Source organism: Acinetobacter sp. AOR18_HL (genome assembly GCF_027855145.1).
Taxonomy (GTDB): domain Bacteria; phylum Pseudomonadota; class Gammaproteobacteria; order Pseudomonadales; family Moraxellaceae; genus Acinetobacter; species Acinetobacter pittii.
Genome location: NZ_JAKTIG010000031.1, coordinates 230,687 through 288,357 on the forward strand (window position 1 = coordinate 230,687; position 57,671 = coordinate 288,357).

The 57,671-nt window shown below is 38.8% G+C and carries 54 protein-coding genes (1 of these 54 cut by a window edge); 29 read left to right on the forward strand and 25 right to left on the reverse strand.

The genetic code is table 11. From position 1 onward, the window contains the following. From MKL51_RS09230 to ychF, 3 genes are all read left to right on the forward strand, one after another. On the forward strand, positions 1-146 hold the 3' portion of the coding sequence (locus MKL51_RS09230; RefSeq protein ID WP_080612912.1) for a methionine ABC transporter ATP-binding protein. It extends 931 nt beyond the left edge of the window; only the last 146 of its 1,077 coding nucleotides appear in the window; its start codon lies beyond the left edge, outside the window; the stop codon is at positions 144-146. Next, a complete protein-coding gene (locus MKL51_RS09235) occupies positions 127-786 on the forward strand; it encodes a methionine ABC transporter permease (protein WP_017481639.1) in 660 nt (219 codons plus the stop codon). The genes MKL51_RS09230 and MKL51_RS09235 overlap by 20 nt, the downstream gene beginning before the upstream one ends. 93 nt (positions 787-879) lie before the next feature. Beyond that, the gene (gene ychF / locus MKL51_RS09240; RefSeq protein ID WP_002050104.1) at positions 880-1,971 is read left to right on the forward strand and encodes a redox-regulated ATPase YchF; all 1,092 of its coding nucleotides are present in this window, start codon (positions 880-882) and stop codon (positions 1,969-1,971) included. Positions 1,972-2,017: 46 nt separating this feature from the next. Here ychF and MKL51_RS09245 read toward each other — a convergent pair whose 3' ends face one another. Beyond that, positions 2,018-2,539: an Mpo1 family 2-hydroxy fatty acid dioxygenase gene (locus MKL51_RS09245; RefSeq protein WP_017481638.1), complete on the reverse strand. Its 522-nt coding sequence runs from the start codon at positions 2,537-2,539 to the stop codon at positions 2,018-2,020. Positions 2,540-2,631: 92 nt separating this feature from the next. Here MKL51_RS09245 and MKL51_RS09250 point away from each other — a divergent pair, with 92 nt between their 5' ends. Together MKL51_RS09250 and MKL51_RS09255 are read left to right on the forward strand one after the other, a co-directional pair. Next, on the forward strand, positions 2,632-3,339 hold the full coding sequence (locus tag MKL51_RS09250) for a Crp/Fnr family transcriptional regulator (RefSeq protein WP_005069683.1): 708 nt from the start codon (positions 2,632-2,634) through the stop codon (positions 3,337-3,339). Positions 3,340-3,510: 171 nt separating this feature from the next. Next, positions 3,511-3,798, forward strand: coding sequence for a hypothetical protein (locus MKL51_RS09255; protein ID WP_050557582.1), 288 nt, complete (start codon positions 3,511-3,513; stop codon positions 3,796-3,798). A gap of 114 nt (positions 3,799-3,912) precedes the next feature. Here the strand turns inward: MKL51_RS09255 and MKL51_RS09260 are convergent, their stop codons facing one another. Continuing rightward, entirely contained in the window at positions 3,913-4,383 is a 471-nt protein-coding gene (locus MKL51_RS09260) for a hypothetical protein (protein ID WP_025468457.1), read from the reverse strand. 121 nt (positions 4,384-4,504) lie between these two features. Here MKL51_RS09260 and MKL51_RS09265 point away from each other — a divergent pair, with 121 nt between their 5' ends. From MKL51_RS09265 to dapC, 6 genes are all read left to right on the forward strand, one after another. Further along, positions 4,505-5,227 carry an AzlC family ABC transporter permease gene (locus MKL51_RS09265; protein WP_001111398.1) on the forward strand — a complete coding sequence of 241 codons (723 nt, stop codon included), beginning with the start codon at positions 4,505-4,507 and terminating at the stop codon, positions 5,225-5,227. Position 5,228: 1 nt separating this feature from the next. After that, entirely contained in the window at positions 5,229-5,570 is a 342-nt protein-coding gene (gene ygaH / locus MKL51_RS09270) for an L-valine transporter subunit YgaH (RefSeq protein WP_017481635.1), read from the forward strand. A gap of 132 nt (positions 5,571-5,702) precedes the next feature. Next, a complete protein-coding gene (locus MKL51_RS09275) occupies positions 5,703-6,092 on the forward strand; it encodes a tautomerase family protein (RefSeq protein ID WP_017481634.1) in 390 nt (129 codons plus the stop codon). A 102-nt stretch (positions 6,093-6,194) separates the two neighbouring features. Next, positions 6,195-7,412: a formate-dependent phosphoribosylglycinamide formyltransferase gene (gene purT / locus MKL51_RS09280; protein WP_080612911.1), complete on the forward strand. Its 1,218-nt coding sequence runs from the start codon at positions 6,195-6,197 to the stop codon at positions 7,410-7,412. A 27-nt stretch (positions 7,413-7,439) separates the two neighbouring features. Beyond that, on the forward strand, positions 7,440-10,103 hold the full coding sequence (gene glnD / locus MKL51_RS09285; protein ID WP_017481632.1) for a [protein-PII] uridylyltransferase: 2,664 nt from the start codon (positions 7,440-7,442) through the stop codon (positions 10,101-10,103). Between the two features lie 25 nt (positions 10,104-10,128). Then, complete coding sequence (dapC, locus tag MKL51_RS09290; RefSeq protein ID WP_025468456.1) at positions 10,129-11,298, forward strand: succinyldiaminopimelate transaminase; 1,170 nt, start codon at positions 10,129-10,131, stop codon at positions 11,296-11,298. Positions 11,299-11,351: 53 nt separating this feature from the next. Here dapC and MKL51_RS09295 read toward each other — a convergent pair whose 3' ends face one another. The 4 genes from MKL51_RS09295 to msrB all read right to left on the reverse strand — a co-directional run bounded on the left by MKL51_RS09295 (position 11,352) and on the right by msrB (position 13,795). After that, positions 11,352-11,984: a LysE family translocator gene (locus MKL51_RS09295; RefSeq protein ID WP_017481630.1), complete on the reverse strand. Its 633-nt coding sequence runs from the start codon at positions 11,982-11,984 to the stop codon at positions 11,352-11,354. 64 nt (positions 11,985-12,048) lie between these two features. Then, a complete protein-coding gene (locus MKL51_RS09300) occupies positions 12,049-12,885 on the reverse strand; it encodes an AraC family transcriptional regulator (protein WP_017481629.1) in 837 nt (278 codons plus the stop codon). A gap of 8 nt (positions 12,886-12,893) precedes the next feature. After that, complete coding sequence (locus MKL51_RS09305; RefSeq protein WP_002114194.1) at positions 12,894-13,379, reverse strand: glutathione peroxidase; 486 nt, start codon at positions 13,377-13,379, stop codon at positions 12,894-12,896. Continuing rightward, entirely contained in the window at positions 13,376-13,795 is a 420-nt protein-coding gene (msrB, locus tag MKL51_RS09310) for a peptide-methionine (R)-S-oxide reductase MsrB (protein ID WP_002114184.1), read from the reverse strand. Before msrB ends, MKL51_RS09305 begins: the two co-directional genes overlap by 4 nt. 239 nt (positions 13,796-14,034) lie before the next feature. Between msrB and MKL51_RS09315 the strand changes: the two genes are divergently transcribed. The 8 genes from MKL51_RS09315 (at position 14,035) to MKL51_RS09350 (ending at position 27,574) form a co-directional block, all read left to right on the forward strand. After that, on the forward strand, positions 14,035-15,465 hold the full coding sequence (locus MKL51_RS09315) for a pyridoxal phosphate-dependent aminotransferase (protein ID WP_014206525.1): 1,431 nt from the start codon (positions 14,035-14,037) through the stop codon (positions 15,463-15,465). Between the two features lie 473 nt (positions 15,466-15,938). Beyond that, positions 15,939-17,246: a dicarboxylate/amino acid:cation symporter gene (locus tag MKL51_RS09320; RefSeq protein WP_002114420.1), complete on the forward strand. Its 1,308-nt coding sequence runs from the start codon at positions 15,939-15,941 to the stop codon at positions 17,244-17,246. A 672-nt stretch (positions 17,247-17,918) separates the two neighbouring features. After that, positions 17,919-18,986: a type II asparaginase gene (locus tag MKL51_RS09325; protein ID WP_014206524.1), complete on the forward strand. Its 1,068-nt coding sequence runs from the start codon at positions 17,919-17,921 to the stop codon at positions 18,984-18,986. Positions 18,987-19,184: 198 nt separating this feature from the next. Beyond that, the gene (dnaE, locus tag MKL51_RS09330; RefSeq protein WP_017481628.1) at positions 19,185-22,748 is read left to right on the forward strand and encodes a DNA polymerase III subunit alpha; all 3,564 of its coding nucleotides are present in this window, start codon (positions 19,185-19,187) and stop codon (positions 22,746-22,748) included. 14 nt (positions 22,749-22,762) lie between these two features. Further along, positions 22,763-23,602, forward strand: a complete 840-nt coding sequence (locus MKL51_RS09335; RefSeq protein WP_017481627.1) for an RNA methyltransferase — start codon at positions 22,763-22,765, stop codon at positions 23,600-23,602. Then, positions 23,595-24,407 (forward strand): serine O-acetyltransferase, encoded by an 813-nt coding sequence (cysE, locus tag MKL51_RS09340; RefSeq protein WP_014206521.1) that lies wholly within the window; start codon positions 23,595-23,597, stop codon positions 24,405-24,407. The genes MKL51_RS09335 and cysE overlap by 8 nt, the downstream gene beginning before the upstream one ends. Before the next feature lie 105 nt (positions 24,408-24,512). Next, positions 24,513-25,451, forward strand: a complete 939-nt coding sequence (locus MKL51_RS09345; RefSeq protein WP_017399898.1) for an ABUW_2363 family tetratricopeptide repeat lipoprotein — start codon at positions 24,513-24,515, stop codon at positions 25,449-25,451. A gap of 116 nt (positions 25,452-25,567) precedes the next feature. Continuing rightward, positions 25,568-27,574, forward strand: a complete 2,007-nt coding sequence (locus MKL51_RS09350) for an esterase/lipase family protein (RefSeq protein ID WP_031945058.1) — start codon at positions 25,568-25,570, stop codon at positions 27,572-27,574. 51 nt (positions 27,575-27,625) lie between these two features. Here the strand turns inward: MKL51_RS09350 and ahpF are convergent, their stop codons facing one another. The 3 genes from ahpF to MKL51_RS09365 form a co-directional block, all read right to left on the reverse strand. Then, positions 27,626-29,191, reverse strand: coding sequence for an alkyl hydroperoxide reductase subunit F (gene ahpF / locus MKL51_RS09355; protein ID WP_025468453.1), 1,566 nt, complete (start codon positions 29,189-29,191; stop codon positions 27,626-27,628). Between the two features lie 179 nt (positions 29,192-29,370). Next, positions 29,371-29,892 (reverse strand): chromate transporter, encoded by a 522-nt coding sequence (locus MKL51_RS09360; RefSeq protein WP_000501457.1) that lies wholly within the window; start codon positions 29,890-29,892, stop codon positions 29,371-29,373. Next, positions 29,892-30,452: a chromate transporter gene (locus MKL51_RS09365; RefSeq protein WP_017386148.1), complete on the reverse strand. Its 561-nt coding sequence runs from the start codon at positions 30,450-30,452 to the stop codon at positions 29,892-29,894. The genes MKL51_RS09360 and MKL51_RS09365 overlap by 1 nt, the downstream gene beginning before the upstream one ends. 101 nt (positions 30,453-30,553) lie before the next feature. On the opposite strand from MKL51_RS09365, the gene MKL51_RS09370 reads away from it, so the two are divergent. Next, positions 30,554-31,456, forward strand: coding sequence for a LysR family transcriptional regulator (locus MKL51_RS09370; protein WP_017481624.1), 903 nt, complete (start codon positions 30,554-30,556; stop codon positions 31,454-31,456). Positions 31,457-31,513: 57 nt separating this feature from the next. Here MKL51_RS09370 and arsH read toward each other — a convergent pair whose 3' ends face one another. Genes arsH through MKL51_RS09390 form a run of 4 tightly spaced genes read right to left on the reverse strand, consistent with a single transcriptional unit; the run spans position 31,514 to position 34,078 of the window. Continuing rightward, positions 31,514-32,227, reverse strand: coding sequence for an arsenical resistance protein ArsH (arsH, locus tag MKL51_RS09375; protein ID WP_017481623.1), 714 nt, complete (start codon positions 32,225-32,227; stop codon positions 31,514-31,516). After that, positions 32,214-33,260 (reverse strand): ACR3 family arsenite efflux transporter, encoded by a 1,047-nt coding sequence (arsB, locus tag MKL51_RS09380; protein WP_017481622.1) that lies wholly within the window; start codon positions 33,258-33,260, stop codon positions 32,214-32,216. The genes arsH and arsB overlap by 14 nt, the downstream gene beginning before the upstream one ends. A 10-nt stretch (positions 33,261-33,270) precedes the next feature. Continuing rightward, entirely contained in the window at positions 33,271-33,744 is a 474-nt protein-coding gene (locus MKL51_RS09385; RefSeq protein ID WP_017481621.1) for an arsenate reductase ArsC, read from the reverse strand. Positions 33,745-33,748: 4 nt separating this feature from the next. Beyond that, positions 33,749-34,078 carry a metalloregulator ArsR/SmtB family transcription factor gene (locus MKL51_RS09390; protein WP_002114199.1) on the reverse strand — a complete coding sequence of 110 codons (330 nt, stop codon included), beginning with the start codon at positions 34,076-34,078 and terminating at the stop codon, positions 33,749-33,751. An 84-nt stretch (positions 34,079-34,162) separates the two neighbouring features. Here MKL51_RS09390 and arsC point away from each other — a divergent pair, with 84 nt between their 5' ends. After that, the gene (gene arsC / locus MKL51_RS09395; RefSeq protein WP_017481620.1) at positions 34,163-34,591 is read left to right on the forward strand and encodes an arsenate reductase (glutaredoxin); all 429 of its coding nucleotides are present in this window, start codon (positions 34,163-34,165) and stop codon (positions 34,589-34,591) included. Between the two features lie 68 nt (positions 34,592-34,659). Here the strand turns inward: arsC and MKL51_RS09400 are convergent, their stop codons facing one another. From MKL51_RS09400 to MKL51_RS09410, 3 genes are all read right to left on the reverse strand, one after another. Beyond that, positions 34,660-34,821, reverse strand: coding sequence for a DUF1427 family protein (locus tag MKL51_RS09400; RefSeq protein ID WP_000784879.1), 162 nt, complete (start codon positions 34,819-34,821; stop codon positions 34,660-34,662). Between the two features lie 57 nt (positions 34,822-34,878). Continuing rightward, positions 34,879-36,753, reverse strand: a complete 1,875-nt coding sequence (locus MKL51_RS09405; protein ID WP_017481619.1) for an amidohydrolase — start codon at positions 36,751-36,753, stop codon at positions 34,879-34,881. A 108-nt stretch (positions 36,754-36,861) separates the two neighbouring features. After that, positions 36,862-37,548 (reverse strand): hydrolase, encoded by a 687-nt coding sequence (locus MKL51_RS09410; protein WP_001043290.1) that lies wholly within the window; start codon positions 37,546-37,548, stop codon positions 36,862-36,864. 197 nt (positions 37,549-37,745) lie between these two features. Here MKL51_RS09410 and MKL51_RS09415 point away from each other — a divergent pair, with 197 nt between their 5' ends. Beyond that, positions 37,746-38,636 (forward strand): LysR family transcriptional regulator, encoded by an 891-nt coding sequence (locus MKL51_RS09415; RefSeq protein WP_017481618.1) that lies wholly within the window; start codon positions 37,746-37,748, stop codon positions 38,634-38,636. Positions 38,637-38,675: 39 nt separating this feature from the next. On the opposite strand, the gene MKL51_RS09420 is transcribed toward MKL51_RS09415, so the two are convergent. Further along, complete coding sequence (locus tag MKL51_RS09420) at positions 38,676-39,425, reverse strand: GntR family transcriptional regulator (RefSeq protein ID WP_017481617.1); 750 nt, start codon at positions 39,423-39,425, stop codon at positions 38,676-38,678. 397 nt (positions 39,426-39,822) lie between these two features. Here MKL51_RS09420 and MKL51_RS09425 point away from each other — a divergent pair, with 397 nt between their 5' ends. Together MKL51_RS09425 and MKL51_RS09430 are read left to right on the forward strand one after the other, a co-directional pair. Next, positions 39,823-41,292: an NCS1 family nucleobase:cation symporter-1 gene (locus MKL51_RS09425; protein WP_017481616.1), complete on the forward strand. Its 1,470-nt coding sequence runs from the start codon at positions 39,823-39,825 to the stop codon at positions 41,290-41,292. Beyond that, positions 41,289-42,023: an aspartate/glutamate racemase family protein gene (locus tag MKL51_RS09430; protein ID WP_017481615.1), complete on the forward strand. Its 735-nt coding sequence runs from the start codon at positions 41,289-41,291 to the stop codon at positions 42,021-42,023. Before MKL51_RS09425 ends, MKL51_RS09430 begins: the two co-directional genes overlap by 4 nt. Positions 42,024-42,093: 70 nt before the next feature. Here the strand turns inward: MKL51_RS09430 and tauD are convergent, their stop codons facing one another. Genes tauD through tauA form a run of 4 tightly spaced genes read right to left on the reverse strand, consistent with a single transcriptional unit; the run spans position 42,094 to position 45,694 of the window. Next, a complete protein-coding gene (gene tauD, locus MKL51_RS09435) occupies positions 42,094-42,975 on the reverse strand; it encodes a taurine dioxygenase (RefSeq protein ID WP_017481614.1) in 882 nt (293 codons plus the stop codon). An 8-nt stretch (positions 42,976-42,983) separates the two neighbouring features. Then, positions 42,984-43,853 carry a taurine ABC transporter permease TauC gene (gene tauC / locus MKL51_RS09440; RefSeq protein WP_017481613.1) on the reverse strand — a complete coding sequence of 290 codons (870 nt, stop codon included), beginning with the start codon at positions 43,851-43,853 and terminating at the stop codon, positions 42,984-42,986. Then, a complete protein-coding gene (locus MKL51_RS09445; RefSeq protein WP_017481612.1) occupies positions 43,850-44,644 on the reverse strand; it encodes a taurine ABC transporter ATP-binding protein in 795 nt (264 codons plus the stop codon). The genes tauC and MKL51_RS09445 overlap by 4 nt, the downstream gene beginning before the upstream one ends. A 9-nt stretch (positions 44,645-44,653) precedes the next feature. Then, on the reverse strand, positions 44,654-45,694 hold the full coding sequence (tauA, locus tag MKL51_RS09450) for a taurine ABC transporter substrate-binding protein (protein ID WP_017481611.1): 1,041 nt from the start codon (positions 45,692-45,694) through the stop codon (positions 44,654-44,656). A 453-nt stretch (positions 45,695-46,147) separates the two neighbouring features. Between tauA and MKL51_RS09455 the strand changes: the two genes are divergently transcribed. Beyond that, positions 46,148-47,332 (forward strand): hypothetical protein, encoded by a 1,185-nt coding sequence (locus tag MKL51_RS09455; protein ID WP_017481610.1) that lies wholly within the window; start codon positions 46,148-46,150, stop codon positions 47,330-47,332. A gap of 61 nt (positions 47,333-47,393) precedes the next feature. Here MKL51_RS09455 and MKL51_RS09460 read toward each other — a convergent pair whose 3' ends face one another. From MKL51_RS09460 to MKL51_RS09475, 4 genes are all read right to left on the reverse strand, one after another. Beyond that, positions 47,394-48,860 carry an MFS transporter gene (locus tag MKL51_RS09460; RefSeq protein ID WP_017481609.1) on the reverse strand — a complete coding sequence of 489 codons (1,467 nt, stop codon included), beginning with the start codon at positions 48,858-48,860 and terminating at the stop codon, positions 47,394-47,396. 194 nt (positions 48,861-49,054) lie between these two features. Next, a complete protein-coding gene (locus tag MKL51_RS09465) occupies positions 49,055-50,446 on the reverse strand; it encodes an LLM class flavin-dependent oxidoreductase (protein ID WP_017481608.1) in 1,392 nt (463 codons plus the stop codon). 174 nt (positions 50,447-50,620) lie between these two features. Then, complete coding sequence (locus MKL51_RS09470) at positions 50,621-51,916, reverse strand: acyl-CoA dehydrogenase family protein (RefSeq protein WP_017481607.1); 1,296 nt, start codon at positions 51,914-51,916, stop codon at positions 50,621-50,623. Between the two features lie 118 nt (positions 51,917-52,034). After that, positions 52,035-52,853, reverse strand: a complete 819-nt coding sequence (locus tag MKL51_RS09475) for a hypothetical protein (protein ID WP_017481606.1) — start codon at positions 52,851-52,853, stop codon at positions 52,035-52,037. Positions 52,854-53,496: 643 nt separating this feature from the next. On the opposite strand from MKL51_RS09475, the gene MKL51_RS09480 reads away from it, so the two are divergent. The 4 genes from MKL51_RS09480 to MKL51_RS09495 all read left to right on the forward strand — a co-directional run bounded on the left by MKL51_RS09480 (position 53,497) and on the right by MKL51_RS09495 (position 57,608). Then, positions 53,497-54,942, forward strand: coding sequence for a cytochrome ubiquinol oxidase subunit I (locus MKL51_RS09480; RefSeq protein WP_017481605.1), 1,446 nt, complete (start codon positions 53,497-53,499; stop codon positions 54,940-54,942). Continuing rightward, the gene (gene cydB, locus MKL51_RS09485) at positions 54,935-55,942 is read left to right on the forward strand and encodes a cytochrome d ubiquinol oxidase subunit II (RefSeq protein ID WP_004702253.1); all 1,008 of its coding nucleotides are present in this window, start codon (positions 54,935-54,937) and stop codon (positions 55,940-55,942) included. Before MKL51_RS09480 ends, cydB begins: the two co-directional genes overlap by 8 nt. A gap of 14 nt (positions 55,943-55,956) precedes the next feature. Further along, positions 55,957-56,091 (forward strand): hypothetical protein, encoded by a 135-nt coding sequence (locus MKL51_RS09490; RefSeq protein WP_005076466.1) that lies wholly within the window; start codon positions 55,957-55,959, stop codon positions 56,089-56,091. 98 nt (positions 56,092-56,189) lie between these two features. Next, positions 56,190-57,608, forward strand: a complete 1,419-nt coding sequence (locus tag MKL51_RS09495; RefSeq protein ID WP_017481604.1) for an aminotransferase-like domain-containing protein — start codon at positions 56,190-56,192, stop codon at positions 57,606-57,608. Positions 57,609-57,671: the final 63 nt, after the last annotated feature.

Sequence of the window (57,671 nt, forward strand, 5' to 3'; positions counted from 1 at the left end):
AGGTCGATACCATTCAAGGGCATATTATTGGTTCACTTTTAGTCGGTATTCCTAACGTAGAAATTGATATTTCATCTATACGACAAGATGCATTAACTGCAATTGCACAATTTGAGGTACTTGGCTATGCACGACCAGCTCATTGATTTATTAATTACTGGAACTGTAGATACCTTACTCATGGTAGGTGCATCTGCGTTTATTGCTTTTTTAATTGGCTTACCGATTGCTGTTGTTTTAGTCAGCACTTCTGAGCACGGCATTCACCCGTCACAAAAGATTAATCAGGCTTTGGGTTGGATCATCAATATCACTCGCTCAGTACCTTTTCTTATTTTAATGGTTGCACTTATTCCGCTTACTCGCTGGATTGTCGGCACAAGTTATGGCGTATGGGCAGCGGTTGTTCCATTGACGATTGCGGCAATTCCTTTCTTTGCGCGTATTGCAGAAGTCAGCTTACGTGAAGTCGATCAAGGCTTAATTGAAGCTGCACAAGCCATGGGTTGTAACCGTAAACAAATTATCTGGCATGTGCTTTTACCAGAGGCTTTACCGGGTATTGTGGCAGGTTTTACCGTGACTATTGTGACTATGATTAACTCTTCTGCAATTGCCGGTGCTATTGGTGCAGGTGGATTAGGAGACATTGCTTATCGTTATGGTTATCAACGTTTTGATATGCAAATTATGGTGGCTGTCATTTTAGTCTTAATTGTTTTAGTCATGTTGGTACAAGCGGCTGGCGATGCATTAGCCCAGCAACTTGATAAACGTAAAGTTTAAACGCAATACAACCCTGCTCTAGCCATGACTTTGTCATGGCTTTCATGTAAAATCAGCGACAATTTTTAATTTACACATTTGTGAGTGGTTTTCATGGGTTTTAATTGCGGTATTGTTGGTCTGCCAAACGTAGGGAAATCTACCCTTTTCAATGCATTAACGAAAGCAGCGATTGCAGCGGAAAACTTCCCTTTCTGTACCATTGAACCAAACACAGGTATTGTTCCTGTACCAGATCCACGTTTAGACAAACTTGCTGCGATTGTTAAACCACAGCGTATTTTGCCAACTACAATGGAATTTGTGGACATTGCAGGTCTTGTTGCTGGTGCATCAAAAGGTGAAGGCTTAGGTAACCAATTCCTTGCTAACATCCGTGAAACTGATGCAATTGCACACGTTGTACGTTGTTTCGAAGACGAAAACGTAATTCACGTAAATGGTAAAATTGATCCATTAGACGACATCGCAACTATTAATACTGAACTTGCGCTTGCCGATCTTGAAACTGTTGCTAAAGCAATTTTACGTTTAACTAAAGTTGCTAAAGGCGGTGACAAAGAAGCTGTAGCAACTAAAGCAGTTTTAGAAAAAATCCAACCATTACTTGACGAAGGTAAACCAGCTCGTGCAGCTGATTTGTCTGATGACGAACGTAAATTAGTTCGTGGTTTTGGTTTAATGACTTTAAAACCAACTATGTATATTGCAAACGTTGCAGAAGATGGTTTTGAAAACAACCCGCACTTAGAAGCAGTTAAAAAACTTGCTGCTGAGGAAAACGCAATTGTTGTTCCTCTTTGCAACCAGATCGAAGCTGAAATTTCATTATTAGAAGATGAAGATCGTGCCGAGTTCTTAGAAGCAATGGGCATGGAAGAACCAGGTTTAAATGTGGTTATTCGTGCAGGTTATGCGCTTTTAGGTTTACAAACTTATTTCACTGCCGGTGTACAAGAAGTACGTGCTTGGACAGTAAAAGTTGGTGCAACTGCTCCTCAAGCGGCTGGTGTAATTCATACTGACTTCGAAAAAGGCTTTATCCGTGCTGAAGTTGTTGCATATGATGACTTCGTACAATACAACGGTGAAAACGGCGCTAAAGAAGCTGGTAAATGGCGTTTAGAAGGTAAAACTTACGTTGTTCAAGACGGCGATGTAATGCACTTCCGTTTTAACGTATAAGTTAAAGCTCAAAAAAAGCCCCATCATATTGGGGCTTTTTTTATATTTAATGACTTAAATTCATCGCCTCTCGTTTACTGCGCGCCTCTTGTAAAATACGCGCATGCAAAGGCTTTCTAAAACCTAGCATAAAAATAAATTCTGCTAATACAAATAATGGTCCTATCGCAAGTCCTATCACATCATCAACAAAAGCAGGTTTTTTCTTTTCAAAATAATGTCCCACAAACTGAAAGACCCAACCCACCACAAAGAAACCAATACTTGCTACTAACCATTCTCCAAAAGATAACTGTGCAATTTGGCTCGCCAGTGGATACACAGCAACCAAGATAATGAGCATGAGTAAGCCAAATACTTTATCTAAAATAAAATAATAGATCGTACTAGCTACAATCAGGACTATGGCTAAAGTCAGTTTAAAACTACCAATATCGATGCCTGCTCTTGCGGTTAAACATAAAATTGAAAACACGATGAGAGGGATACCAATAAAATGCGTCAATATATTTTTATGATTCAAATGATAAGCCGCATATTTGCTAAGCTGTTGCTCCAGATTTGACATGAGTTATTCCCTATTCACTTACATATAGTCATACTGTACATATAAGGAAAACGTAAAGTTGTCAGCTATTTGACAAAGTAATGAATTTTTTCATGGATGACCGAATATTGGACCTAATTTATATTAATCGACTAAAAGAAAACACATGGTTTAGTGTGCTTCCAGAAACATTCCAAAATTTTATTCTAGAACATGGCAAGCAAATTACCTTTGAGAAAAATAGCTATGTTTTCCACGCTCAAGATATATTTGATGGTATTTATACAGTACTTGAAGGCTCAATTAGCTTGGGTTATGTCGATGTAAATGGTAATGAAGCACTTTCTGCTATTGCTGAACCGATTATGTGGTTTGGCGAAATATCGCTAATTGACCATGAACCGCGCTCACACGATGCAATTGCTTTGAAAAAAAGCACAGTTCTACATATTCCAGCGAAGCCTTTAAATGTGCTACTAAAGGACAATCCATATTATTGGTACTATTTTGCACGTTTAACAAGTCAAAAACTCAGGTACGTTTTCTTAGAACAGATTGCGATACAAACACGCAGTATTTCTCAACGGCTTGCTCAGCGTCTTCTGTTCATTTTAGAAGGATATGGGAATCATATTCTTATTCAAGATCATCACATCCATATTTCTCAAGAACAATTGGCAAATATGCTGACCACATCTAGACAGACGATCAATCATGAACTGAGCCTGCTCGAAAAACAGAAAATCATTAAAATTGCTTTTAGAAAAATTGAGATTCTAGATATTGAGAAATTGAAAGTAGTTGCTAAAGCACAATGCTAATTTTTTAAAAGCGGCTAAATAATAAAAACTTAAAATTAAATTAAAAAATTAGATAACACTGCAAATCAAAACATTGTTCAAACTCTATTTCCACAAAATAAATGTGTTAAAGCAGATATTTTCACCCTACACTCAAGCTGAGCAATAATACTCAACAAGGCACTCATTAACATGAAAAAATTATCAACAATTCTTACAGCAGGCGTATTGGCTATGTTAAGTGTTTCGGCATTTGCATGTCCAAAAGGGACTCAACTACAAGGCGGTACAGGACCAAATCACAAAGGTGGAAAATGTGTAGCGGTACATGGAAAAGCTACCGCTCAAAAAGCCAAGAAAGAGGTAACTAAAACTAAACAGGATGTTAAAAAAGACTTAAGCACTCAAAAACATGATGCAATGACCAGCGCGACTCATGCTCAACATGAATCACAGCAAATTACTCATCAAATGAAATAAGATGCTGTGAAGACTGCAAACACCGCTAAAGCTGCCACAAAACCGTAATTCACATTATTGTTTAAAAGCAAAAAAAGCGAGATTGATCATCTCGCTTTTTTACATTCATTAGTTTTATTTTGGCGAAGTATTTCCAAGATTCGGCGTATCGATCGCATCCTTACATTGAGCCTTATCTCGCTCATAGTCCGCTTGTTTTTGGGCAACTGAACTATTGTTTTCTAGTGTTTCGCGTGCCCATATATCTAAACTTGTCAGGGCCTTACGGCAGAGTGCATATTTCCCTTCTGTCACCGAATCCGTCATTTTTACATTAATGCGCCAGTCTGTACTTAATTGGCGTAAAGGTTTACGAACTTTGTCATCAATTTGGCTGAGTTGTTTTTCATAAACTAAATGCTCAACCGTGTTAATTAATGCCCATGCTTTTTGAGCATAAACAGTTGCATCATTGGTTAGTTTCGGTGCTGGCTTAATTTCTACTTTTTTTTCTGCACCTTGATTACCATTATCACAGCCCTGCAATGTAAAAATACCTGCACTCATCAGGGCGATATAAACTAAACGAATCTTTGCCTTGAACATATCAAACTGCCGATTAAACATTTCGGCACTATGCTATTAAATTCGGCTACAATACTCAATCTTTCAAGTATTTTTATCATTTGGTTTATTGCCAAGGTGTATTGTGTCCGAACAACAATTGATGCCTGCCCAAACAGCAACTTTTTGGCAAGGCGCCAAAGATAGCCAAGCTATCGTACTCACCTATTTACCCGTTTCTTTTGCCTTTGGCGTTTCTGCATCCCAGTTTGGTTTTACACCATGGGAAGCTTTTTTTCTATCTTGTTCAATGTATGCTGGCGCTAGCCAATTCTTGGTTGTTGCGCTTTTGGCTAGCGGTTCATCCATTTGGCTAACAGCATTAACAGTCATTGCACTAGATATTCGCCATGTCCTTTATGGACCTGCTCTATACAACCTGATTCCAAACAAATTAAATCTTAAGAAAACGGCAGTATGGGCTTGGGGCTTAACGGATGAAGTTTTTGCCAGTGGAATGATCCAACTTTCACAGCGCAAACAACAATGGTCCGAGTCTTGGATGTTAGGCTTAAGTCTATTTAGTTGGATGGCTTGGGCAAGTGGCTCTTTGTTAGGTGGATTATTTGCCGATCAAGTTGCTCATTTACCAAAGTTTTTACAAGCAGCTTTAGACTTCTTATTACCTGCTTTATTTTTAAGTTTTTTATTAGCTGCATTTGAACGAAAGCATAGCCTTGTCGTTGCTGTATCATTAGTGGTTTCAGCTTTGGCATGTTATTGGATTAACTTATCAGCGGCTATCTTTATTGGTATTTTTTCAGGCATTTTAGCTGGTCTATTTAAACATTATGTGCTGAAACAGCATGATGAGGTTGAGGCTTAATATGAACCTAGAAATTATTCTGGTCGGCATTATTGTAGGCATAGCCAATTTTGCTTCACGCTTTGGACCTTTTTTTGTAATACAAAAACTACAGGGCAACCAACAAAGACGCGGCTCAATCTGGATCAAAATTGCCTTAGGGAGTATTGGAATATCTGCAATTAGTGCCATGCTTGTAGTTGCTACCCTTCCACCACTCCTTGAAATTCCCAATAAGAGTTTCGCAATGCTTATCGGTTTTTTAGTTTTAGCAGGTCTTTATTTTAAATTTAAGAAAATCGTACCAGCAACTTTAACTGCCGCAATTGTTTATGGTCTGATCTATACTTATTTACCTTTATAAATAGATAAACTTATCTTCCTTATATAAAATAAAATCTGGCCAGAGGCGTTTAAGATTGAAACTTCTGGCTTGGAAAATTTAATTTTTGAATTAATTAAAAAGATAACCTTAGCTACTTATATAGAGATAAAAATGTCACAAGTTAAAATTTATGCAAATGAACAAACCATTATGCAGTACCGAGAATTACTTTCTCATGCAATCCATCAAGCGCTTATTGAAGAATTGAAATATCCTGTTGAGAAAAGATTTCAACGTTTTATTAGCCTTAAACCAGGAAATTTCATTTACCCTTCTGACAGAAGCCAGCATTACATTATTATCGAACTTTCAATGTTTGCAGGCCGCAGTGCAGCCACTAAAAAGCAGCTTATTCAAACCTTATTCCGTTATATTCAAGAACAATGCAAAATTTCTCCACAAGACATTGAAATTACTATTTTTGAAACACCTAAAGAAAATTGGGGCATCCGTGGTAAAAATGCGGATGAATTGCTTTTAAACTATCAGGTTAATATCTAAAAACCACTTTTTTAATTGTCCGACAAAATTACTTTTTTTATGCATGATAAGGCTTAACTCCACCATAAGTTCTGCTATGCTTAAAAAAATAATTTTGTCAGGATGATTCGCATGAGCGTGACACTCGGTACCCCACTTCAATCTTCTGCATTTAAAGTTTTATTGTTAGGTTCAGGAGAGCTTGGCAAAGAAGTTGTAATTTCCTTACAACGCCTTGGTGTAGAAGTACATGCAGCCGACCGTTATGATCACGCACCAGCAATGCAAGTTGCACATTTTTCTTATGTATTAAACATGGCAGATCCTGCCCAATTAAAACAACTCATCGAGAAAATTAAACCAAATTTAATTGTTCCAGAAATTGAAGCAATTGCGACAGAAGTTTTACTTGAAATTGAAGCGAGCAAAATAGCAACTGTCATCCCTTCTGCTAAAGCTGTAAACCTGACCATGAACCGTGAAGGCATCCGCCGTCTTGCGGCTGAAGAACTTGGCCTACCTACTTCTGCTTATCGTTTTGCTGATACGCTCGAAAGCTTTCGCGCCGCTTGCGATGACATCGGTTATCCAAACTTTGTAAAACCGGTCATGTCTTCTTCAGGTAAAGGTCAGTCTCGTGTAAAAAGTTTCGATGAAGTCGATGCAGCTTGGGAATATGCAATGCAAGGTGGCCGCGTTAACCAAGGTACGGTCATTATTGAATCTCAAATTGATTTTGATTTTGAAATTACATTACTTACCGTTCGCGCTAAAAACCCTGAAACTGGTGAAATCGAAACTCATTACTGTGACCCAATTGGTCACCGCCAAGATGCCGGGGATTATGTAGAAAGCTGGCAACCTCAACCAATGACTGCGGCGGCACTCGAAGAAGCAAAACGTATTGCAAATAAAGTGACAACTGCACTTGGTGGCTGTGGTATTTTTGGTGTAGAACTGTTTATTAAAGGCGACAAGGTTTGGTTTAGTGAAGTTTCACCTCGTCCACACGACACAGGACTCGTAACTTTAGCATCACAATTTCAAAGTGAATTTGAACTGCATGCACGTGCAATTTTAGGTTTACCTGTAAACACAGCACGCCACAGTATTGCAGCAAGTGCAGTAATTTATGCTGGAGTTGATGCCAGCAATTTAAGTTATAGCAATCTCAATGTGGCTTTAACACACCCAGACACCGATTTACGCCTGTTTGGCAAACCAGAAGGTTTCAAACGTCGTCGTATGGGTGTAGCAACCGCTCGTGCTGAAAATACTGATCTTGCTCGTACCTTAGCGAAAGAAACCGCTGATCAAGTAAGCGTTCAAACAAACTCTTAATTTTTACTTATTGGTAGACCCATTTTCATGATCAATATATCGCCATTGTTGAACTATGTCTCAAGTCATCATGATATTAAAGCCATTAATCAGTGGCGAACGGATGTAGAAAAACAGTTGCAAGATTCATATGAAAATGGGCAATCTATTCGTGAAATCATTAAAGCCCGTTCAGATTTAGTAGATGAAGCACTGATCTTTTTATGGAAACATGCTGAACTCGATCAAACAGAACTGGGCCTTTTTGCTGTAGGTGGTTATGGGCGCCGTGAAATGTTGCCCTATTCTGACGTCGATATCATGATCCTATCGGAGCATGAAATTAACGAAGAAAACGAAAAACGTATCTCTACATTTATTTCTTCTTTATGGGACGTGGGGAATTTCAAACCTGGCATTAGTGTTCGCACGATTCAAAGCTGTGTTGAACAGGCCGCTACCGATTTAACCGTTGCAACAACTTTAATTGAAGCACGGTTAATTACTGGCAATAGTCAGCTTGCGAAATGGCCTCGCCGTATTGTTTCGCAGACATGGACAGACAAAACATTTTATGATGCAAAAATGGCCGAACAAGCCAAGCGTTACCACCAACACAACAATACTGAAAGTAATTTAGAACCCGACATTAAAAATGCACCAGGCGGTATCCGTGACATTAACCAAATTGGCTGGATTGCCAAACGTCACTTTCGCGTAAATCGTATTTATGACTTAGTGCATTTAGGTTTCATTTCAGAGTTTGAATTGGCAGTTTTAGAAGAAGCTGAAAGTTTTCTTTGGGAAATTCGACATCATTTACACCGTTTAGCCAAACGTGATGAAAACCGTTTACTCTTTGACCATCAAAGGGAAATTGCCGCCAAATTTGGATATGTGCGTCAAGAAGGCCAACCTGTAAATTATGGTGTTGAGCAGTTCATGAAACGCTACTACCGTACGGCGCAGCAAGTTTCAACGCTGAATGAAATGTTACTGGCGTATTTTAGCGAGTCAGTGATTACTCCTCGACTCCCTAACTATGAACGCAAAATTGAAGTTGTTAACGTTCACTTTAAAATAGTCGACAATAAACTTGCCGTACAACATCATAAAATATTCGCAGAGCACCCAAGCGCGATTTTAGAGTTGTTCTATATTTTGGCCAATCGGCCAGATATTGAAGGTATTCGCGCCCGGACTTTACGCTTACTTATTCTTGCTGCGAAACGAATCAACCAAAGTTATCGTGATAATCCAGAGCATCAAGCACTGTTTATGTCGATTATTCGCTCACCATATCGTTTATACGATACCTTGGTTGCGATGAAACGATATGGTGTTTTAGGAAACTATATTCCTGCTTTTGGCCAAATTATGGGCCTTATGCAATATGACCTATTCCATATCTATACGGTCGATGCTCATACATTATTATTGCTGCGTAATTTAAATCGTTTTAGAGAACCTGAATTTGCCAAAGAATTCCCTGTAGTAAGTTCAGTTTTCCAACGTCTTGCTCGTCAAGATATTGTGTTCATTGCTGCTTTATTCCATGACATTGCAAAAGGTCGCGGTGGTGACCACAGCGAACTCGGCGCAGAAGACGCGATTGAGTTTGGCCGTGCACATGGCTTTACAGAGCGTGAATGCAAATTAATTGCATGGCTTATTCAAAACCATTTGCTCATGTCTTTGACCGCTCAGAAAAAAGATATTTCTGATCCTGATGTCGTGAAAGATTTTGCCGAAAAACTGGGCGATATGGAGCATCTTGATTATCTATATACCTTAACGGTTGCCGATATTAACGCGACAAATCCAAAACTATGGAACACATGGCGCGCTTCTCTCATGCGTCAACTTTATACGCATGCTCGTGATGTAATCCGTACAGGTTTAGGCCGTCCCGTTGACTACCAAATGCTGATTGAAGACACTAAGTTTGCAGCAAGTGAATTGCTGGTAAATAACTTCGCATTGGCAGATGTCGAAAAAGTTTGGCAAGAACTTGGTGATGAATACTTCATTAAAGAATCGGCAGATGAAATTGCATGGCACACACAAGCAATTTTAAAACACGGCGATAATCCAGAGCCATTAGTCCTCTTGCGTGCTCACCGTAAAGCAGCTCAAGATGCGGTGCAAATCTTTATTTATACACGTGACCAACCTAACCTGTTTGCTACTACTGTTGCTGTTTTAGACCGAATGAACCTAGACGTTCAGGACGCAAAAATTATCACGGCCAGTACAGCATTTAGCTTAGACACTTATGTTGTACTCGATCGTTTCGGTACATTGCTTACCGACCCAGAACGTGAAGAAACCGTTAAAAATGCATTAGTGAAGGCACTTAGCCAACCAGACCAATACCCGGGACTCATGCAACGCCGTATTCCGCGTCAATTACGTCACTTCGATATCGAAAATACAGTCGACGTAACATTAAATGAAGCCTTACAGCAAAATATGGTCGAAATTTCAACACTCGATCACCCCGGCCTACTTGCGCGCGTGGGTGGTTTATTTATGATGCAAGGTTTAGATATCCATTCAGCCCGAATCGCAACTTTAGGTGAACGTGCCGAAGATATTTTCTTTGTCACCAAAAAAGATGGTAAACCGCTGAATAATGAAGAGGTCAAACTCTTCTCGGAAAAACTGAAAGCTGCATTAGATGAAGCATCTAATCAAATTTGTCAGCACTGAAACTCAACTACTTGGTAACTGTTTAATGAACTCTAGCTTGTCGTTATTACACCCGTATCCATTTGAAAAGTTAAACCAACTTTTTAAGGATACTACTCCTGCTAACCTTCCCTTGATTCCTCTATCAATTGGCGAACCTAAGCATCCAGCACCAGAGTTTGTTAAACAGGCTATTATTGATAACTTTAACCATTTATCAACTTATCCAAACAGTAAAGGCTTACCTGAGCTTCGCCAAAGCATTGCAGATTGGTTAACAAAGCGCTTTAAACTTAACAGCATTAGTGCTGAAAACCACATCTTGCCCGTCTCTGGTACTCGTGAAGGCATTTTCTCTTTTGTACAGGCATTAATTAATCGTGAAGATGCACCTTATGTGGTGATGCCGAACCCGTTTTATCAAATTTATGAAGGTGCGGCTTTACTTGCAGGTGCAAAGCCATACTTCATTAATTGCACGGAAGAAAATGGCTATTTAGGTGATTTTGATGCAGTACCAGCAGAAGTTTGGGAAAAGACAGCCCTACTTTTTGTATGTACACCGGGTAACCCAACAGGTACTGTGCTTTCCAAAGAACAATTTAAAAAGCTAATTGCCTTATCTGATCAATATAATTTCGTTATTGCTTCTGATGAATGCTATTCAGAGCTTTGGTTTGACCAAGCACCTACTGGTCTATTAGAAGTTTGTGCTGAGCTTGGTCGTGATGACTACAAAAACTGTATCGTATTTCATTCACTTTCAAAGCGTTCAAACTTACCGGGTTTGCGCTCAGGTTTTGTAGCGGGTGATGCCGATCTGTTAAAGCCATATTTACAATACCGCACCTATCACGGCGCGGCAATGCCTGTTCAACACCAGCTTGCTTCAATTGCAGCATGGAACGATGAAAACCATGTTGAAGAAAACCGTAAGCAATATCGTGCAAAGTTTGACTTATTCCAATCTGAGCTAGGTCATTTACTGCCATTACAAAAACCTGATGCTGGATTTTATTACTGGTTAAAAGTCGATAATGATGAAACTTTTGCCAAGATACTGATGGAAAAAGCACACATTAAAGTTTTACCGGGTCGTTATCTATCTCGTGATACCGAACAAGGTAACCCTGGTGCCAATCATGTGCGTATGGCTTTAGTAGCAGATTTGGCACAATGTGAAGACGTTGTTAAACGTTTAAAAGCGATTCTTTAAACCCAGCAAAATTGCATAGCCTTCATTTTGTTTAGAAGGCTATGCGATCTGCTTTAACTATAGGCAACCAATAACACTGCAAAAAAAATGAAAGCCAGACTGGAGCAATAATATATTCCTCTAGCAGAGCGTTTAATCTGTGCTAATACACGCTCTTGACGCAATAAACGAACTAATAATAAATTCCACCCGAAAACCACTCCTGTCATCCATATACTCATTAGTAATTTTTGAAATAAGCTAAATTCCTGTTGAATAAGTAGCATTAAACTACTATAAAACATAATATTTTTAGGATTAAGAAGACTAGATTGCAAACCCAGAGCCAAGCTTTTAACTTTACTCTTATAACTAGACTCTTGTTCAACCAAACTATTTTCAGCAACAGTAATATTTAAGTTTGTTCCTTGAGTGGCTCTAAAACAAAGAAAACTCAAATAAACTAAATATCCAGCCCCCAGCCATTTAAGTACTAAAAGAATCGTTTTGCTTAAATTGCCAAGCACCATAAATCCAAATATACACACCATTAAGATAACAGCATTACCCAAAGTAATTCCCAGAATAACGCCATAGGTATAACGCGCTCCTTTTTGCAAAAGACTGGTCAGAATAAGAAAAAAATCTGGACCTGGAGATAGTAGTGCTAAAAAGTGAGTAAAGGCGATAACCAAAAAAACTTCCATAACGATTTCATCTTTAAAATTGTATGGAGTAGCTTAAAAATAGAGAAAAATAATTTCTTGTAAATTATTGCGCGGCTGCAAGTTGAAACTGTCGAGGAGTAATTCCCGTATGTGCTTTAAAAGCTTTATGAAAATGGCTTTGATCACTAAAGCCTAAATTGACAGCTAGCTCTGCGAGTGAAATCCCTTGCTTTAATTGAGCTCTGGCTTGATTAATCTTTAAATTAATTTGAAATGCATGTGGAGTTAAACCAACATTGGCCTTGAATAAACGAATGATTGCATATCGACTAAGACCAACCTGCTCTGCAAGCTCTTCAAGAGAAATAAATCGTTCTGACGATTTAATAATATGAATTAAGTCCAAAAAATCTTCATACAAATATTCAGTTTTTTGTATTTCTTGTAATACGAAATGAGGGAGTAACAGCTGGGTAAGGCAATAGATCAGCGACTGTTCTTTTTCAATAATTAATTTTTCAGGATCAAATAAAGTTTCATTCATATCAGAAAAAGCCTGATATAAAGTTTCTTCTTTTATTATGAGCGGCTTATGCTGAGGCAGATGCAAATCCAGACCATGTTCTCGAAATTCTGAATACAGCTGATTTAACCACCTTATGTCCAAATGTAGCATTTGGTAACTCCAAGCCTGATCCGGCAAAGGGTTACATGAATGCTCAATATGTGCTGGTACAATCACCAAAGTACCAGCATCAATCTTTTGGGGCGTACCAAATGAACTATGAAAAACGCTATTCCCCTCGTCTATAGCCCCGATAGAAAACGTTGGATGACTATGAGACTTATAACACGTTCGGCTAAAACAGGATCTTCTGGTTTCAACATACGGCATTCGCCCATCTTGCCAAAACTCAAAAGCTTGAGGAATAGCGTTCATTTAAACGATTAACTCGCTAATGCTTTTTCAATATCAGCTTCTAAAGCTTCTGGCTTAGTCGTAGGTGCATAGCGATTTAAAACAGCACCATCTTTGCCTACCAAAAATTTGGTAAAGTTCCATTTAATGCTACTACTACCTAAAATACCTTTAGCTTCACGTGTTAAATATCTAAAAATTACATGGGCTTCCGGACCTTTTACATCAACTTTAGCAAACATGGGAAATTTTACCCCATAGTTACGCTGACAGAAGCTACCAATTTCTTTATTGCTTCCTGGATCTTGCCCACCAAACTGGTTGCAGGGAAAACCTAAAACTTCTAATCCTTGATCTTTATATTTTTCATATAGTTTTTCGAGGCCAGCAAATTGTGGTGTAAAACCACATTTACTGGCAGTGTTTACAATTAGTAAAACTTTACCTTTGTAATCAGCCAATTGCTTAACTTCACCCTCTAACAGCTCAGCTTCAAACTGATAAATATTACTCATGGATAGGTTTCCTCATCATTTTTTTCTTCTGTTTTCAGTTGTAATGATGCCGAGTTTACACAGTAGCGCAAACCAGTCGGCTGTGGTCCATCTTCAAATACATGCCCTAAATGAGCTTCACAATCATGACAAACTATTTCAGTTCTGACCATACCATGCGTTAAATCTTCATGTTCATCAATGACAGCACCATTGATCGGACGGAAGAAACTTGGCCAACCGCAACCGCTATCATATTTGGTATCTGATGAGAACAACTCTGCGCCGCAGCAACGGCAAACATAGGTACCATGTTGCTTAGTATTCCAGTATTGCCCCGTAAATGCAGGTTCAGTGCCTTTTTGTCGTGTAATCCGATACTCTTCTGGTGATAACTCTCTTTGCCATTCCCGGTCTGTTTTATTGACTTTTCCCATGACATACACCTTTTATTCTGAAGTAAACATTTCTGATGATCGAGTTTTATATTTACGCCATTCATCACAAAAACACTAGTCTCTGAACGTAAAATTTGTTGGAATTTAAACATATAAAGAACAAAAAGCAAAAAGTAAGCAAAATACAAAATCAAAAGTAAGCAAATTTATTACTAATCTTCTTTAAAGCAAGCAAACATAGTGCTATTCTAAGTGCGCACGGTTGTATAGGACAGAACATGTCTCAGAAAAAAAGTGTGGTTTTCCAACAACTACTACCAATTATTAAACAATATCAACAATCGGGTTTTACCCATGAAAAAATTGTTGAACTATTGAAAGATCAACATGATCTAAATTTGGTAACAGTTAAAACATTTAAAAGTTATTTATACCGATATGCAAAAGTGAATCCCGTTATGTCTAAAAATACTGCTACCATCCATTCCATGCCATCTACTCGAGAAATCAAAAAATCATCGAAGCTTGAGCATGTTTGTTATGACATCCGTGGGCCAGTTTTACGAGCCGCCAATGAAATGGAAGAGCAAGGACATAAAATCATTAAGCTGAATATCGGCAATCCTGCTCCTTTTGGATTTGAAGCACCACAAGAAATTATTAATGATGTTGCTTTAAACTTACCAAACGCAATTGGTTATGTTGACTCAAAAGGTATCTTCCCTGCTCGCAAAGCAATTTGTCAGTATTACCAGCAAAAAGGAATTCTCAATATGCATGTCAATGACGTGTATATTGGTAATGGCGTATCTGAACTCATCGTAATGGCTATGCAAGGCCTATTAGATGATGGAGACGAAATGCTGATTCCAATGCCGGATTATCCGCTTTGGACAGCAGCAGTTAATCTTTCAGGCGGCACAGCAATTCATTATAAATGTGATGAAGAAAATAGCTGGTACCCAGATATTGCTGATATTGAAAGTAAGATTACTCCGAATACTCGCGGTATTGTCATCATTAACCCGAACAACCCTACGGGTTCGGTATATCCACGCCACATTCTTGAACAGATTGTAGCGATTGCAAAAAAATATGATCTAATTTTATTTGCTGATGAAATTTACGACAAAATTATTTATGACGGTATTGAACATGTTTCAGTAGCATCATTAGCGGGCGACCAGCTTTGCGTATCTTTTAATGGTTTATCAAAAGCTTATCGTATTGCAGGCTTCCGTTCAGGTTGGATGGCAATTACGGGTGATAAAAGCCGTGCTGCCGACTATATCGAAGGATTAGATATGTTAGCGTCAATGCGCCTATGTGCTAACGTTCAAGCTCAATATGCGATTCAAACTGCCCTAGGCGGTTATCAATCAATTAATGACTTGATCCGTCCTGGTGGCCGTTTATATGAACAGCGTAATATTGCTTGGGAAATGCTTAATGAAATTCCAGGCGTAAGTTGTGTAAAACCAGATGGAGCAATGTACTGTTTCCCACGCCTTGACCCGAACATCTACCCAATTGAAGATGATGAAAAGTTAATGCTTGATTTGCTACGTGCAGAAAAAGTGTTATTGGTGCAAGGTACAGGCTTTAACTGGCCAACACCTGATCATTTCCGCGTGGTTTTCTTACCCGCTGAAAATGAATTACGTGAAGCAATTACCCGTTTAGGTCGTTTCTTAGCCAATCGCCGTTAAAAAATGCATAACAAAAAAAGGCATCTCTAAATAGGTGCCTTTTTTATAATTCTATTTTTTCATTTTTATAAAAGAAGAATCTCCTAACCACATAACAACTTTACCAACATAAAATAAATTATTGTATTTAAATTATTTTTATAAATTTTATGATTCTTTCGACTTCAAGAATTAGTTAATTTTTTGATTTATACATTTTTTACCATACGTTTTAAATTACTTGATTTCCTTCAATCTACTTAACCTTTATTATGCAAAAAATGCATGGATCAATATTTTTTTGCATTTCACACTGCTTCAAAATCGAGCAACAATCCATCTCCATAACAACATCGCCATATTCGATTCGGTTAAAGCAGATACAGATCTAGGAAGATAACATCGTTAGAACGACCGAACTGAACTAACAAGGAAAGCTTTCAATCATTCAAATCCCATCAAAGGATGATTGAATCAAATGGATAGAGGTTCATATGAAGCAAAAGAAATTGCTCAAGTATATTGTTGTTGCTATTTTACTTGGCATACTGACAGGTTGGATTTGTCACCACTTCTTTAATGAGGGTGAACAATTGAAGCAAATCGCTTCTTATCTCAACATACCTACAGATATCTTTTTACGCCTTATCAAAATGATTATTGCTCCATTGGTATTTGCCACTATTGTTTCAGGCATTGTATCAATGGGGAAATCGACATCAATCGGCAGTATAACCCTTAAATCAATGACTTGGTTTATTACTGCTTCGTTCGTATCGCTTGCTATCGGTATGGGTCTGGCAAACTTTTTCCAACCAGGTGCAGCTTTAGATTTAGTATTACCAACTGCGCAACAATTGAGTAGCTCTTCTGCTCCAGCGACTACAGGCTTCACTCTACAATCATTTTTAAGCCATGTTTTCCCACGCAGTATTGCCGAAGCAATGGCAAATAACGATATTTTGCAAGTCCTTGTTTTCTCTATTTTTTTTGGCTCAGCCCTTGCTTTTGTAAATCAAGGCAAAGAAAAAGATTCAGTTATCATTCGTTTGACTGATGAACTCAGCAAAATCATGTTCCGTATTACTGATTACGTCATGATGTTTGCACCTGTTGCAGTATTTGCAGCAATCGCTTCAGCAATTACAGTACAAGGTTTAGGCTTGATTGTTGACTATGGCATTTTAATCGCGGAGTTCTACTTTGGTCTTTTATTACTGTGGATCATCTTATTCTCTGTAGGTGCAATCGTACTTAAAAAAGATATTTTCCGCTTAGGTAAATTAATTCGTGAACCTGTAACGCTTGCTTTTGCTACAGCTTCAAGTGAATCAGCCTATCCTAAGGTTATGGATGCACTAAATAAATTTGGTGTGCCTAAAAAAGTAACGAGCTTTGTATTACCTTTAGGTTATTCATTCAACCTTGATGGTTCAATGATGTACACCACGTTTGCAGTGCTCTTTATTGCTCAGGCCTACAATATTGATCTTAGTTTCACTCAACAAATCTTAATTTTGTTAACTCTAATGGTAACAAGTAAAGGTATTGCAGGTGTTTCTCGAGCTTCTATTGTAGTTATTTCAGCGACGCTCACTATGTTCCACTTACCTGAAGCTGGCATCCTTTTATTACTCGGTATCGATCAGTTCCTTGATATGGGCCGTACTGCAACAAACGTAGTAGGTAACAGTATTGCAACCGCAGTTGTTGCCAAGCTTGAAGGTGACAAAGTGGCTGATACTGAAGAACTACCAGAGCCAGTATTAATTAAATCAACTCAAGAACAAACAACCGCATAAGTTTCTCTTTTCTCCCACTCTCCCAACTTAAGAGCAATTTTATATGACCTTATAAAATTGCTCTTTTTTTTTATTTTAAAATTGCTGGCAGAAATTTACCTATATTTTTATATTAAATAATGACTTTAAACTGCTATTAAATTTTCTTAAACCGAACCTTAAAAATAGAATAAAAATGATTCAAACAAATTTTATATTTTTAAAAATAAATACCAAGTGATTAAATTTTAATTCAATTTACAACAATTAAATTATATTAAATTAATGGAATTATTTTTCAATTCATACTGAAAAATTTAAAATCATCTTAATATTAAATTATAACAATAAAAATCAACAATATAAAAATATCAAATGGCAAAAAATTACTTAAACACATCTATTATTTTTTAATTTTATACAGATAAAAAAATCATTTGTTTTATTTATATTAAAAAGTAAACAAATCAAGATAAATTAGAAAAACTTAATAGATTTTTTATTTTATTCATGTTATTTATTAGCGCTAAATAAAAGCAATGATTAAGCAGTTGTTGGTGAAACAAAATGCTATTCAAGGATGCTTCTTATTCAAACAAGTTATGAATATGTTTTACATGGTATGTATTTTGCTTAGGAAAAGCAGTCATATTCAACAAACTTTTACTTCGTCACTTCATAAGGATATTTTCGATGTTGACTAAAACTGTTAAATCTTTAGGTTTAGCGATGGGCTTATTAGCCTGCTCTCTCCCACTTTATGCAAAAAATAATGTTGTTGTAGTTGCGACTGGCGGTACTATCGCTGGTGCTGGCGCAAGCTCGGCAAATAGTGCAACTTATACTGCTGCAAAAGTTCCTGTTGATACGCTAATTAACGCAGTTCCACAAATCAAAGATTTGGCAAATGTAACTGGTATTCAAGCTTTACAAATCGCTTCTGAGAGTATTACTGACAAGGAACTATTAGAAATTGCTCGTCAAGTGAATGAGCTTGTTAAAAAGCCATCTGTTAATGGTGTCGTAATTACACACGGTACAGATACTTTAGAAGAAACAGCATTTTTCTTAAATTTGGTTGTTCATACTGATAAACCGATTGTACTTGTTGGCTCAATGCGTCCTTCAACTGCTCTTTCAGCTGATGGTCCACTTAACCTTTATAGTGCAGTTGCTTTAGCAGCTTCTGATGATGCGAAAAATAAAGGCGTTATGGTTCTCATGAACGACTCTATTTTTGCTGCACGTGATGTAACTAAAGGCATTAACATTCATACAAATGCTTTTGTTAGCCAATGGGGCGCTTTAGGTACATTGGTTGAAGGCAAGCCTTACTGGTTCAGACAATCTGTAAAGCGTCATACAAATGCTTCAGAGTTTAATATTGAAAATATTAAAGGCGATGCACTTCCAACTGTACAGATCGTTTATGGTTCGGACTCTATGCTTCCAGATGCATATGAAGCGTATGCAAAAGCTGGTGCTAAAGCGATCATTAATGCAGGTACTGGTAACGGTTCTGTACCAAAATATATCGTACCAACCTTACAAAATCTTCACGACAAAAACGGTATTCAAATTATCCGTTCATCACGTGTCGCACAAGGTTTCGTATTACGTGATGCAGAACAACCTGACTCTAAATATGGTTGGGTAGCAGCACATGATTTAAACCCTCAAAAAGCGCGTCTTCTTGCAGCTTTAGCTCTTACTAAGACTAATGACACGAAAGAAATTCAGCGCATGTTCTGGCAGTACTAAGTTTTTCAACCAGCCCAAACACAAAGTTTGGGTTGGTCCTATTTCTTAAAAATAAGCTCTTTTATATTAAATCTGTACAATAGATATTCAAATCATTCTTCTTAAATAATAAAATCCTTAACAGTTTGCCAAAATATTAAGCATTTCGTTTTAACTTTGCGTGCTAAACTATGCTGCAGTCGTATTAAGGATTGGTTTATGCAGTTTGTTCATCTCGGTATTTATACAGAATTTTCGATTACAGAGTCGATAGTTCGCATACCTGACTTGGTCAACGCTGCGGTTAAAGACCAAATGCCTGCGCTGGCATTAACCGATCTATCAAACCTCCATGCAGCTGTAAAATTTTATAATTCTTGTTTAAAAAAAGGGATTAAGCCGCTTTTAGGTAGCACAATTCGCCTTGACGATGCTCAACATCGTGCAACTTTACTTGCAATGAGTAATGTAGGCTGGAAAAGTCTCACCGAAATCGTTTCACGCGGTTTTATTGAAGGGCAACAACTCAGTATTCCATGTGTAAAAAAAGAATGGGTACTTGAACAGCATCAAGATATTATTGTTTTACTTGGCCAACATAGTGATGTGGGTCAGATGCTTTGCTCATCTAACCCTCAAAAAGCAGCTCCGCTTTTAGAGGCATGGATTGAAAAATTTGGTAACCGTGTTTATCTGGCTTTAACACGTACCGATCGTCCTGGTGAAGAAGACTTTATTCAAGAAGCTGCTAAACTTGCTGCCCAATATAATGTGGGTGTAGTTGCGCATAATGATGTGCACTTTGTAGAAAAAGAAGATTTTGAGGCACACGAAGCACGTGTTTGTATTGCTGATGGCTATGTATTAGCAGATGATCGTCGTCCACGCTTATATAGTCCTGAGCAACATTTTAAAACCTCCGATGAAATGATTGAGTTGTTTTCAGATATCCCAAGTGCTATCGAAAACACCTATAACATTGCAAAACGCTGTAATGTTAGCTTACAACTCGGCACCTACTTTTTACCTGACTATCCGATTCCAGATGGCTTTACTATTGACACTTACTTTGAGCATTTGTCAAAAGTAGGTCTAGAAGAACGCTTAGATTATCTCTACCCTGTCGAAAAACGTAGCGAAGACTGGCCAGAAATTCGTAAGCCTTACGATGAACGAATTGATTACGAAGTCGGCATTATCCTCAAAATGGGATTCCCAGGTTACTTCCTTATCGTCATGGACTTCATTCAGTGGGCAAAAAATAATGGCGTTCCTGTAGGACCTGGACGTGGTTCAGGTGCGGGCTCACTCGTTGCCTATAGCTTAAAAATTACTGACCTTGATCCTCTTCGTTATGATCTACTTTTCGAACGTTTCTTAAACCCAGAACGTGTTTCGATGCCCGACTTTGACGTCGACTTCTGTATTGCCGGACGTGACCGCGTTATTGATTATGTTTCCCGTACTTATGGTCGTGAAGCCGTATCACAAATTGCAACTTTCGGTACGATGGCGGCAAAAGGTGCAATTCGTGACGTTGCCCGTGTATTGGGTAAGTCTTACGGTTTAGCTGACCGTATCTCAAAAATGGTACCGACTAAACCGCTCGGTGTGGACTTAGCCACTGCTATCGAGATGGAACCTCAGCTTAAAGATATCGTTACCAACCCATCAAACCCAGATAATGATGATGCGAGTGAAATCTGGGAAATGGCTTTAAAATTGGAAGGTATCACCCGAAATACCGGTAAACATGCCGGCGGTGTTGTTATTGCACCCGGCAAGATTACCGATTTCTCGGCTGTACTTTGTGAGGAAGATGGAACAAGCCGTGTTGCTCAATATGATAAAGACGATGTAGAAGCAGCAGGTCTCGTCAAATTCGACTTCTTGGGCTTACGTAACTTAACTGTTATTGAAGACGCAATTCAAAATATTAATAAAAATCGTGATAGTAATGATCCACTCATAATTTCGCATGTTCCACTTGATGATGCTAAAGCATATTCTGTCTTTGCCGATGCAAATACAACAGCGGTATTCCAGTTTGAATCCGTCGGCATGAAACGAATGCTTAAAGAAGCACGTCCAAGTAAATTTGAAGAGATTATTGCGTTCGTATCATTGTACCGTCCTGGTCCAATGGATCTTATTCCTGACTTTATTCACCGTATGCATGGTGGAGATTTTGAATATCTTCACCCACTTCTTGAAGGTGTATTAGAGCCAACTTACGGGATTATGGTTTATCAAGAACAGGTGATGCAGACTGCACAGATCTGTGCGGGTTATACGCTCGGTGGCGCGGACTTACTACGCCGTGCAATGGGTAAAAAGAAACCTGAGGAGATGGTTAAGCAGCGTCAAATTTTCTTGGCAGGTGCTGCAGAAAAAGGGATTGATGAAAGTACAGCCAACCATATCTTTGACTATATGGAAAAGTTCGCAGGCTATGGTTTCAACAAATCTCACGCCGCAGCTTATGCCCTCGTTGCTTACCACACTGCATGGTTAAAAGCACATTATCCTGCTGAGTTTATGGCAGCGGTAATGTCATCGGAAATGCAGAATACTGACAGTGTCGTATTTTTAATTGATGACTGCCGAAATAATGGCCTAGAAGTTTTACCACCATCAGTCAATATGTCGACTTATCATTTCCATGCGAGCGATGATAAAACTATTGTGTATGGTTTAGGGGCAATTAAAGGCGTTGGCGAACAAGCGATGCAGTCTGTAATTGACTCTCGTCGACAATTTGGTCCTTATACAGATTTATTCGATTTTTGCCACCGTATTGATTTGAAGAAAATCAATAAGCGTACTCTTGAAGCTTTAATTCGTGCAGGTGCACTCGATTGCTTGGGAATTGAACGTGCAAGCCTAATGGCACAATTGCCTGAGGCGGTTCAAGCTGCCGAACAAGCGCGCAGCAATCGTGAAAGCGGTATTATGGATTTATTTGGTGAGGTTGAAGAAGTTCAGCGTAAGCCAGCTAAACCCGTTAAACCGTGGAGTGATGAAGTTCGTCTAAAAGGCGAAAAAGATACGCTTGGTCTATATCTCACTGGTCACCCAATTGATGTTTACCGCCAAGAGCTTAAGGCTTTTATTCCGGTAAAACTTAATGAAATTACGGCTACACGTCGTGGTGTTACAACAGTCTATGCAGGTTTAGTCATTGACGTCGCAAACTTTCCAAATCGCGTAGTTATTGTACTAGATGATGGTACAGCTCGTATTGAAGTAAGTTGCAACCATGAACGTTTCCAACGTTTTAAAGATATTATTCAAGTTGAGCGTGTTGTCGTCTTTGAAGGCGAAATTTATGAAAGAGAAGGCTTTGAACGTCCAATGGGCCGTTTAACCAAAGCTTTTACATTAAATGAAATACGACAAAAACGTGCTAACAGTATTCAGATCAAATTAACAGAAGAGTTTATGCAAGCCACTTTGGCAAAAGATTTACAAAATATAATCTTGCCATTTTGCAATGTAGATATGCATCAACATATCACTCTACAGCTACAGATTGATCAACCTTATGCTCAAGCCGAGCTTCAACTTGGTCCGCAATGGAAAGTTGCTCCTCTCGATGAATTACTTGCTAAACTCAGAGATTATTTTGGTAAAGATAATATTTATATTGAATATCAAGTAAAGTCGAAAGCAGCTAAAGCAGCAGAACCTGCTCGTCCGCAAACCGTTGCTTCCCCTCCCGCGGACATGACTATGGACGATGCATTGGATTTATACCAAAGCGAAGTTTCTCAATATTCGTAATTTCTGGAAATCTTATGAGTTCGTTTGATCACAACACTGTGTCAAAACAATTAGCACAAGTGCGTATTGTCATGGTAAACACTACCTTGCCTGCCAATATTGGCAGTGCTTTACGTGCCATGAAAACAATGGGGCTAATTAAATTAGTTCTTGTTGCACCTAAAACATATCCTCACCCAGACATACAAGCGCTTGCTGCTGGTGCGCAGGATTTATTTGAACATCTTGAGATTGTCGACATCCTAGAAGATGCTATTAAAGATTGCCATTTAGTGTTTGGAACAAGTGCACGTAGCCGTACCATTCCTTGGCCTTTACTTGACGTAAGACCTGCTGCCAAAGAAGCCATTAAAGCCACCTGTCAGGGACAACAAATTGCGATTGTTTTTGGCCGTGAAGATCGTGGTTTAACAAACGAAGAATTAGCATTGGCCAATTATCATTTAACAATTCCTGTCAATCCTGACTATGGCGTATTAAATGTTGCGCAAGCAATTCAAGTCGTATGTTACGAACTTCGCATGTCTGCTCTAGAGCAACAAAACGTGGACCAAGATGCAGAAGAAATGCCATTAGTCCAAGGTCAAAGCATGCAATGGGATGAGCCTTTGGTTACTCAGCAACAAATGGAAGAGTTTTACCCTCATCTAGAGAAAATGCTGACTGAAATTGAATTTTTAGATCCAGATAATCCACGTTTGTTACCTTTACGCTTGCGTCGTTTATTTGGTCGTATACAATTAGATCGTATGGAATATCATTTACTTCGCGGTATTTTTAGTCGTGTACAAGCCCTAACCAGTGGTAAATGGAAAAAAGCATTATCTGACAAGGAGGATCAACCCAATGCTTAAACAGCTGAAAGAAGATATAAAGGCTGTATTTGCGCGAGATCCTGCTGCCCGCAATACACTCGAAGTTCTCACGACCTACCCTGGCATTCATGCGATTATGATGCATCGTGTCGCACATGAGTTATGGCAAAAAGATTGTAAAGGTGCTGCTCGCCTTCTTTCTTCATTTAGTCGTTTTGCAACAGGAATTGAAATTCATCCTGGCGCTAAAATCGGTAAACGTTTTTTTATTGATCACGGTATGGGTGTTGTGATTGGTGAAACGGCTGAAATTGGCGATGATGTTACGCTTTATCATGGTGTTACCCTAGGTGGAACAACATGGAAGACTGGCAAACGCCACCCAACTTTAGAAGATGGCGTTGTTGTTGGTGCTGGTGCAAAAATTTTAGGTCCATTTACCATAGGCAAAGGTGCTAAAGTCGGTTCAAATGCTGTGGTAACTAAAGCTGTTCCTGCTGGCGTGACCGCTGTAGGGAACCCTGCTCGCTATATTTATAAAGATGCGCCTGACAAGAATAAAGATGAAGAACGTCGCCGTGATTATGCGCAAAGTATTGGTTTCGCTCCATATGCGACAACTGCTGATCAGTCTGACCCTATATTAGAGGGTATGCGCGTTTTACTTGATCGTATTCAGCATAATGAAACGCGTATGAATAATTTATGCCAACGTTTATCAGAGCTAGACCCGAGCTTCAAAAAAGAAAGTCAGGATGAACAGCCTTTTAGTGATGAAGAACTGAAAATTATTGAAGAAGTTCGTCGTGAATGCGGTGCGCAAGATAAGACATCAAAAACGTAATATTCTTGATTCATAATGTAACACGCTTACCCTTGCATGTCTGTTTAGCTTTTCCTAGACTTACCTGTACCAAATCTGACTTTACTAAAATGAACGGAAGATCCTATGAATTTTAAGCCTTTGGCATATATAATCCTTGCGACCTCAAGTTTAACCGCTTGTACAATGGCACCCGTAAAAGAACAAAAAATTGAGCCTTTTGTTTTCAAGGAACCAGAGCTTACTCCTCCTTTTTATGCACTAAACCCTTTTAACTATGATCAGCCACCGGCATTTGAAGTTGCATTAAAAGACGCTGCTGCACAGCCTGTGACCAAAATGGTCGTTAATCGTCAAGATGATCCAACCAAACAGCTTACTCTCGACGTCAATAAACTGATCGTCCCGACTGTCAATAATTCACAACGTTCAATGAAATACGCAGTTTTAGCCGGTGAAAATGAAATTGACGTGACTACTATTGATGACTTCTTACAATTAGTGGAAGGTAAAGCACGTCACTACCCACCTCGCTTTACTGACCGTCAAGAACGTAAAGGCTTTGAAAGTAAACTTAAAGAAGTAACACAACAACTTGATACACTTGCTGCAAATCCAAATGCATCATTTGATATTTTAATTCGTGCTTTTAAAGCAAGTGTTCTTGCACGTAACCTTGATTTAGGTACTGTTCATACCACTAAATCTTTAGAATATGCTCAAAGACTTTTAAAAATTAATCCAGATGATGCGGAGACAAACTTCTGGTTCGGTTTTGGTTTATCTGAAGGTGGCGGTCAACGTGAAGCGATTCCATATTTAGACAAAGCCATTAAAGGTAATGTTCAAGAAGCATATTTAGCTGCTGCAAATAACTATATTGCAATGGAGCAAAAGAAAAACGCGATCCAGACGCTAAAGAACTATAAAGTTAAATATCCAGATGAAGCGGAAATTGCTGACCGTTTAATTCAAGAAATTGAAAAACAAGGTCGTTGGAACGTATGGCAAGTTTTAACTAACCCAGCAATGTCAGCAACTACTCCTGCTGCACCTAAAAAATAAGCTTAATTCTATAAAAAAGGGCTGTTTTGACGGCCCTTTTTTATATTTGATCATTTGAAAAATATTTTAAAATTTGTATGATCTACCTACCATTGAGCCACTATATTTTGACCATAATGTTTTCAATAAAAAGAAGCAAAACACTGTTGACGGTCATACTACTCGGTTCAATTCTGAGTGGTTGTCAGGTCGTAAATGTTAAACAGCAAGCTTTGAATGTAACGATTGCAAATGAACGTAATAGTATTCTTACCCAAGATAAACTTAGCGAAGCGAGTCTGAATGTTTTATCAATGTCTGGTCAGGAAGCTAAAGTTTGTACAGATACACCTGAAACCTGTGTAAATCAACTCAAAAACCTTCCTCAAATTTTAGATGAACAGTTCTTATCAGCAGCAAGCGAAATGTATCTCGCAAAAGCAATGGCTTTATCAGATACATCTGACTGTAAAGTAAGTAGATTTACTAAACATAAATCTGAAGAAGAACAAAAGAATATTCTGAATAGATATGATGATTGCTTAGACCAGCAATTGGGCCTATTAGATAAAAGTATTCGCTATAGCTATGCCTATCTATTTTCCACAAAACGTAAGCCTAATGACCGTATTTTTGATAATAGACAAGTTCAAATCCGCGATTTCTATAATCAAGCAATCGCCAAAATGGTCGGTGTTTATGACTTAAGACATCCAAAGAAAAATGTTGTTGAACCACAAATTCATATTGGTAAAAGTATTTATTCAATCGATTTTGAATTTCATAAACAATTAACGGGTCAAAAACTAGAAAAATTAATTTCAAGTTATAACCTGAATTTTTCTGGCTTAAGAACCATTAACCGCCGCGATGGTTTTGGCTCCGAATTTGTGGCTGTTTTTCCGAGTTCAGGAAATGAAGATATTAATGAATATATCCTAGACCCACTTAAATATAATTATAAAAATGGTGTTAATCCAAATATTCATAACGCACGCTACTTAGCTGCGACTATTGTAGCTGAACCCAAGCACGCGACCACTGTCGAAGAAATTATTAATAATCCAGAATTCGTGATTCGAGTTTATGACCCATATCGAACAGATAATATTAATGTAGCAGGCAAACAATATCCTCTAGCAGCTAACTTTTCAGCACCTTATGGCCTATGGTTAGCCGAAAACAATTTAGGAGTTGCAGCCTATTTGAGTCTGATTGATCGCGATCAGCATTTAACTATGCCGCATCTCTATATGCTTGAACCATATAATCCGAACAAAAAAATTATCGTGTTGGTACATGGTTTAGCAAGTAGCCCCGAAGCATGGATTGCACTGACCAATGATGTTATGGGCGATACGGTTTTAAGAGACAATTACCAAGTTTGGCAAGTTTTCTATTCGACCAATATGCCAATTCTGGAAAGCCGTTTTCAAATTTATGCTCTCTTGAAACAAGCTTTTGGTTCATTAAACCCAAGTGACCCTGCCGCGCATGATGCAGTTCTTGTTGGACATAGCATGGGAGGTATTATCAGTCGTTTACTGGTCAGTGATGGAGATATTACTAAACCGGCCTTAGAGTTGATGACGATTCGTCAGCAAAACCGCTTTAAAAAACATCCAATGGTTACTGAAAGATTGCAAATGCATTCAATCAATAATTTTGATCGTGCAATTTTCTTGGCTTCCCCTCATCGCGGTACAGATTATGCGGATCGTTGGTTTACCTTGGCGGCACGTAAAATTATTCGTTTACCCGGTGCATTCCTGTCAGCTGTTGCCACGTCACTGACAACCGAAAATTTAGATGTTAAAGATTTCTTGAGTAATATTGATAATGGTTTGATTCAAAATGGACCGAGCGATCTAAGTCATCAATCTAAATTTATGGAACTCACAAAAGATATTAATCCACACCAAGGATTAGTTTTCCACTCTATTATGGGTAACATCACCAAGAGTGATGATCCAAATGTGATTACAGATGGTATTGTCCCTTATAAGAGTGCTCACTTAGAAGGTGCAAAATCTGAGAAAGTTCTTCCAGGTGGTCATTCAATCCAACTGACACCACAAGCTGTATTAGAGTTACGCCGTATTTTACGAGAGCATTTAGTCGAACAAGGTTTATATAAACCATAAAACGAAAGAGCCAAAGGATATCCTTTGGCTCTTTCGTTTTGGACTTAAATTTTATTGCCCAGAACGGATGATGTAATCAAACGCTGAGAGCGATGCTTTAGCACCTTCACCTGTAGCAATAATGATTTGCTTGTAAGGCACTGTTGTACAGTCACCCGCAGCAAATACACCTTGCACATTGGTTTCGTTGCGGTCATTGACAATAATTTCGCCACGGTTGGTTAACTCAACTTCACTGTCTTTCAAGAAGTCAGTGTTTGGCAATAAACCAATCTGTACAAAGATCCCTGCAAGCTCGACCACATACTCTTCATCAGTCGCACGGTCTTTATATTTAAGACCAGTCACTTGTGAACCGTCGCCTAACACTTCTGTACTTAAGGCATTCATAATCACCGTTGTGTTTGGCAAGCTATGCAATTTGTTTTGCAAGACTTGGTCTGCACGAAGTTTGGTATCAAACTCAACTAAAGTTACATGCTCAACAATCCCTGCAAGGTCAATTGCTGCCTCAACACCTGAGTTACCACCACCAATCACAGCAACACGTTTACCTTTGAACAACGGACCATCACAGTGTGGGCAGTAGGCAACACCACGGGTACGGTATTCTTGCTCACCCGGTACATTCATCTCTCTCCAACGTGCACCTGTTGAAAGGATCACCGTTTTCGATTCAAGTTTTGCACCGTTTTCAAGTTCAACTTCAACCAAGCCATTTGCAGTCTGGTTAGCACCCGTGATTTTGCTAACACGTTGCAGGTTCATAATATCGACATCATATTCACGAACATGTGCTTCCATCTCGGCAGCAAACTTAGGACCTTGTGTCTTTTGCACAGACGTGAAGTTTTCAATGTCCATGGTGTCCATCACCTGACCACCGAAGCGTTCAGCCACGATACCCGTGTTAATACCTTTACGTGCCGCATAGATTGCTGCTGTTGCACCTGCAGGACCACCACCAATCACCAATACATCAAAAGCATCTTTGGCATTGAGTGCTGCTGCATCTTTTTCAGCAGAGTTGGTGTCGAGTTTCGCTACAATCTCTTCAAGGGTCATACGACCTTGACCAATGTGTTCATTGTCTTGGAACACCATTGGTACAGCCATGATTTTGCGTTGTTCGACTTCGTCTTGGAAGAATGAACCGTCAATCATGGTTGCTGTGGTGTTCGGGTTATAAATGGCAATCAGGTTAAGTGCCTGTACTACATCAGGACAGTTATGACAGCTTAGCGATACGAATACATCAAAGTTTGCTTTGAGGTTTAAGCCTTTAATCTGGTTGAGTACTTCATCAGACACTTTAGGTGCATAACCAGAGACCTGTAACAGTGCCAAGATCAAAGACGTAAACTCATGGCCCATTGGTAAGCCTGCAAAGAACACACGAGGTTGTTCACCTGCTTTAGCCACCCCAAAGCTTGGGCGACGTGTATTGTTACCGTCAAAACGGGCAGTCACCTTGTCAGAAAGCTCAGCGATTTCAGAAACTAATTCTTTAATTTGAGCAGCTTTATCTGATTCATCTAAAGCAGCAACTAATTCAATTGGACTTTCTAGACGTTCTAAGTAAGCTTTTAATTGAGTTTTAATGTTTTGATCTAACATCTGTTTTTTACTCCAATGCATCCAAATTCTTTCAATAGATGCATAGTACGTGAAAACACAGAATAGGTGAAACAGTATGTTTTTATAGATTTAATCGGTTTTTTAGATTTTATTATTATTTACTTCATCAAAAAAAGCCAACCTGAACTCATCCAGCGCAGGTCGGCAAACTGGTTAAACTAGAGTAAGACCACACCAAATACAGCCCCAGCTATCAAGACATGTAAAGGATGAACCTTTTTAATTAAAGATAATAAAGTTGCAATGACTACCATAATAATGAGTAAAGTATTTATTGCTGCTGCCTCAGAAATAATCCACGCACTGGCAAGTACAGTTCCCACAGTGACAGGTTGTAAAGCAAGCTGTAAAACACGTCGCCATTTCTTATCTTTAAATTTTGACCAGCCTCTCATCACAAATACAGTAATAAGAGATGAAGGTAAAAATTTAGCGGTAGAAGTCACGAGTAGACCTGATAACCCTGCTACATGCCATCCCACCAACGGTACAATCATCATGTTCGGACCAGGTGCAGCTTGAGCCATGGCGAACAATGCACTGAATTCTTGTGCCGTCATCCAGTGATGAATATCAACTACTTGGCGTTGCATCTCAGGCAAAATTGTATTCCCGCCACCAAATGCAATAAGAGACAATTGAGTAAAAATGATCGCTAAAGTAAGTAGAACTGCACCCATTACACACGTCTCCAAATAATAGCTGAATAGAATGCCAACAAAATCAGCATGGTCACAAGTAATGGAACTTTCAGAAAAGCTATACTGATAATTGCAGCGAGAACTACGCAAATCGCTAATGGATTACGTAATAATGGCTTAAGCATTTTCAAACCTGTTGCAACCAGAAGTCCAGCTGCCGCCGCCGCTAAACCTTCGAAAAGATGCTTAACCATTAAATTATCTTGGAACTGCTCATAGACATAATGTAAAAGTACAACAATTATCGTAGGTGCAAGGATCAGACCAATGAGTGAGCTCACTGCCCCACGAACACCGCGAAACTCCATGCCAATCGCAACCGATAAATTAATAATATTGCCGCCTGGTAAAAATTGACACAGACCAAGTAACTCAGTGAATTTTTCAGGGCTTAACCACTGTCTCTGCTCTACAATAACTTTACGGGCTAAAGGCAGCACGCCACCGAATCCAATTAAACCTAATGTTAAAAAACCTAAAAATAACTCTGTGCAGGTCGGGACACTCTCCTTCTGCACAGCAATCTCAACATGGTTCATTTTCGTTACTTTTCACTTTATCTGACCAAGATAGAATGATACTTTTGTGATATATCTACAAATGCTTTTATTTTCATTAACCATACCATAAAGGTATTCCTATGCTCGATTTACATAAGCTCCATGCCTTTGTTGTGGTAATTGAAGAAAGGAATATTACGCATGCCGCAAACCGATTGTTTATTCAACAGCCGCCTCTAACGCGTTTACTTAAAAAACTCGAAGAAGAACTTGGTACACAATTACTTATTCGCCAGCCTCGAGGAATTGAACCAACTGAGGCTGGTTTAGCCTTATTTAAAGAAGCACAACTTTTATTAGAACATGCGCGCCATATTCCAAAATTAGTCCAAGATGTTAGCCAAGGTAAAACTGGACAACTCAACATTGGTTTTACAAGTTCCGCAGGTTTACATCCGCTTATTTCATTAGTATTGCGCTCATATCGAGAAATATATCCAAACGTACAAACCAAACTTGAAGAAGCAGGCAGCCAAAAACAATTAGATCGATTAATCTCCGAGAAACTTGATATTGCTTTTTTAAGAGCACCGATCAGCCGTGATATTGGGTTAAAACATCACCATATATTAGATGAACCAATGATGGTGGCATTGCCTATAGGCCATCCACTTACACAAAAAGAAAAAATTAGTTCAAATGACTTATCAAATGAAAATTTTGTTTTATACCGTCGTTCTTCAGGACAAGGTTTATATGACAATATTTTATATAGTTGCTACCAAGCAGGTTTTAGTCCACGCATTATTCAAGAAGCGCCTCGACCTACCGCTACATTAAATTTAGTTGCTGCTGGAATTGGTATAACGATTGTGCCGGCCTCAATGCATAATTTTTGGGAACATGAAATTGTATATCGCGAGTTTGATGATTCAATGAAACTAAATGCGCCTCTTTACCTGATTACTCGGGAAAATGAGAGTTCTGCCAAAGTTTCAAACTTTATTGAACTATTACAAAAACTTTTGCCCACAATGGCCTGAATGTAAAAGCTAAACAATAAAAAGTGCCCCGAGTGGAGCACTTTTTTATGAAACTGTTTATTTTTGATTTACTCGTTTTGACAGCTCTTCTGCCGATTCTTTGCGCTCAGAATAGCGATCTGTCAGGTATTGTTTCTGCCCACGTGTTAATAAAGTGAACTTATACAACTCCTCCATTACATCAACGATTCGGTCATAGTAAGAGGATGGTTTCATACTGCCATCTTCTTCAAACTCTAAAAAAGCTTTAGCAACTGAAGACTGATTTGGGATGGTAATCATGCGCATCCAACGCCCTAAAATACGCATTTGATTGACCGCATTAAACGACTGCGAACCACCACTAACTTGCATGACTGCTAAGGTTTTACCTTGAGTTGCACGGATTGCTCCAGCTGCCAAAGGAATCCAGTCAATTTGGGCTTTTAAAATTGAACTCATCGCGCCATGACGTTCAGGTGAGCACCACACCATACCTTCTGCCCAAGCTAAAAGCTCATGCAACTCTTGCACTTTCGGATGATCTGTTTCTGCATCCTCAGGTAAAGGTAAACCTTTAGGATGAAAGATTTTGACTTCAGCACCTAAGTATTCAAGAATTTGCCCAGCAGTCAGCACAGCAAAACGACTATAAGAACGTTCACGATTAGAACCATATAGCAATAAAATGCGAGGTGGATGCTCAAGCTGCTGTGCTTGCACTTGCTCAAATGTAGGCTTATCAAAAAGATCTAATACTACATTTGATAAATCATTATTAAGACTGTTCATCTGAGAAATACTTTTTCTTGAGCCAAAGAGAAACTGAAACGAGTGAAATTAAAACGGGAACTTCAACCAATGGTCCAATCACTGTGGTAAATGCCACAGGTGATGCCAAACCAAATGTTGCAATGGCAACCGCTAAAGCTAACTCAAAATTGTTACCAGCCGCAGTAAATGAAATAGCGGTGGTGCGTGGATAGTTATTCCCCATACGTTTACTCATAAAGAAGCTAATGAAGAACATCACCACAAAGTAAATCGTGAGTGGAATCGCAATACGTAATACATCTAAAGGTAAGCTCACTACATCACCACCTTTTAGGCTAAACATCGCCACGATGGTAAAAAGTAAAGCAATTAAACTAATTGGACTAATTTTTGGTAAAAATTTAGTTTGATACCATTCCAAACCTTTCGACTTGACTAAAATCAAACGCGTCAAGAACCCCATTAAGAATGGAATACCTAAGTACACCAAAACCGCATGTGTGATAGTCCAAAAATTCACATCAATGACTTGCCCTGCCACACCAAAATATGGAGGTAAGTAAGTTAAGAAAAGCCATGCGTAGGTACTAAAGAACAAAATTTGGAAAATACTGTTAAAGGCAACTAACGCTGCAACATACTGGTTATCACCACAAGCAAGACCATTCCAAACCAAAACCATTGCAATACAACGAGCCAAGCCAATTAAAATAAGGCCAGTCATATACTCTGGATAACTATGCAAAAAAACAATCGCAAGGATAAACATTAATACTGGAGCAATAATCCAGTTCTGTATCAATGATAAAGTTAAAGTTTTCTTATCTTTAAATACTTCTGGTAATGTAGCGTAGTCAACCTTTGCTAAAGGTGGATACATCATCAAAATTAAGCCGATTGCGATCGGAATATTAACGTTATCTACACTTAATTCATTTAAAGACAAAGATGCCTGAGGAAAGAAAACACCAATCGCTAAGCCTAAAGCCATGGCTATAAAAATCCATAGCGTCAAATTTCGGTCTAAAAAGGAAAGTTTTTGCTTAGTCATGTCTGCTTTCTTACTCAATATGAGAGATTTCATTAATCTCAGCAATTAAATGTGAACGGTTTAGGTTCGCAACATCAAGTGCAAACAATGCATCTAAACGACGATTAATATGAGCTACAGTCTCTTGGAATGCTTTAAGCTTTTCTTCTTTTGGCAAGTCCAAATGAGATGGATCACTTAAGCCCCAGTGTGCTTTGATTGCGCCACCTAAATAAAGTGGGCATGCTTCTTGTGCAGCAGAATCACAGACTGTAATCACAACATCTGGTTGATACTGCTCGCAGTCATTAATCGTTTTACTCCATAGCCCATCTGTTGAAAGACATAAGTTTTCAAGTGTTTCAATGGTTAATGGATGTATCTGTCCTGATGGTTTACTACCAGCGCTATAAGCTTTCCAACCTTTTGGTGCACGGCTGTTAAATAAAACTTCTGACAAAATGCTACGGCAACTGTTTCCAGTGCATAAAAATAAAAATTTCATGGCCTCACCCACAATAGGTAGAAATAGAAGAAAACTGTGAAGATGATTGATTCACTAAATTTTCATCTTGGTTTGCTATAGTTTTCAAAACTTCAACAGCCCAATTGGGTAAATCTGGATTGACGCTGTAATACACCCATTGCCCCTGTCGTGCATCAAGTAAAATGCCATGAGTTCTTAATAAGGCTAAGTGTCTAGAGATTTTCGGTTGGCTCAACTCAAGCTGTTCAGTTAACTCACAGACACAAATATTTTGTTTGCTAAGAACTAGCTTAAGAATGTTTAACCGAGTTTGGTCAGATAGACATTTAAAGAAATCGACTTGGTTGATCATATCTTCAACAGAGCATATTCGTTATTGCAAATATACGGATATCCATATATAAATGCAATATCTTAATTTGATAATAAATTTACCATGACTGAGCTAGTAAAGATTTACCATAACCCTGCTTGCGGAACCTCACGCAATACATTAGCGCTTATTCGTCATGCTGGGTTTGAGCCTATCGTTATTGAATATTTACAAACTCCACCGAGTAAAGATGAATTAATTCAACTCATTAAGGATTCAGGCTTAACTGTACGTGAAGCAATTCGTAAAAATGTTGATCCCTATAAAGATTTAGAGTTAGAACAAAACCATTGGACCGACGAACAGTTAATTGATTTTATGTTGCAATATCCAATTTTAATTAATCGCCCATTTGTTGTTACACCAAAAGGCACGCGACTTTGCCGACCTTCTGAGATTGTACTGGACATTTTAGATTCACAAAACTTAAGCTATTTTGCAAAAGAAGATGGCGAAGTAATCATTGATGAACAAGGCCGCCGTATAAAGTAATTGAAGATATTTATTAATATAAAAAGCTAAATGGCATAACACCATTTAGCTTTTTTGAATTAAACAGGTTAAAAATAAGACTTAATGAAAGGAAGAAGTTGCTCTCCTATCACCATGCCCAATAAACCGACTAATGCAACAAGAGGTGGAGCTGGTGACTTAACATTTAGAACATAATATAAGACACCAACAAGCAACCCTACAGCCAAAGATAACAAGTACATTTTCATCGTACATACCTTAGAGAATTAAGCCATTTAATGAAGCAAGTTCCCATACTGTTTTATTTAAAATGCAAAACACGAGCACCCAAGTGCGCCCCAGAAAGATTTTTTGTCCTTATCATTTACAGGAACATCAAGCATCCAAGCATGGCTATGCCCATGCATACCACAACTGCTAGTACATGCACACAAAGCACTTTGTGACTGTAATGATTGATTAGAAGGTGCATTACGATTTTCAGATAACCGCCACTGACCACCGAAGCGCTTTACTGGTGACCATGTTGGTGAAGCTGGTGGTAACGGCGGATCGTCTTGCTTAAACTCTGCCCCGGCATAGACCACTTTGCCACCTAAGACAGTAAGTACAGACTCAATCCACTGGATATCTTCAGCTTCTACTTTAAAGTAGTCATCGGACAATACCACAAGATCAGCAAGTTCTCCTGCTGTTAATGAGCCTTTAACATCTTTTTCACCAGAGAACCAAGCCGAACCTTTAGTCCAGAGTTTGAGTGCTGTCTGACGGTCTAATAGATTTTTTTCATCATAGAGTGGTAAACCACCGACTGTTTTACCAGTACTTAGCCAATACAAACACACCCAAGGATTGTAAGAGGCAACACGAGTCGCATCTGTCCCCGCACCAACAGGAACACCAAGTTCTAACATTTTCTTAACTGGTGGCGTTGCCTGAGCAGCCTCGGCACCATAGCGTTTTACGAAAATCTCACCTTGGTATGCCATACGGTGTTGAATGGCGATACCACCACCCAACGCACCTATACGTTCGATATTACGCTCAGATACAGTTTCGGCATGGTCAATAATAAATCGAGTTGCAAAAGGCTGTTTTGAATTTACTTTCTCAAATACATTGAGCAAACGATTAATACTTTCATCATAGGTTGCATGAATACGGAATGGCCATTTCTTTTCAGCCAAGTGCTCTACAATAGCTTCTAGTTCACCTTCCATTTTTTCTGGTAAATCTGGACGTGGTTCATAGAAATCTTCAAAGTCACCCGCTGACCAAGTCAGGTTCTCACCTGCTCCATTCATTCTAAATAGCTCATCACCATCACCTGGAAATGTCATTTCTGTCCAACGGCGATAATCATCAAGCTCTTGGCCTGCCTTTTGAGCAAATAGGTTGTAAGCGATTCGCACCGTCATTTGATTTTGATCGTGCAATTGCTTAATCACATCATAATCTTCAGGATAGTTTTGACCGCCACCGCCCGCATCAATTGCTGAAGTAATACCCAACCGGTTCAATTCACGCATGAAATGTCGAGTTGAATTGACTTGATCTTCAACTGGCAATTTCGGTGCTTTCCCTAAGGTCGAATACAAAATCATAGCCGATGGCGTAGCGAGCAAGAGACCTGTTGGCTCACCTTTTTCATTTCGTACAATCTTGCCGCCAGGTGGGTCAGGTGTATCTTTGTTAAAGCCTAATACATCAAGTGCAGCTCGGTTCAACAAAGCACTGGCATATAGATGTAAAACGAATACAGGAGTATCTGGTGCAGCTTTATTAATTTCTTCTAAAGTCGGTAAACGCTTTTCGGCAAACTGGAATTCCGTCCAACCGCCTACTACACGAACCCATTGTGGGGCTGGAGTATTATCGGCTTGTTCTTTGAGTAAGCGTAATGCATCGGCAACGGATGGCACACCCTCCCAGCGCAGCTCCATATTGTAATTTAGGCCACCACGAATAATATGCAAATGACTGTCATTTAGGCCCGGTATAACGCGACGGCCATTTAAATCTACAACTTTGCTCGTCGCTGTTGCGAGCTTCATGATCTCTTCATTTGTACCCGTGCGTACGACCTTACCCTCTGCAATCGCAATTGCTTGTACTTCTGGATTTTTTGGATCTAAAGTTGTGATTTTACCGTTTTTGAGTATGAGATTTATTTCGGTCATTCTGAACTCCATTCTTGTGAATTATCGTTCTAAAAATAAAGGCATATCTGTATTAATATCACTTAAATATTGAATACTAGACATGCCTTTACCTAAATCAGTAGTGTTTTATTTTGCAGGAACTGGTGCAAGTACTTCGTGTTTTGATGTTGTACGTTCAGGTGCCTTATGTACCATCGTATAAGCATAATCAACACCCATACCATAAGCACCAGAGTGTTCGCGTACAATCGCCATAACTGCATCATACGTATCACGGTGTGCCCAATCACGCTGCCATTCAAGTAATACTTGTTGCCAAGTTACTGGAACAACACCCGCTTGAATCATACGTTGCATGGCATAGTCATGTGCCTCTTTGGATGTACCACCTGAAGCATCTGCAACCATATAAATTTCATAATCCCCTTCAAGCATTGCACCAAAAGCAAAGGTGTTATTACACACTTCAGTCCACAAACCTGAAACAATCACTTTTTTACGATTATTTTTTGCAAGCGAATCACGTACTTTTTGGTCATCCCATGAATTCATTGAAGTACGTTCTAGTAATGGTGCATCTGGAAATACGTCTAAAAGTTCTGGATAGGTATGACCAGAGAAGCTTTCAGTCTCAACCGTCGTAATGGTGACAGGAATATTGAATGTTTTAGCTGCTTTTGCTAATCCTACAGTATTATTCTTTAATACTTGGCGATCTATTGATTGTACCCCAAAAGCCATTTGTGGCTGATGATCAATAAAAATAACCTGACAATTGGTTGGTGATAGTTGTTCTAAAAGTGATTTATTCATGGGTAAACTCCATTATTCCTTATGAGTAATGCATTAAAATTGCTTACTGGTTATTATGAAAACAGATAAAAATGTAAAAGCATAGACAGTAAATCAGCTCGAATCTGTATTGTGTACGAATACAATCAAAACAATGATTGCTTTTTAATTTTTATAGTTTAATCATTGATATATATTTTTTTACAATTCGCTTATCCATGGATCGATTAGACTGTATTTCCACTTTTGTAAGTGTCGTAGAACACGGGAATTTTAGTAGCGCAGCTAGAGCACTTGATATCTCTCGTGACTTGGTTGCAAAACGTGTTTGCTACCTCGAAAATGACCTCAAAACCACACTGTTAACCCGAACTACAAGACAGATGAACCTCACCTCTTGTGGGGAAAAGTTTTATCAACATAGCAAAGTCATTTTAAGTGAGTTCGAATGGGCTGCCTATGAAATTAGCTACAATCAGCAGTACCCAGAAGGCGAACTCAAGCTCAATACGCCAATGTCTTTTAGTAACATTTTTCTTCAACATATCATTTCAGATTTTATTGAGAAATATCCCAGCATAAAAATTGATTTATTCATGACTGATCAGCTGTTAGATATGAATAATAATAAATTTGATTTAACAATCCGTGTAGATGGCTCTCCTCCAAATTTGGCAAATAGTAAAATATTAAATACCTATCAACGATATTTATATGCAACTCCTGAGTATTTTAATCAGCATGGATTACCAAATTCATTAGAAGAACTTAAAGAACACAAGTTTCTAATTTACTATCAAGATAGCCGACATAAAAAATTGATTTTCCAAAAAGATCAGAAGGAAGTGTCTTTCAATTGCTTCCCTGTAATGACCTGCAATAATGGTGAATTATTATTAGATATGTGTCTAAAAGATCATGGTATTGTCTTTCTTCCAGAGTTTATTGCAGAGCCTTACTACAAAGAAGGTAAATTACAGAAATGTTTGGAGGACTACACTAGTCAGCCGCTTCACTTATATGTCACATGGCCAAACCGTAAGATTTTATCGAAGAAAGTAAAATTATTTATTGATTTTCTAACACGTCAAATCGTTCCTATAAAATAAGTGGTCTGGGCCTTTTCCATCGGAATTGGCCCATAGTTTTCAGTTAGTTTGAATGGTTTCGATCTTCTTATTTTTAAATAAATTTAATAAATTTTGTTCTGGTGACGCTGTGCTGTCTTCTTGAATAAATGTCGTCGCGTAGTGTTCTAAATGCTCTTCCATCAATTGAGTTGCTCGTTTTTCATCACCGTGCTCAATTGCATCTAAAATTGCACGGTGTTCATCTGCAGAACAATTATTATGTTTTGGAATTTCATATAACCCAATTAATAACGAAGTTCTCGCAATAAGTGTCTGCAAATAATTAGTCATGATCGTATTCTGATTTGCTTCAATCAATTTCAAATGAAATTGTCCTGATAGCTTAATCCACTCAGCCCAATTACCAGCTAATCGCTCTTGCGACTCTTGATCGACTAAGGCTCGAAGCTCACTAAAATCTAAGTGATGAGACTTTTGAGCTAACTTTTTTACAGTTACAATTTCAAGCATGCTGCGTGCTTCAAAGACTTCTTTTGTTTCATGAGCACTATGTTTTGCGATGAGTGCCCCACGATTGGGCTGAATTTCGATGACCTTATCATGGGCAAGTTTTACGAAAACACGTCTTAACACTCCCCTCGTTACACCGAATGCCTCACATAGGGGTGCTTCAACCAAACGCGCCCCTGGTGTAAGTTGCCTATTTAAAATGGCATCAACAATAGCGTTATATATATGGTCATCAATTTCATCATTGCTCATTTCTACGGCTTTTTTTAGTGCATTTGATGGCATTGATTTCTCCATTTTTATTAACGCCTCCTCTTTTTAAAACTTTATCTAATAACTGTAGTGTAAGTTTAACTTAACCTTTTGGGAATATTACTCTCATTTCCACAGCATATATGTGCTACTGAACAATTCAAAAATAAACCTTAAAATATCAGCTTATATAACTAAGTTTATGTACTTTTTATAAAAATTAATCTCTTCTCATTTTATAAAGCTGTCTCTTTATATCCAAATTCCGTACCAGTTTAAACAATCTCATCAATGCTACCCCCGAATTTGGCACAACTTTTGCTCAATAGAATTGTGCACAATTAAAATAACACATTGTGCACAATTTTAACTTCATTCTTTAGCCAGAGTTTCGAGCTGCTGAAGAATGTGCCCGCCCAACATAGGGAAGTGAGTGTTCAAGATGAATAATACCGAAGCAATAATTAAACCTTCTTATGATGCAAAGCTAACAAATCAAGACCTAGCTCCTTTAAAAAAGCAAACTTGGGGCGCTTATAATATTTTTGCCTTTTGGATGTCGGACGTTCATAGTGTCGGTGGCTATGTCATGGCCGGAAGTCTCTTTGCTCTTGGGCTGAACAGCTGGCAGGTACTTCTCTCTTTACTCATCGGCATTGCAATAGTTCAGTTTTTTACAAATCTGATTGCCAAGTCTAGCCAACAAACTGGCACGCCCTATCCGGTTATTTGCCGTGCAACCTTTGGTGTGCTTGGTGCAAACATACCTGCCGTTATTCGTGGTCTTATTGCTGTTGCATGGTATGGCATTCAGACCTATTTGGCCTCAAGTGCTTTCTTATTGGTTATTTTAAAATTTTTTCCAGAATGGTCAGTCTATGCCAATGTTTCAAATTACGGCTTTCTCGGGCTTTCCTATTTAGGATGGGTTGGCTTCATGCTGCTTTGGCTGCTGCAAGCGATTGTTTTTTGGTCTGGAATGGACAGCATTCGTAAGTTTATTGATTGGGCAGGTCCGGCTGTCTACGTTGTGATGTTTGCGATGGCAGTCTGGCTCATATGGAAAGCTGGATGGCAGAATATTGATTTAAACCTAAGTGGTGTTCAATACGATGGTTTTGCTGTTGTACCGGTCATGATTGGTGCTATTGCTCTCGTTGTCTCATATTTTTCAGGTCCAATGCTGAATTTTGGCGACTTCTCTCGTTATGGTAAAAGCTTTAACGCGATTAAAATGGGGAACTTTCTTGGCTTACCGATTAACTTCTTAGGCTTTTCTTTACTTACTGTAGTTTGTATTGCGGCAACACTTCCAGTCTACGGTAAGCTCATTACAGACCCTGTCGAGATGGTTGGAAAACTTGATAATACATTTGTGGTGATTTTAGGCAGCTTGACCTTAATGATTGCCACTATTGGAATTAATATTGTCGCTAACTTTGTTTCACCTGCCTTTGATTTTTCTAATGTTTCACCGAGCAAAATTAGTTGGCGCATGGGTGGAATGATTGCAGCAGTAGGTTCAATTTTCATTACCCCATGGAATTTATTTAATAACCCTCAAGTGATCCATTACACCATTGATATTTTAGGTGCATTTATCGGTCCACTTTTCGGTGTATTGCTCGCCGATTTTTACCTCGTTAAAAAACAAAAAATCGAAGTGGATGATCTATATACTTTAGATGCTCAAGGCTTGTATTGGTATAAAAATGGTTATAACTACTCTGCCTTTTATGCCTTAATTCCTGCTTCATTAATTCCTATTCTCTGCGTACTTTTACCACAACTGTCGGGGCTTGCTAATTTCACATGGTTTATTGGGATGGGATTCGGTTTTGTCATTTACCGATTTCTTAACCAACCGCTTGCCCATGCTAAATCGGCAATGACTAAGGCAAAAGCACAATGAAAATTAAAATTATTAATCCCAATACTACTCAAAGCATGACTGACAAAATTGCTGCATCAGCAAATATAGTTGCGAGTTCTGGTACTCAAATTATTGCAGTGAGTCCTCAAATGGGCCCTGCTACGATTGAAAGTTATTATGATGAAGCACTAAGTGCTGTAGGTGTGCTAGAGGAAATTCGCCAAGGTGAACAGCAAAATGTAGATGCCTATATCATTGCCTGTTTTGGTGACCCTGCACTTTATGCTGCCCGTGAAATCACTTCGGCACCTGTGATTGGGATTGCCGAAGCAGCTATGCGAACTGCAAGTTATGTCAGTACCGGTTTTAGTGTGGTCACAACCTTACAACGCACAGTGAATATGAGCTGGCATCTGGCTCATCGCTATGGGGCTACACCATTTTGCAAAAATGTTCGAGCTTGTGACATTGCAGTTGAAGAGTTGGAGCTTCCTGACTCAGATGCTTATCGAACAATACGAGATGAATGCAAAAAAGCACTGGCTGAAGATAAAAGCGATGCGATTGTTTTAGGATGTGCAGGTATGAGTGATTTGTGTCTAAAGCTACAAAACGAGTTAGGCGTAATCGTTATTGACGGCGTTGCTGCAGCCGTTAAACAAGCTGAAATGATAGTTCAATTAAATTTAAAAACCAGCAAAGTCGGTGATTGGTCCTCACCTCCTGTAAAGAACTACACAGGTATATTGTCGGGTTTTGGAACACAATAGAGATAACTTACTGTTTCAATTCCAACTCAAAATGCTACGTTGGAATTGAAACAAAGAATAATTAAAGGAATTAAGCCTCTGCTAACTCTGGCTGTTGTTCTTCTTTATAAAATGGCACATCGCCATTAATAGTTGCACGGTGCATGATGCGATGGGCATCGCCATAATCAAATAATGCTTTATGTTGTGTGCAACGGTTATCCCAAATCGCGACGTCACCGTCTTGCCATTTCCAGCGTAAATGAAACTGCTCTTGGGTCGCATGCTCAAACAAGAAATTAAGTAATTGCTCACTTTCTTGTTCAGGTAACTCATTAATTTGTGTGGTAAAGCCCTCACTTACAAACAACAAAGGCTCGCCTGTGACCGGATGGGTACGCACCACTGGATGAACCACTGGAGGATTACGCTTAAAGGTTTGCAACAGCTTTTCACGCTCTTCTTCGTTATGGGCAAAACGTTCAAGTGGAAAAGACTTACGAATATCGTGGGTTGCAGTTAAGCCACGCAATTTTTGCTGCAACGCAAGCGGAAGCCCTTTAAAAGCTGCTGTGTTGCTCGACCACAACGTGTCCCCGCCTACAGGTGGAATTTTAATAGCTTGCAACACACAACCTAAAGGTGGAGTTTTACTAAAAGTCACATCTGTGTGCCAAAGTTCATTGTCACGTAAGTCTTGTTTCCAACTATCAAGCACCATGACTTCCGGCACATCCTCAATAGAAGGATAAATCGGGTGCACATGTAAGGTACCAAAACTACGGGCCAAGTCTGCTTGTGCTTGCGGTGCTAATTGTTGCTTTCGAAAAAAAATGACCTGATGATCAAGCAAAGCCTGCTGGATTTGTTGCGTTGTCTGTTCATTTAACGCATTCAAATCAATATCGTGAATAATTGCGCCAATGGTAGGCTTGATCACTTCAATATTTAAGTTTGCTACTACTGTATTCATCTTCTTTACTACAACTGTTGACCATACCAAGGAGAAAACTGTTTTTGTAACCAACGTAAAAACAGCTCAAAACTAACTGCGACAATCGCAATCACAATAATGCCCAGAATCACCGTATCGGTAATTAAGAACTGTGCTGCCGATTGCACCATAAAACCAATACCACGGTCCGCTGCAACCAACTCTGCTGCAACTAATGTTGACCAGCCCACCCCAAGACCAATACGAATACCGGTAATAATATGAGGTAAAGCTGTTGGCAAAATGACATGCCAAAAGACTTGTGACTGACTTGCCCCTAGCGACAATGCCGCACGTTCACGATTAAGCTGATGGCTTAACACGCCATGCGCACTACTAATAATGACAGGCGCCAAAATCGAGAAGAAAATCAAAAGTACTTTTGTGGTTTCGCCAATACCGAACCAAATTACGAGTAAGGGTAAATAAGCTAACGGCGGAATTGGACGTAATAATTCAACTAAAGGATCTAGAACAGCACGAACCCATTTGTTCAGACCCATCCATAAGCCTAGCGGAACGCCAATCACCACGGCAGCAATCAAAGCTAAAAACACACGCGAGATACTAGCGGCCAAGTGTTGCCACAAAGTCGCCTTCATAAAGCCTTCTTGGCTGACCGATATAAATTTTTGCCAGACTGCCTGTGGGCTCGGTAAAAACAGTTCAGGTACCACATGCAAAGCAGTAATGAGGAACCAGAGTGCAACCACACTTCCCACACTAATTATGCTAACTGCCAAAGTGCGATGCTTCTCAAAGAATGACGATAGAAAAGAAGCACTTTCTGTTTGTACATCTGGCTTAATTTTTAGCTCTGCCTTGTCATATTCATAGACGTTATCTTTAGTATTCATGTAGGTAACGCCTCCTTACCATTTTGTTTTTGTGCCCTTAAACTTTCAAACAGCTGTTCTCTGAGCTGAATAAATTGAGGGTCCGACTTAATCGAACGAATAGACTCGCCCTGACGATATCGTTTAGCAAAATCGAGATGTAGAGTTTCTACAATTTTGCCCGGATGCGCTGTCATCAGTAGTAACTGATTGCTGAGCAATAATGCTTCTTCAATGTCATGAGTAATCAAAAAGAAGCTTTTATTTTGTTGAATCCATAAATCGAGCACTAACTGCTGCATGTTTTCACGCGTAAAAGCATCTAATGCGGCAAAAGGTTCATCTAATAAAATAAACGGCGCGTGACTGATCAAAGCTCTGGCAATACCAACACGTTGTTTCATACCACCGGAAAGTTCCCAGATATTGGCTTTTTCAACGTGACTTAAACCCACAATTTTTAAAATTGCACTCACTTGTTTCTCGATCTCTGCACGTTTTAACCCTTTTAACTGCAAAGCGAAGCCAACATTATCTGCAACATTCAACCAAGGAAGTAAGGCGTGATCCTGAAATACAACAGCGCGAGTTACATCTGGTCCAGTTACCACTTCATGATTTACAAGCACATCACCTGAACTCGGCTTTTGAAAGCCTGCCAAGATATTAAGCAAGGTTGTTTTGCCACAACCAGACTCACCCAAAATGACGGTTAAAGAACCTTCTTCAATAGTTAGGTTAATGTCTTGTAAAACTGGCTTTTGCTGTTTAGGAAAAGTCAGATGAATATGTTTGGCTTCTAATACACTCATGACAACTCCTTAAGGCTGCAAAAATGAAGAATTCACATTGCCTTTATAATCGGCTTTCAATTGATCAACCTTGCCCTGACCTTTTAAGAATTTCGCTGTATCAAAAATATTTTGTGCGAATTCGCCATCTAACGTTTGTTTTTGCTGTGTACGGTCAAGGTAAATATTTCCACCTAATAAAAGCGGGATATCTTTTGAATCAGAACCTGTGAGCTGCGCAATTTTTTGCACGTTATCGGCATCTTTAACGTAAGCGGCTGGGTCTTGGTTATATTTTTCGAGTTGCTCAAGTGTGGTTTGGACAAAAGCTTTTAAAAAGTCAGGATTTTTCTCTGCAAAATCTTTACGTACAACCCATAAGTCATAAGTTGGGGCACCCCACTCACCGACTTGTTTCGAGTCAGTTAAAACCGTACCAGATGCTTTGGCTTTACTTAAAGCAGGTTCCCAAACATAGGCAGCATCAATATCACCACGTTCCCATGCAGCTGAAATTTCAGGTGGACGCAAGTTAATAATTTTTACTTTGTCTTCTGGAATGTTCCAATGTTTAAGTGCAGACAAAAGGCTGTAATGGGTTGTTGAAACAAACGGTACAGCAATGGTTTTGCCAATTAAATCTTGAGGGCTTTTTATACCTGATTTATTACTTACCACTAATGCTTCAGACCCACCAAGTTTTGAAGTAATTAAGAATACTTCAATCGGTAAATCACGGCTTGCGGCAGCAGCAAGTGGACTTGATCCAATATTGCCAAGTACCACATCACCTGAAGCAAGTGCATTTACAACATCTGAACCCGCATCAAATTTTTTCCATTGAATGGTACGTTGACTATGTTTTTCATAGTCTCCATTCGCCTGTGCAACTTTGCTTGGGTCAACTCCGGTTTGATAAGCAATCACGACAGGTTTGTTGTCACGAACTGAAGCACCCGTATTATTATCTTTCTTATTTTGCCATACGATAAATGCAACAATTGCTACAACCACAATTGCCGTGATAATCAACGGTTTGGTCTTTGTGCTCATAATTTCATGATCTTTCAATAATATAAGCTCATGGTATGCAGCTGGCTTTATAATGAAAAATAAAAAAATATGAGTTGCTTATCTAATTTTTATAAATAACTTTTCCTTATAAGTTTTTATCTTTTGGTAAAAAGCAAATTCCAAGTAAACTTACAGATTAAAATAAAAATAAAAATAAAAATAAAAATACTTATATATCAATAATTAAAAACCATATTCACAAATCATATGATTAGGCAAGCCTGACAGACGGCCTCTAAGTATTTTATCCTCTCATATTTGATCATTTTTATTTTTGCTTATTGCATCCAGAGTTTTGCATCTAATTAATTTTCATTCTTTTATATAAAGTTCAGATTTTATTATCTTTTTATCTTAAAACCTCTGCAAATATTGAGATTTGGGCAAATCTTTTTCTGGTTTATACATGACGCAAATTTAATTTTTATTTTTAAGAGGAGAAAAATTCTTTTGTTTAAACATTCTCAAATTTTGAAAAAAACATTAATTACAACGTCTTTGATTACATTCAGCCTTTCAAGTCATGCAGCACTTACCTTTGGCAATGCTGAAGAAGGTGAACTTAAAGTAAGTGGTACTGTTCGGGCTAAATATATTTATGATTTTGACTCTGAACCCACTACCAGTAAGTTTTCCTTTAATGACGCCGTATTATGGCTGGACTATAACTCTCCGAAATGGATTGGTCGTTTAGATTATCGGGTTTATGAATATTATGGGCGTTTAGGCGATGCCAATTGGCTCACCGATGCATGGATGGGTTATAAAATTAATGACAACAGTAAAATTATTGCTGGCTTAAACCCCGTTCCTTTTGGCTTGGGTCGCTTTTGGGGAAATACTTATTATTTAGGCATTGCCAATAGTGCCGGTTGGGAAGATGTACACAACCTTGGGGTGAAATATGATTTCAATGATGGAACTAATGAAGCACAACTCGCCTTTTATCCTACCGATGGTGGCACCTATAGAGGTAAAAGCAAAGACTCGAGTCGATTTAGTATCAACCCAGTCAATGCGGATGACTCTGTACCACAAGGCACCAATACTAAAGAAAAGAACTCCATTGTTGTTCGCGGTGCTCATACCTTTAAAAATGTCTTAGGCCAAGAAAATTTCTCTACTCAACTGGGTGCCTCTGCATGGTATTCCACTATTGAAAATAAACGTTCAGGGCAAGATGGCGATCGCCAAGTCTATTCAGTTTTTAGCAATACCAATTATAACCAATGGAATTTACAGCTTTTGGCTGGTTATCAAGACATTGATAATGCCGACACTGAATATAAAGACCACCTAACTTTGGGCGGTTTCGATTATTCATTTAACTCGGCAACCAAAGGTCAGATTTATTCAGCCGAACTGAGCTATTTATTTCCTCAGCAATTTGGCCCTATTACCTCTGTTCGTCCATACCTAAACTATAGTTCTTATCGCAAAGAGCAAGATGGCTTTAAAGACTCCACCCGTTTTATTCCGGGTATTGCGTTTAATTATCAAAAATTGACGGTACAAGCCGAGTTGCTGATGGGGAAACATGACCCATATTTAGGCGATAGCGAAGGCCTTGCGGCTGGTGGAAGCAATGATAAATGGAACAAAAAAGCGTTTGTGATTTTTGCTTATTACTTCTAACTCCAAGAACAAAGGCCAACAATTGTTGGCCTTTGTTTTCATTTAGATATCTATTTTTACTCTAGTCGATTACAGGTGAATTATTGAGAGGAAGTTCTGTTTTATCTTCATCAATAACATCGACATCTTGGGCGGTAGGCTCAAACTTAATCAGTAGTCCAATCACAATTAAAGGAATAAATGCAAAGATAGAAATAATCAGGTAAACATCGGTTTTATATCCCGCCATCCAGATTGGTAAAACAAACAAAGCGATTGCTTGAGCAACACCCGTTACTGCACGGTTAAAGCCAACACCAACGCCACGAATCGAAGCTGGATAAGCCATAGTTGGATAAACCATCATTTGTGCCCCAGGCCCAAAGCCTTCGGCAAAAAGCCACAAACCCAGCATGCCAATTGCGGTGTAAAGTAAAAGGCTATTACCGGGTTCACCAATGAATGCCAATGCAATGAGGGCTATAAACTGGAGTAAAAAGCCTGTAAGCAACACATGACGAGATTTAAATCTGCTGGCAACAAATACACCTAACAGCCCGCCCGTAAATGCAAACAATAAATTAAGCCCGAGTGTTGTAGTAATGGTTGTCAAGACATCGGTATGAAAGAAACGTGTTAAAATAGAAGGTAAAAAGAAAGCAATGGTCGTGTACTGAAATGCCACCGAAATGTGAATCACAATCGCTACTATGGTTCTTGGTAAATAGGTTTTATTAAATAAAACTGCAAAACCCTCGCGCTTTTTCTTTTCAGCAGTTCTTTCTACTTTTTCAACTGTAGCGACTGCATTAATTGCATAGGATTCTTGTAGAACTTTAGCTGCACCTTTTAAATCGCCTTGGTTTGCAAGCCAGATTGGTGATTCAGTTAAATATTTACCGCGAATAAAAATAATGAGTAACGCTGGCACTGCTCCAAAAATTAAAGATGCTCGCCATAACCAGTTGCTATGCTCAGGGGGTAAAAGGAAATAAAGCGCCAGAACTAGACCAAAACAGACCGAAGAAGCGGCATACCACATTGGGCACCATGCGGCTAACCGCGCTGCCTTGTTGCTACTACCGTTAAACTTGGAAAACTCAGATAAGTATGACATTGCCACAGGCAAATCAATACCAACACTAATCCCCATAATAAATCTGGCTAAAATCAACACCCATACATTCGGTGCAAAACCAGCAACAATTGCAGCAATTACAAACAGCACCATGTCTGCCATGAAGACTCGATAACGGCCAATTTTATCTGTCAGCCAACCACCAATCAGGTTACCCACAATGGTTCCGCAGACAATTGCTGAAGCCACCACACCCGTCATTACAGGGCTTAAAGAAAACTCTGAGATAACTTGCTCAATACCAAAGGACAGCGTTGTTAAATCATAGGCGTCAATAAACACCCCAATCAGTGCCAACCAAATAACTTTATTCGATTTACCCTTCCCTGCAAATTTGGAAATTAATTGTGAAACATCATCGGGAGATTTAATTTCATAACGATGGTTATGATCGAGTTCTTGTGTGCTCACTTAATAATTCCTAAACTTTAATAACAGGAACAAAATAATGATTATTCACATAATACAAAAACAAATTAATCTGATGTTTTAATCTAAATTATAGAATTATCTTTTCATTATTAACTCAGCAATAAAACCGATATAAAAAGACAAAATAAAAGCTGGTATTTAACCAGCTATTTATTTAAAGGCTTCCTAAAATATTAACTCGCCTCAGCAAGTTTTAACTCTTTTAGATTACGATATTTTGCACCGCGGTGATTTTCAGGCAAATATGGCCCGGCACCAAATAATTTTTCTCTTAATGTTCCTTGTGCATAAGAGGTTTGATATACCCCTCGTTTTTGCAACTCTGGAACAATAAACTCAACTACATCGGCAAAGGTTTGATGCGCCAAAATATAGGCAAGGTTAAAGCCATCGACATCGGTATCTTCAACCCATTGTTGTAAAGCATCTGAAACTGTTTCTGCCGAACCCACTAACACAGGTCCATTCCCACCTAAGCTGTTCCAATTTGCAATTTCTTCAATGGTCCAAACACGTTCTGGGTCTGCATTTACATAAGAATCCAATAAAGATTGAATGGCGTTGGTTTGAATATATTCAACTTTGTCGGTCGGTTGATATTGTGAAAAATCCACTCCCGACCAGCCAGACAGCAATGTTAAAGCACCATCGTAGCTTCCGTAGCTTTGATATTCTTTAAACTTAGCCTGCGCTTTTGCATCGGTTTCATCAGTGATAATCGACAGAAGTGCATAAATTTTAACTGAGTACGGGTCGCGGCCTTCTTGAGCCAATTTTTGGCGAATGCCCTGTACCACTTTTTTAGTGGCAATTTTAGAAGGCGCTGCAATAAATACGCACTCGGCATTTTGACTAGCAAACTTCTGGCCGCGTGATGACGCACCTGCTTGGTAGAGTACAGGCGTCCGCTGCGGTGATGGTTCACAAATATGGATGCCCGGTACAGTAAAATATTTACCCTCGTGCTGAATTGGATGCACTTTTCTATGATCAGCAAAGATACCGCTTTCACGATCGCGAAGTACCGAACCTTCTTCCCAAGACCCTTCCCAAAGTTTGTAAAGGACTTCTAAATATTCATCAGCAATATCATAACGATTGTCATGATTGACCTGAGTTTTCAGGCCTAAGTTTTTCGAACCACTTTCCAAATAAGAAGTCACGATATTCCATCCAACTCGCCCTTTGGTTAAATGGTCTAGCGTGCTAATACGTCTAGCAAAAGGATAAGGATGTTCAAAGGAAATAGAGGTCGTGACACCAAAACCCAGGTGCTTTGTGACTGCGGCCATCGCAGGCACGATCTGTAGCGGATCATTGACTGGAACTTGTACTGCACCTGTTAAGGCATGTTCAGCACTTTGATGGTAAACGTCATAAATACCAAGCACATCTGCAATAAAAATACCGTCAAAAAAACCACGCTCAAGTATTTGTGCTAAGTCTGTCCAATATTCTAAATCTTTATATTCAACAGATCGATCTTGAGGATGCCGCCATAATCCAGGAGATTGGTGGGCAATACAATTCATTTCAAAAGCATTAAAACTAATTTTCTTAGTCATAAACTATCAACCAGCATTTTATTTAATTTTTATACTAAAGCAATTTTTAGGTTTTCTTTATAATATAAACCCCAAACAAAATATGATTTTATTCTAATAGGTTTTTATAATTTATTTTAAAAATATAAATAATATTAAGCCGCAAAATAGCAGCTTAATATCTAAAACTATAATTTATTTTTTAGCAACATTCCCTATTCGCCATTGATACGGTGGTAATGTACCGTTTACACTAAAATCACCGACAATTCGATTTTTAAATACTCTCGGGTTATGTGAAGATAACGTTCGTACATTACGCCAGTATCGATCTAAGCCTAAATCTTTATCTGTTGCGGAAGCACCTAAAGCGTCAAATAAAATCGTAGAAGCATTTAAAATTAGATCGGTAATGACCGTTTGAGACTGCGCACTTTCAAGTTCGGCAAGCGCATTTTGTTCTTCTTCAAGCTGCTCATTATTTTGAAATGCAGCCAAGTAAGCACGTTGTAAGCTTTGTGCGACTTTTTCAACAATCGCCCCTGCACTGTAAGCCGCACCACGAATTTGTCCTACGACTTGTAAAATTTGTGGATCCTGTTTTACAAATTGGGCATTCGCATGCGTATAGTTTCGAGTACGTTTAGCAACAGCTTGAGAAACATCATAGGTTGCAGCACGCCCTAGCCCTGTAATAATTGCCAATTGAACCAGTTGATAGTAAGCCGCTGAATATTTAAAACGGTCATCATCAGGTAAAATTTCAGTTTCATCGACCAATACATCATGGAAATATGCTGTACCACTTGCAGTGAGTTGCTGACCAAAGCCATTCCAGTCATCAACAATTTCGACACCTTCATCTTCACGGCGAACAACGACCGAACCAGATTCACCCTTTAAATCTGTTACACCAACATCAACCCAGTCTGCATATAAACTCCCTGTGGTGTAATATTTTTTACCTTTAACGCGAATTTTTCCTTCACTGTCTCGATACAAATGTGTTTCAAACTGATCAATTGACTCTTTCCCACCTTCTGACCATGCGCTACCGATTGTTTCTCCATTTGCAATTCGGCTAAACCAACGCTGTTGAAACGTTTTGTCTTTACTTACCAAGACATCTTCAGTGAAACCAAAATGCACACGCAAAGCTTGCGGTAAGTTTGAGTCCGCTTCTGCAAGTTCAATGAGTAAGGCAAATAATTCAGGAATGGTTGCATCAAAGCCCCCATGAGCTTTGGGAAGTCGTAAGCGTGTAAACCCGATATCTTTAAGCCACTGAAGTTGTTCATAAGGCAAAATATGCTGTTGCTCACGGATTAAAGCCCCTTCTTTAATACGGGCAAAAGTTGGTCTGAAATGTTGTGCCAACTCATCATAACGTTCTGAAGGCCCTTCACCCCACACCCGAGAAATAATTGAGGCCTGACTAAGTGCTGCATGCGTTAGAGAACCGAGATGATGCTCAAAATTTAAATTTGTCATGTAAGTAAAACCAATATTGCTTTGCTTTTACCATAAAATATTTATTTCACATGAAAACGATTATTTTTTTATAACTGTATTCATTCTTTATATAACGCAAAACAAAAGCCTGAAAGCGCTAAGCAATCTCTTTCTTGTTAAGACTATGCTGACTTTGCAATAAGGTTTGCATATATTCTGAATAGACAGATAACTTTTCAAAAATATGTTCTGAATAAAACATGTCGTCAATTAAATGCGTCATTTGAGGCGTCGTGAAAGTGTCACAGAGTGCTACCAATTCAGCATTCATTTGAGCAAATTTCGCGCATAATTTGACATAAGTTTCATCTTTATTTTTGAATAATAATTTCCGCATTTCTAAGCTATTTAAATTTTTCAAGTCATCATCTTTTGTGGTTTTAATCCAATAAATTTTGACCTTTAAAAATTGCTCTAATGCTGCTAATTGCTCGATATCTATGTCTAAACTCGTAATTAAAAACACTGTAGAGAGATCACTTCGGCATAGTGCCTTGATGAGGCTTAAATAGATAAATTCAACTTCATTAAGCTCCGCCAGCTCCAAGTCGATATAAATTTTTAAGCTGTCTAAAACATCATCTACTTTGAATAAGGCTTTTTTTTCAGCTTGGTAATATTTATTAAGAATAGAAAGTACAGGCGTAGTCGCAGGCGTTGTATAAATAGCAGCCTTGTTTAAGTTCGCAAAAATAAATGGTGAAAATAGATAAGCCACACTACTTTGCTGTGGCTCAATATGAGATTGGATTAAATATACAGTTTCAGATTTAGAAAAGTCTCTGAGTACTTTCGCTCTTAATAAAGTAGCTTCAAAATTAACGTAAGTCTGCTCTAACTGAGCCAATATAGATACAGGAATAGGCTGATTTTTAATAATTTTATGCAGGACATTGAGTTGAGAAGTAATAAACATTTTTTAACATCCAAGCTATTTTAGAAGAGCTACACTTAAATCAGGTCTTTAATAACCTACGTAACAACCAGACCTCACGCAAAACAACAAAGGAATAAAAGAGAAGAAACTATTCTGCGCTTATTACCCAAAGTCGCATTCACTTTGTTTTGGTGAGTGATTTTGGCCATTCGTAAATCTTGTTCATTTATTTTGGACTTTTGAAGAATGGATACATAGCTACAGATAATTGAAAAAAAACTATAGCACACCTCATGACTGCTCCAAACTGTTATAGTTTTATAAAAAATTTCTGTATCTACATATACAAAAAGAGTAAGTGCATGATTAAGGAAACTTCTTAAGGTAGGTAGTTTTCATGAGACGATCTATTGCATATCGCCAGATATTTCATCAATGTTTCAATGCAACATGCATTTTTACAAATGCAACATCAAGCATAAACTTTGTTAACAGATTGAGAACAATCAATCAGTCTATTCTCTTGGAATATCAAGCAATTATATTGCTTAACCCTGTTGGCATTTTACTTGCTAAGAACATTTATCACAGAAGTAAGTTTAATCGCCAAAATACTTTGTTGCCTGAAAATAAGTATTTAACTCATTTAACCATCATCAGCTAGTTCACAGGGGGAAAGTTTATGAGCCTCGGTCTAACCGCTCTAGAATTAGCGCGAATACAATTTGCTTTTACAGTATCCTTCCATATTATTTTTCCGGCCACTTCCATCGGTCTTGCCTGCTTTTTAGCAGTGTTAGAGTGGAAATGGTTAAGAACCCAAGACCCGATTTATAAAGATCTATTTAAATACTGGATTAAGATCTTTGCCGTTGCCTTTGGTATGGGTGTGGTCTCGGGCGTAGTCATGAGTTACCAGTTCGGTACGAACTGGAGTGAATTTTCACGTGTCGCCGGAAGTATTACTGGTCCCTTACTTACCTATGAAGTCTTGAGTGCCTTCTTCTTAGAAGCAGGTTTCTTAGGCATTATGCTGTTTGGTTGGGGCCGTGTTGGTCCTCGAGCCCATTTCTTCGCAACACTTATGGTTGCCATCGGAACATGTATTTCCATGTTCTGGATCTTATCTTCGAATAGCTGGATGCAGACCCCTCAAGGCTTTGCTATCGAAAATGGCATTATTGTGCCAAAAGACTGGTTTGCAATTGTCTTTAACCCATCCTTCCCTTACCGCTTTGCCCACATGGGTGCAGCAGCTTTCTTAGTTTCATCATTATTGGTCGTCGGAACATCTGCATGGCATTTAGTAAAAGGCCGTCGCGATGAGTTGGTAAAAAAATCGTTCTCGATGGGTCTCTGGATGGTACTTGTGACTTCATGTTTGCAAGTAGTGATTGGCGATAACCATGGGTTAAACACCCGTGAACATCAACCTGCCAAACTTGCAGCAATGGAAGGACATTGGGAAACTAATCACAATGAACCAATGCCATTATTGCTATTTGCAATTCCAGATATGAAAGAAGAACGTAACCACTTCGAAGTAGGTGTTCCTTATTTGGGTAGCTTAATTTTAACGCATAGCTTAGATGGCCAAGTGACAGGTTTAAAAGATTTCGCACCAGAAGATCGTCCAAATTCAACCATCGTTTTCTGGAGCTTCCGTGTGATGGTGGGTCTTGGTGTACTCATGGTCACTTTGTCTTTAATTGCGCTTTGGTTACGTAAGCGTGGAAAACTCTATGAAACATCTTGGTTCCATAAATTTGCTTTAGTAATGGGGCCTTCTGGTTACGTTGCCATGCTTGCAGGTTGGGTAACAACTGAAGTCGGTCGTCAACCGTGGGTTGTATACGGCATTATGCGCACAAAAGACGGGCTTTCACATACTGTTTCCGCAGATCAGGTCGGACTTAGTCTCATTATTTTTGTGGTGGTCTATACCATCGTTTTTGGTAGCGGTATCTACTACACCTTAAAACTGATTAATAAAGGCCCTGTATTTATCGATACACCAAATGTTGAAACTGGTGGCGTTGGACACTTTAAAACACCAATGCGTCCACTCAGTGCGGTCGATGAAAACATTGACGATAATCAAAAATCTGGGGAGAACCGTCATGATTGATCTTTCTTTAATATGGGTCGGTATTATCGGTTTAGGTGTCATGATTTATGTGGTCATGGATGGCTTCGACTTAGGAATCGGAATTATGTTCCCCTTCATTAAGAACAGCCAAGAACGTGACGTGATGATGAATACCGTTGCCCCTGTCTGGGATGGTAATGAAACGTGGATGGTGCTCGGCGGCGCTGGTCTATATGCTGCATTCCCACTGGTCTATTCAACAGTTTTATCAGCACTATATTTACCGATCATTTTCATGGTGATTGCCCTGATTTTCCGTGGCGTGGCGTTTGAATTCCGCTTTAAAGCTCATCGCACCAAACATCTTTGGGATTTAGCCTTTATCTGGGGTTCAATTTTAACCAGCTTTCTCCAAGGGATTATTTTGGGTGCTTATATTCAAGGAATCAAAACCGAAAATGGTATTTATGCTGGTGGTCCATTTGACTGGTTATCTCCATTTACGATCTTTACAGGTATTGGTGTAGTTGCCATGTATGCCACTTTAGGCTGTGGATGGCTGATTTTAAAAACCGAAAAAGGTTTGCAGCAACGTATGTATGAGCTTATGCCAAAGCTGATTATTGCACTGCTCATTATTTTTGGTGGCGTGAGTTTATATACGCCGTTGACTCATCCTGAAATTGCAGATCGCTGGTTCTCGTTACCAAACCTGTTCTATTTTAGTCCAGTACCGATTTTGGTCTTATTATTTGTTGGTCTGATTTTATCAGCATGTAAAAAGCAGGATCATGACCTCAAACCATTTGCATATACATTGGCCCTTGTTTTCCTTGCATTTACTGGTTTTGTGATTAGTTTATGGCCTTATATTATCCCGCCATCAGTCACAATCTGGCAAGCCGCAGCACCGCATTCAAGCCAGATGTTTGCTTTGGTCGGTGCGTTAATTCTGATTCCAATTATTATTGCTTACACCATCGTGTCTTATTGGGTATTTAGAGACAAAGTCCGTGTAGGTGACGAAGGTTATCATTAAGTATGGAGGGTTTTATGAAAAAGTCATCCGTTAAACTCAATCAAACCCAATGGTTTATTCTGCTATGGATCGGTGGTTTTTTAGCCTTAGCTGTGATTGCGGGATTGTTTAAAGTTATCTTGATTTATGCAGCCCCTTACTTAAAGTAAATCTATTGTTCTAAACAAATGCCGTTTGTAGATTCTGCAAACGGCATTTATTATTGATTAAGTGCTTCTTTCATTTTGTTATTTCGTGCAGCTCATACATGTATAAATCAGAACAACTCGCTCATAGCATTCGCCAACTCATTGAGAGCGGTACTTTAAATGCACATGAAAAATTACCGTCATTGAGAGATCAGGTACAACGTTCTGGTTTTAGTTTAATGACTGTCATGAATGCTTATCAGGAGCTTGAATCACAAGGTCTGATCTATTCAAAAGAAAAATCTGGCTACTTCGTTGCCGAGCAAATTGCACTTAAACCTTTAGAGCAATATTCAGTTGTTTCACTAAACTCTAAAATTGAAATTAATTCCTTAGTTTTTAAATATCTTAAGTCAATTCAACATGAATCTGTCGTACCTTTTGGTTCAGCTTTTCCGGACAGTCAGCTTTTAACAGCACCCAAACTTATTCAAATTATGGGGCAACTTGCGCGCCAAAGACAAAGTTATGACCAGACCACAAGCTTGCCTCCTGGTAATTTAGCCTTAAGAAAACTGATTGCTCAGCGCTACTGTATGCAAGGCATACAGACCGATCCAGATGACATTGTCATTACATCCGGAGGTTTAGATGCACTGAACCTTTCGCTACAAGCTGTCGCTCAACCCGGCGATTATATTTTATTACAGCAAACGGTGTTTTATGGGGCTTGGCAAGCCGCCGAGCGTTTAGGACTTAAAGTGATTACCATTCCCGAGCATCCACAACATGGTTTTGACCTAGAAGCTTTTGAACAAGTCATTCAAACCTATCCAATCAAAGTGTGCTGGCTCATGCTCAACGCCCATAACCCGATTGGTTTTACTGTTAGTGATGACATTAAATATAAAATTGCCAAGTTGCTTCACGAACACCAAATTTATTTGATTGAAGATGATGTCTATGAAGAGCTTTTTTATGGTGGCCAAAAACCACTTTCAATGAAGTATTTTGATCAACAAAATTTGGTGCTTCACTGCTCGTCTTTTTCTAAAACATTAGGTGCAGGTTTTCGGGTCGGTTGGGTCTATGCGGGTAAATTTTCAGACCATATTCAACACTTGCAACTCATGAGTACCATTTCAGTAAATGCACTTATTCAAAATGCATTGGTTGAGTTTTTATCTCATCATCATTATGAAAAGCACTTGCGTACACTTAGACTTTCACTTGAGCGTTATAAAAAGCAGTTTTATCACTATTTAAAGCAACATCTGCCTAGCTCTTGCGAAGTGTATTACTACCCAAGTGGTTATTTTCTTTGGGTTAAACTTCCTAGTGCGTTAGACAGTATGCAAGTTTATGAAGAGTTGATTCAGCAAGACATTGGTGTTGCGCCAAGCCCTCTGTTTAGTGTTTTACCTGCACAGCAGCATTATTTGAGAATTAACTGTTCTTTTGAATGGAACACTAAAATTCAAAGCGCATTAGATCAGGTTATCAAAACCATTCAACAAAGAGTTGAAGCAAGTTTATAAAGTTATACTTTGACCTAAGCACAATTTTATAGACTTTATTTTGTGGTAACTTTATAGCTCAAA

Bases quoted from the DNA above. Each gene is read 5' to 3' on its own strand.
- arsB (WP_017481622.1), bottom strand. From the start codon at position 33,260: ATGACTAAGCAAAAACTTTCCTTTTTAGACCGAAATTTGACGCTATGG.
- arsH (WP_017481623.1), bottom strand. From the start codon at position 32,227: ATGAACAGTCTTAATAATGATTTATCAAATGTAGTATTAGATCTTTTT.
- MKL51_RS09335 (WP_017481627.1), top strand. From the start codon at position 22,763: ATGAGTTCGTTTGATCACAACACTGTGTCAAAACAATTAGCACAAGTG.
- MKL51_RS09370 (WP_017481624.1), top strand. From the start codon at position 30,554: ATGCTCGATTTACATAAGCTCCATGCCTTTGTTGTGGTAATTGAAGAA.
- MKL51_RS09350 (WP_031945058.1), top strand. From the start codon at position 25,568: ATGTTTTCAATAAAAAGAAGCAAAACACTGTTGACGGTCATACTACTC.
- dnaE (WP_017481628.1), top strand. From the start codon at position 19,185: ATGCAGTTTGTTCATCTCGGTATTTATACAGAATTTTCGATTACAGAG.
- MKL51_RS09365 (WP_017386148.1), bottom strand. From the start codon at position 30,452: ATGAACCATGTTGAGATTGCTGTGCAGAAGGAGAGTGTCCCGACCTGC.
- glnD (WP_017481632.1), top strand. From the start codon at position 7,440: ATGATCAATATATCGCCATTGTTGAACTATGTCTCAAGTCATCATGAT.
- purT (WP_080612911.1), top strand. From the start codon at position 6,195: ATGATTCGCATGAGCGTGACACTCGGTACCCCACTTCAATCTTCTGCA.
- MKL51_RS09235 (WP_017481639.1), top strand. From the start codon at position 127: ATGCACGACCAGCTCATTGATTTATTAATTACTGGAACTGTAGATACC.
- MKL51_RS09315 (WP_014206525.1), top strand. From the start codon at position 14,035: ATGTCTCAGAAAAAAAGTGTGGTTTTCCAACAACTACTACCAATTATT.
- MKL51_RS09465 (WP_017481608.1), bottom strand. From the start codon at position 50,446: ATGACTAAGAAAATTAGTTTTAATGCTTTTGAAATGAATTGTATTGCC.
- MKL51_RS09405 (WP_017481619.1), bottom strand. From the start codon at position 36,753: ATGACCGAAATAAATCTCATACTCAAAAACGGTAAAATCACAACTTTA.
- MKL51_RS09420 (WP_017481617.1), bottom strand. From the start codon at position 39,425: ATGGAGAAATCAATGCCATCAAATGCACTAAAAAAAGCCGTAGAAATG.
- cysE (WP_014206521.1), top strand. From the start codon at position 23,595: ATGCTTAAACAGCTGAAAGAAGATATAAAGGCTGTATTTGCGCGAGAT.
- dapC (WP_025468456.1), top strand. From the start codon at position 10,129: ATGAACTCTAGCTTGTCGTTATTACACCCGTATCCATTTGAAAAGTTA.
- MKL51_RS09445 (WP_017481612.1), bottom strand. From the start codon at position 44,644: ATGAGTGTATTAGAAGCCAAACATATTCATCTGACTTTTCCTAAACAG.
- MKL51_RS09400 (WP_000784879.1), bottom strand. From the start codon at position 34,821: ATGAAAATGTACTTGTTATCTTTGGCTGTAGGGTTGCTTGTTGGTGTC.
- MKL51_RS09430 (WP_017481615.1), top strand. From the start codon at position 41,289: ATGAAAATTAAAATTATTAATCCCAATACTACTCAAAGCATGACTGAC.
- tauC (WP_017481613.1), bottom strand. From the start codon at position 43,853: ATGAATACTAAAGATAACGTCTATGAATATGACAAGGCAGAGCTAAAA.
- MKL51_RS09390 (WP_002114199.1), bottom strand. From the start codon at position 34,078: ATGATCAACCAAGTCGATTTCTTTAAATGTCTATCTGACCAAACTCGG.
- cydB (WP_004702253.1), top strand. From the start codon at position 54,935: ATGATTGATCTTTCTTTAATATGGGTCGGTATTATCGGTTTAGGTGTC.
- ygaH (WP_017481635.1), top strand. From the start codon at position 5,229: ATGAACCTAGAAATTATTCTGGTCGGCATTATTGTAGGCATAGCCAAT.
- MKL51_RS09415 (WP_017481618.1), top strand. From the start codon at position 37,746: ATGGATCGATTAGACTGTATTTCCACTTTTGTAAGTGTCGTAGAACAC.
- arsC (WP_017481620.1), top strand. From the start codon at position 34,163: ATGACTGAGCTAGTAAAGATTTACCATAACCCTGCTTGCGGAACCTCA.
- MKL51_RS09265 (WP_001111398.1), top strand. From the start codon at position 4,505: ATGCCTGCCCAAACAGCAACTTTTTGGCAAGGCGCCAAAGATAGCCAA.
- MKL51_RS09245 (WP_017481638.1), bottom strand. From the start codon at position 2,539: ATGTCAAATCTGGAGCAACAGCTTAGCAAATATGCGGCTTATCATTTG.
- MKL51_RS09300 (WP_017481629.1), bottom strand. From the start codon at position 12,885: ATGAACGCTATTCCTCAAGCTTTTGAGTTTTGGCAAGATGGGCGAATG.
- MKL51_RS09495 (WP_017481604.1), top strand. From the start codon at position 56,190: ATGTATAAATCAGAACAACTCGCTCATAGCATTCGCCAACTCATTGAG.
- MKL51_RS09320 (WP_002114420.1), top strand. From the start codon at position 15,939: ATGAAGCAAAAGAAATTGCTCAAGTATATTGTTGTTGCTATTTTACTT.
- MKL51_RS09410 (WP_001043290.1), bottom strand. From the start codon at position 37,548: ATGAATAAATCACTTTTAGAACAACTATCACCAACCAATTGTCAGGTT.
- MKL51_RS09325 (WP_014206524.1), top strand. From the start codon at position 17,919: ATGTTGACTAAAACTGTTAAATCTTTAGGTTTAGCGATGGGCTTATTA.
- MKL51_RS09490 (WP_005076466.1), top strand. From the start codon at position 55,957: ATGAAAAAGTCATCCGTTAAACTCAATCAAACCCAATGGTTTATTCTG.
- MKL51_RS09470 (WP_017481607.1), bottom strand. From the start codon at position 51,916: ATGACAAATTTAAATTTTGAGCATCATCTCGGTTCTCTAACGCATGCA.
- MKL51_RS09480 (WP_017481605.1), top strand. From the start codon at position 53,497: ATGAGCCTCGGTCTAACCGCTCTAGAATTAGCGCGAATACAATTTGCT.
- tauD (WP_017481614.1), bottom strand. From the start codon at position 42,975: ATGAATACAGTAGTAGCAAACTTAAATATTGAAGTGATCAAGCCTACC.
- MKL51_RS09345 (WP_017399898.1), top strand. From the start codon at position 24,513: ATGAATTTTAAGCCTTTGGCATATATAATCCTTGCGACCTCAAGTTTA.
- ahpF (WP_025468453.1), bottom strand. From the start codon at position 29,191: ATGTTAGATCAAAACATTAAAACTCAATTAAAAGCTTACTTAGAACGT.
- MKL51_RS09475 (WP_017481606.1), bottom strand. From the start codon at position 52,853: ATGTTTATTACTTCTCAACTCAATGTCCTGCATAAAATTATTAAAAAT.
- MKL51_RS09295 (WP_017481630.1), bottom strand. From the start codon at position 11,984: ATGGAAGTTTTTTTGGTTATCGCCTTTACTCACTTTTTAGCACTACTA.
- MKL51_RS09255 (WP_050557582.1), top strand. From the start codon at position 3,511: ATGAAAAAATTATCAACAATTCTTACAGCAGGCGTATTGGCTATGTTA.
- MKL51_RS09360 (WP_000501457.1), bottom strand. From the start codon at position 29,892: ATGGGTGCAGTTCTACTTACTTTAGCGATCATTTTTACTCAATTGTCT.
- MKL51_RS09385 (WP_017481621.1), bottom strand. From the start codon at position 33,744: ATGAAATTTTTATTTTTATGCACTGGAAACAGTTGCCGTAGCATTTTG.
- MKL51_RS09260 (WP_025468457.1), bottom strand. From the start codon at position 4,383: ATGTTCAAGGCAAAGATTCGTTTAGTTTATATCGCCCTGATGAGTGCA.
- msrB (WP_002114184.1), bottom strand. From the start codon at position 13,795: ATGGGAAAAGTCAATAAAACAGACCGGGAATGGCAAAGAGAGTTATCA.
- ychF (WP_002050104.1), top strand. From the start codon at position 880: ATGGGTTTTAATTGCGGTATTGTTGGTCTGCCAAACGTAGGGAAATCT.
- MKL51_RS09305 (WP_002114194.1), bottom strand. From the start codon at position 13,379: ATGAGTAATATTTATCAGTTTGAAGCTGAGCTGTTAGAGGGTGAAGTT.
- MKL51_RS09250 (WP_005069683.1), top strand. From the start codon at position 2,632: ATGGATGACCGAATATTGGACCTAATTTATATTAATCGACTAAAAGAA.
- MKL51_RS09275 (WP_017481634.1), top strand. From the start codon at position 5,703: ATGTCACAAGTTAAAATTTATGCAAATGAACAAACCATTATGCAGTAC.
- MKL51_RS09425 (WP_017481616.1), top strand. From the start codon at position 39,823: ATGAATAATACCGAAGCAATAATTAAACCTTCTTATGATGCAAAGCTA.